Genomic DNA, 57,671 nt, shown 5'->3' on the forward strand with positions numbered 1-57,671 from the left:
GTTGGGCCATGGCCTGGTCCAGGGCGACGAGCGACCCGGAGCAGGCGGCGTCGACGGCGTAGCTGGGCCCGCCGAGGTCGAAGTGCCGGCTGACGGTGCCGGGGGCCATGTTGAGCAGGCTCCCCGGCAGGCTGAAGGCCTGGACGGTGCCGAGCGATCCCGCGTGCTCCCTGACGGCGTCGAGCAGGTCCGCATGGTCCGCCGCGTCCTGCCGGGCGTTCTCGGCCAGGGCGATGGCCCGGATGGGGGCCGACATGAGGTCCTTGTAGTCGGACACCGACATCCCGCAGAAGACCCCGGTGTTCTCCCGGTCGAAGTCGCCCCGGCCCAGCCCCGCGTCGTCGAGGGCCTCGCGGGTGACGTCCAGCAGCAGCCGGTGCTGCGGGTCCATGGCCCGGGCGCGAGCGGGCGGGACGCCGTAGTGCAGGGCGTCGAACCGGTCCACGTCCTCCAGGAAGGCGACCTGGTCGGTGTAGGCGGCGTGCGGGGCCGACGGATTCCCGGGTTCGTGGAAGGTCTCATGGTTCCAGCGCTCCCTCGGCACGGCGGAGAACTGCCGTTCCCCGCTCAGCAGGAGCTTCCAGTAGGCGCTGATGTCGGGCGCGCCGGGGAAGCGGCAGCCGAGTCCGGTGATGGCGATGTCGGTCATGGGAGTTCTTCCTTGTCGTGAGGGGGGCGAGCGGGGGAGGGGGAGGGGCGGATACGGGCTGCGTGCACCGGCGGTCAGTGGCGCGCGCGGGCCGGGGTCCGCGGGGCGGGCCGGGCCGCGGGACACCTGCGGACGGGCGCCGGGGGCGGCCGGGATGCCGGGGCCGGCTCCCTGGGCCGGATGGGCCGCGGCGCCCACCAGTTCAGGCCGCCCGCCAGGCGCATGAGCGCCGGTACGAGGACGCCCCGTACGAGCGTGGCGTCGAGGAGGACACCGAGGCCCGCGCCGATCCCGAAGAACTGCAGGAGGGACACCTGCGAGGTGCCGAAACTCAGGAGGGTGAAGGCGAGCAGTGCCCCGGCGGTGGTGACGATGCCGCCCGTACGGGCCATGCCCGTCACGATCGAGCGGGCGTTGTCCTGACCGGCGTCGTGCGCCTCCTTGATGCGGGCGAGGACGAACACCTCGTAGTCCACCGAGAGCCCGAAGACGATGCAGAACAGCAGGACCGGCATGGTCGTGCTCAGGGGGCCCGGGGTGAAGCCGAGCAGCTGGTGCAGATGGCCCGACTGGAAGACCCACACCATGGCGCCGAGGACGGCCGCGAGACTCAGCGCGTTCAGCACGATGGCCTTCAGCGGCAGCAGCAGGCTGCGCGTGAAGCCCAGCAGCAGCGCGAAGGTGGTCACGGTGATCAGCGCGAGCGCCAGCGGGATCCGCTCGCCCACGGTGGCTTTGGCGTCCACCAGGACCGCGCTCGGTCCGCCGACGAGAACCTCGGTGCCCGCCGGGGCCGGGGTCGCCCGGATGTCGTGGACGAGCCGCTGGGCGTCGTGCGACTGGGGGTCTACCAGCGGTATCACGGACAGCCGGACCGGCCCGTCGGCGGCGGGCCGGGCGGCGGATCCGGCCGGGCCGGAGCCCGCTGCCGAGCCCGCTGCCGGCGCCCCGTACCGGAAGGTCCCGTCGGGCCCCGCCACCTGGGCGACCTGCGGGAACGCCGACAGGCGCCGGGCGTAGCCGGCCCGCTCCTGCGGGGAGGCGCTGCCCGTGCCGACGACCGTCAGCGCGCTGGAGCCCTTCATGTCGAAGCGGTCGCGCACCAGGTCACCGGTCTGCCGGCTGGACGCGCTCACCGGCAGCGCCCGGTCGTCGGGGGTGGCGAAATCGGCGTGTGCGAAGGGCGCGGCGAGCAGTACGAGCAGGCCGATCACCGGCAGCGCCGCGATCAGCGGGCGGCGTACGACGATCCGTGCCAGGCCTTCCCAGAACCCGGACCGGGAGCCGGACCGGACCTTGCGGCGCCACGGCACGGCCCAGGCGTTCACCCGCTTCCCGAGCAGCGCGAGCAGGGCGGGCAGCACGGTCACGGCGCTCACCGCCGCGATCGCCACCACGGCGATGCCCGCGTAGGCGAAGGAGCGCAGGAAGTACGGCGGGAACACCAGCAGGGTGGCGAGCGCGGCGGAGACCGTCGCGGCGCTGAAGGCGATCGTGTGGCCCGCGGTGCGCACGGTCCGTATCGCGGCGGTGCTCGGGAGGAATCCGGCGGCCAGTTCCTCCCGGAACCGTGAGACGACCAGCAGCCCGTAGTCGATGCCCAGCCCCAGGCCGAGCGCCGTCGTGAGGTTCAGCGCGAACACGGACACGTCGGTGACGCTGCCGAGAACGCTCAGGACGAGCAGCGTCCCGGCGATGGCGAGGACCCCGATCAGCAGGGGCAGAGCCGCGGCGACCACACTGCCGAACACCAGGACCAGCAGGATCAGGGTGCCGGGCAGGACGACGGACTCGGCCCGCTTCAGGTCGGACTCCGAGAGGTCCTGGAGCTCGGCGTCGACGAGGGCGCTTCCTCCGACGTGCACCGTCAGGGCCTGCTCCGCGTCGCCCGGGGTGCCGGCCGGGGTGGCCAGGTCCGCGCGCAGCCGTTCGGCCCGCGCCGCGAGTTCCTCCCCCTCGCCGTCGATGTGCGCGACCAGCATCGCCGCGTGTCCGTCGCGGCTGCGCAGCTCCGGCGCGCCGCCGGTCCAGTACGAGGTCACGGCGCTCACGTGCGGCTGCGCGGAAAGCCTCGCGGTCAGCTCCGCGCCCGCGCCGCGGACGGCCGGGGCGTCCACGGAGCCGTTGCCGCTCCGCGCGACGAGGACCAGGTTCGGGGAGGCGCCCTGGCGCTCGGCGGCCACGTGCGCGGCGCGGCTGGACTCGGACCGCGGATCGTCGTATCCCTGCGTCTTCAGCCGGCCGGTCGCATCCATGCCGAACACGACGGACAGGGAGAGGAACACGAGCGTGCCGACGAGCACGAGTCGGGGGTAACGGGTCACGAAGGCCCCTGCGCGGCGGAACATGGATGCCTCCGGTACGGATGGCGATTCGCTCCTGCTTCTCGCGCAGGAAGGTCGTTATCCACCGTGCCCGGAGGCCGTACGAGGCCGTAGTCCCGGCCTTTCGTACCTTGACAGGAGCGGACGGGTGGTGTCCCGGGGGCGTCGACACGCAGGGTGACATTGCGTGCCGCCGGGTCACTCGATGTGGTGGGTCCGTGGTGGGAGTGGCGGCGCCGGGGTGCGTCCCGTGCGTCCGCCGCCGACTATGGGCGGCGTACCACCCCCACTGCCGTTGTCAGGAGCGAACCATGCTGGAGCGCAAACTGCGCAAGGACCGCACCGAGGTCACCTTCATCCTGCCCGTCGACACCCCGCCGGGACCGGTCAGCGTGGTGGGCGACTTCAACGACTGGCAGCCCGGTGTCCACACACTGGCCCGCCGCAAGGACGGCAAGCGCGCCGTGACCGTGGAGCTGCCCAGCAAGAGCACCCATTCCTTCCGGTACCTGGCGGCCGGGGACTACTGGTTCAACGACGAGAGCGCGGGGGACCAGGACGGGCCCAACAGCCGTCTGCACACCTGACGGCCCGGACTGCGAGTGCTCCGGAGCGCGCCCCGGCCATGGGCCGGGGCGCGTTTCGACGGCGTCGGCCAGAGCCGGTAAGGTTAGGATTACCTAATCGTTCAACAGTGCATATTCTGGGGCGAGTTGGTGGACTGTCACTCCCGCCTGCCCGTTTTGTCTATCGACAGCGTGCCATGGAATCAGCTTAGCTTTGCCTAAGTTCCGGTCGCGGCTGCGTCGGCGTGTCGACCCGTCCGGCCGGTGGCGAGCGCCACCGGCCATGCCTCCCCTGGTGGATCGAAGGGATGACGTAGAGCGACATGGGCACGATTGCGGTGGAACGCCCCGTGCTCGGGGGCGTGACGGAGGCCCGGCGGCGGGTCGCGGGCTCGGTCGCCCTGGTGCTGGTCCTCCTGGCCGCGGTGGTGGTGTCGCTGGCCGTCGGCGCCCGGGCGCTGACCCCCGCCGAGGTGTGGCGCGGGTTGTCGGCGGCGCCGGACCCCGACCAGCGGCTCACGGAGATACGGCTCATCGTGCGGACGGTACGGGTGCCGCGCACGGTGCTCGCCGTGGTGGCGGGCGTGGCCCTGGGGGTCGGCGGGGCGCTGATTCAGGGGTACACGCGCAATCCGATCGCCGACACGGGCCTGCTGGGCGTGAACTCCGGTGCCTCGTTCGCCGTGGTGCTGGTGATCGCCCTGTTCGGGTTCGCCGACCCGTTCCAGTACGTCTGGTTCGCCTTCCTGGGTGCCGCGGTCGCCGGCGTCGTCGTCTTCGGACTCGCGAGCATCGGCCGGGGGGCCGGCAACCCGCTGACCCTCGCCCTGGCCGGACAAGGGGTCACGGTGTTCCTCGCCGCGACGACCACGGCGGTCGCCCTGTCGGACAAGGCCTCGCTGAACGCCCTGCGCTTCTGGAACGCGGGCTCCGTGGCCGGTGTCGGGTTCGACGTCATCGGGCCGGTGATCGCGTTCATCGCCGTCGGCCTGGTGCTCGCGCTGATCGCGCTGCCCGCCCTCAACCTGCTCAACCTCGGCGACGACGTCGCGCGGGGGCTGGGGGTGAACATCGTGCTGAGCCGGACCGTCGGCATCGCCGCCGTCACCCTGCTCGCGGGAGCCGCGACGGCGGCATGCGGCCCCATCGCCTTCCTCGGTCTGATGGTGGCCCACACGGCCCGGTACCTGACCGGGCCGGACTACCGCTGGCTGGTGCCGTACGCGGGCCTGCTCGGCGCCATCGTCCTGCTGGTCTGCGACATCGCGGGACGCCTCCTGGTGCGGCCGGGGGAGCTGGACGCGGGTGTCGTCGTGGCCCTCCTCGGGGCCCCGTTCTTCGCGGCCCTGGTGTGGCGCGGAAAGTTCAGGAGCGCATGACCGGGACCGAGGTCAAGGCACCGGTGACGCCGGGCGTGCGGCTCGGCCCCGTCTCGTTCGTCTGGCGGCCGTGGGTCGTCTGCGTCACGCTGCTGCTGGCGGCGGCGACCTTCCTCGTCTTCTGCGTGTCCATCGGCGTCGGGGACTTCCCCATCGGCCTGTCCCGGGTGATGGCCACGGTCGTGGGCGGGGGCGAGCAGGTCGACCAATTCGTGATCATGGACCTGCGGATGCCGCGCGCCCTGGCCGGGCTCGTCGTGGGCGTCGCGCTCGGCGTCTCCGGCGCGATCACCCAGTCGATCGCGCGCAATCCGCTGGCCAGCCCGGACATTCTGGGGATCACCGGGGGTGCCGGCGCGGTCGCCGTGTTCCTGGTGACGGTGTCGGGCGGGACCGCCGCGGCGGTCGTCGACTCCGTGGGTCTGTCCGGGGCGGCGCTCGCGGGCGGCCTCGGCACGGGACTCCTCGTGTACTTCCTGGCGTGGCGGCGCGGGATCGACGGCTTCCGGCTCATCCTCATCGGCATCTCGGTGAGCGCGGTGATGGAGGCGGTGACGACCTGGCTGCTGGTCACGGCCGACATCAGGGACGTGGCCCGGGCCCAGGCCTGGCTGGTCGGCTCGCTGGACAACCGGTCGTGGGACGACGTGGGCGTGGCCCTGTGGTGCACCCTCGTCCTGATGGCCGTCGTGACGGTGGTGGCGTTCCAGTTCAAGCCGCTGCACCTCGGCGACGACGTGGCCGCGGGCCTCGGCGTCCGGTACACGAGGGTGCGCGCGGTGCTGCTGCTGTGCGCGGTGCTGCTGGCCGGCGTGGCGGTGAGCGCGGCCGGCCCCGTCCCGTTCGTCGCGCTGGTGGCGCCCCAGGTGGCGATGCGGCTGGCGAAGTGCCCGACACCGCCGATGGCGGCCTCCGGGGCGGTCGGGGCCCTGCTGCTGATCGGCGCGGACCTGGTCGCCCGTACGGCGCTGCCGATCACCCTCCCGGTCGGTGTGGTGACCGCCGTGATCGGCGGCCCCTTCCTCATCCACCTGCTGGTGCGGGCCAACCTCCGATAGCCGGCACCCCTGTCCTTTCGGACCCTCGGACCCTCGGACCTCGGACCTCGGACCTCAGACCGTCAGACCCTTCAGACATGCCTACTTCAGGGGGAGTTGTGGCCGTATCGCACATCGCCGGGACCCAGTCCGACGGGGACGGGGCCGCACGGCTGGCGGCCAGAGGGGTCACCGTCGGCTACGGCGGCCGGGTCGTCATCGACGATCTCCACGTGTCGATCCCGCCGCGGGTGATCACCACCATCATCGGCTCCAACGGATGCGGGAAGTCGACGCTGTTGCGGACCCTGTCCCGGCTGCTCAAGCCGACCAGCGGATCGGTCGTGCTCGACGGCGAGGACATCGGCCGGCTCAGGACCCGGGACGTGGCCAGGAAGCTCGGCCTGCTGCCTCAGGCCCCGGTGGCACCGGAGGGGCTCACGGTGGCCGACCTCGTCGCCAGGGGCCGCCATCCGCACCAGAGCTGGCTGCGGCAGTGGTCCTCCGACGACGCCGACGTCGTGGCGCGGGCCCTGGCCATGACGGGGGTGTCCGACCTGGCCGACCGCCCGGTCGACGCGCTGTCCGGCGGGCAGCGGCAGCGGGTCTGGATCTCGATGACGCTCGCTCAGGGCACCGACCTGCTGCTGCTGGACGAGCCGACCACCTACCTGGACCTGGCGCACGCGATCGACGTGCTCGACCTCGTGGACGACCTGCACGAGTCGGGATGCACCGTCGTCCTGGTGCTGCACGACCTCAATCTGGCGACGCGTTACAGCGACAACCTCATCGTGATGAAGGCCGGTTCGATCCTCGCGCAGGGGCACCCCCGTGACGTGATCACCGCCGAGCTGTTGTACGAGGCGTTCGGGCTGCGCGCCAAGGTGATCGACGACCCGGTGGGGGACCGGCCCCTCATCGTGCCCATCGGACGAGCCCACGTGCGCACCCCGTAGATCAAACAAAGTTACGCCGCAAGTAAGGCTAGGCTAGCCTCACTTGCTCGCGGTAGGGTTTGGCTGCCCTCGGGCGGGACTGCAATGGACGGCACGAAAGCAAGGGATTTCGGATGCTTTTCCACCGGTCTACACGTATGAAGCCGTGGCAGCGGTTGGCCGCGGCAGTGTCCGCCGCGACGCTCGGCGTCGGCCTCCTGGCCGGATGCGGTTCCGACTCGGCGGACCAGGCCGCCAAGAAGAGCGACGACGCCCCGGCCGCCGGGGGCACCTTCCCGGTCACCGTGGAGCACGCCTTCGGCTCCACGAAGGTCGAGAAGGCCCCCAAGCGGGTCGTCTCGGTCGGCTACACCGACGACCAGGCCGTCCTGGCGCTGGGCATCAAGCCGGTCGGGATGGTCGACCAGTACCCCAACCCTCCGGGCACCTCCCCCGACGTCAACACCCAGTGGCCCTGGGTCAAGGAGCAGTGGGGCGACACCCGCCCCGAGGTCGTCATGAACAACGGTGACGCCGGCCCGAACTACGAGAAGATCGCGGCCCTGCGGCCGGACCTGATCATCGCGGTGTACTCCGAGATCGACCGGGCGGGCTACGAGAAGCTCTCCAAGATCGCCCCCACGGTGGGCCGCACCAAGTCCGAGAAGGAGCCGTTCAGCGCCCCCTGGCAGGACAACGCCGTCCACATCGCCAAGGCACTCGGCCAGGAGGCCAAGGGCACCGAGCTGGTCAAGGGCATCCAGGACAAGCTCGACGCGGCCAGGAAGGCACACCCCGAGTTCGCGAACCAGACCGCCGTCGCCCTGTCCTGGTACAAGGACTCGGCCGCACCCTTCACCACCACCGACGTACGGGGCCGGCTGGTGACGGGCATCGGCTACAAGGGCCAGACCGAGATCGACAAGATCGCGGACGGCAAGTTCTACACCGTCCTCTCCCCGGAGCGCATGGACCTGATCGACGTCGACCGCATCTTCGTCGTCGCCGACGCGGCCGACCAGGAAGCGCTGAAGAAGTTCCAGCTGTTCACCAACCTCAACGCGGTCAAGAACGGCAAGGTGTCCTACCTCCTGGACAGCGAGGGACCGGCGGCCGGCGCGGCCATGTCCCAGGGCACGCTGCTGTCCCTGCCGTACGCGATCGACGAGCTCGTCAAGTCGGCCGGCCAGGTGTGAGCACCACCGCCGCGCGCGTCGCCCCGTCGGCCCTGCGCACGACGACCGGACGCGAGGCCGCCCGCTGGGTCGCGGCGCACTGCCGCGAGGTGCCGTGGCTGACCTTCGCCACCGTGTTCACCACGGTGGCGGGGGCGGCCCTCCAGGTGCTCCCGCTGCTCCTGCTCGGCCGGGTCGTCGACGGGGTGGTCGCGGGCGGACCGCGCTCGGTCCTGGTCACGACCGGGGTGCTGATGGTGGCCGCCGCGCTGCTCGGCGCGGCGGCCACCGCCCTGTCGACCTACCTCATCGGGCGTCTGGGCGCGGACCTGCTCGCCCGGCTGCGCGAAGGCGCCGTCCGGGCGGTGCTCGGCCTGCCGAGCGCCCGGATCGAGCAGGTCGGCAGGGGCGACGTGCTCTCCCGGGTCGGCGACGACGTGGCCGTCCTGTCCAAGGGCATCAGGACGGCCGTCCCCACCGTGTTCTCGGCGGGCGTGCTGGTCGTCATCGCCACCATCGGCATGTTCGGCCTGGACTGGCGCCTCGGCCTGGCCGGTGCCTGCGCGCTGCCCGCGTACGGGCTGGCCCTGCACTGGTACCTGCCCCGTTCCGCCCCACTCTACCGGAGGCAGCGGGCCGCCCAGGCCGACCGTGCGCAGGCCCTGATCAGCGGACTCAACGGGATCGACACGGTCCGCGCGTACCGCCTCGAAGGGGCCGTCCGCGAGAAGGTCACCCACGAATCGTGGCGGGTACGCGACCTCGGCATCGAGGTGTTCCGGCTCTTCGGCCGCTTCGTCGGCAGGGAGAACCGTGCCGAGTTCATCGGCCTGACCCTGATCATCGTGGTGGGGTACGCCCTGCTGGAGGCCGACGCCGCCAGTCTCGGCGAGGTCTCCGCGGCCCCGCTGCTCTTCCACCGCCTCTTCACCCCGCTGGGTTCCATCATGTTCACCTTCGACGAGGCGCAGAAGTCGGGCGCGAGCCTGACCCGCCTGGTCGGCGTGCTGGAGGAGGACGCGGAGGACCGGCTGGTGGGCGCCCTGGCCGTGGCGGGCGCCGGGAACGGGCCGCGCCCGGTGGCCGTCGAGGTGGCGGGGCTGACGTTCCGCTACCCCGACTCCGAGGAGCCGGTCGTCCGGGACGTCGACCTGACGATCCCGGCCGGGACCTCACTCGCCCTGGTCGGGGCGACGGGCGCGGGCAAGTCCACCCTGGCCGCGCTGATCGCGGGTATCGGCACCCCGCAGTCCGGGTCGGTGCGCATCGGGTCCACCGACCTCGCCGGACTCGACGAGGCCGGGGCGCGGGCCCTGGTGAGCATCCTGACGCAGGAGACCCACGTCTTCTCCGGTCCGCTCGCCGAGGACCTGCGCCTCGCCGCACCCGAGGCGACCGACGCCGAGCTGCGGGAGGCCCTGCGCACCGTCGGCGCCGGCGGATGGGCCGACGCGCTGCCCGACGGGCTGGACACCCCGGTCGGCGAGGGCGGCGAGCGCCTCGACGTCACCAAGGTCGCCCACATCGCCCTGGCCCGGCTGGTGCTGGGCCGCACCCCCGTCGTGGTGCTCGACGAATCCACGGCGGAGGCGGGCAGCGAGGGAGCGGCCGAGCTGGAGCGGGCGGTACGGGTCGCGTGCGCGGGCCGGACCACCCTGTTCGTGGCGCACCGGCTGACCCAGGCGATGGCGGCGGACCGGATCGCCGTACTGGACGCGGGACGCGTCGTGGAGCAGGGGACGCACGAGGAGCTGGTGGCCCTGGGCGGCGGCTACGCACGGCTGTGGCGGGCCTGGCGGGAAGGCAGCTAGGCCGTGTCCGGGACCTTTTTCGGTTGGGTCAACACATCGATCTGGAAGGGATGCTGAGCCTTCGATGACGGAATCGACCGCTCGTCTCGTGCTGCTTTCGCCCGCGCCCGCCTGGCCGACGTGCGCCGGCGATCCGGCGACTACGGCGACACGACCATCGCGAGGGCCTGCGCCATCGGACTGGCGTACTGGGCCACGGGACAGAGCCCCGACGGCCTGGAACTCACCCCCGGCACCCTCTTCGCCGACGTGCTCGGCTGGGCGGACAACGGCGGCGCGGGCACGGCCGGCTGGGAGGTCGCCGCGGAGGGCCAGGACGCCTCGGAGGGCCGGGAGGGCCGGTCCGGCCCGCGCGGCCGGACCATCACCCTCCCGGAAGGCGTCGTACCGGCCGACGCGCAGCTCGCCCTCGACGACCTGGCCGACTTCCCGGACCGGCCCCTGTCCACCATCGGCCCGTCCGGCATCGCGGAGCGGCTCGCGACGCTGGCCGAGTGGAACGACACCGGGGCGGACCGGATCCGCCCGACCGTCGTCGAGATGTTCCGCGAGCAGGCACGCCTGCGGCCGGACGCCGTCGCGGTCGTCGACGAGCACCGCTCACTGACCTACCGCCAGGCGGCCGAACTCTCCAGCCAGCTGGCCCACCACCTGATCGAACGCGGACTCACCTCCGAACAGATCGTCGCCGTCTCCCTGGAGCGCTCCGCCGCCATGGTGATCGGCCTGCTCGGCGTGCTCCAGGCCGGAGCCGCGTTCGTACCGCTCGACCCGCAGTGGCCCGCCGCGCGCCGCTCCGTCGTCATCGCCGACGCCCGCGTCGTACTGCAGCTCAACGACTCGGGCGCACACGCCCCGGACGAACCGGAAGCCGTGCCCGTCGACCTCGCCGACTGGCGGTTCGGCTCCTACCCCGGCGAGGGGACCGGGGTCACCGTGCCCGGCGCCGCCCTCGCCTATGTGATCTTCACATCCGGTTCGACCGGCCGGCCCAAGGGCGCGATGATCCGCCACGAGGCCATCAGCGAGCGCCTGCTGTGGCAGGTCGAGGAGATCCTGGGCTTCGGCCACGACGACGCGTCGCTGTTCAAGGCGCCGCTGTCCTTCGACATCTCCGTCAACGAGATCTTCCTGCCGCTGGTGAGCGGCGGCCGGCTGGTGGTGTTGCGGCCCGGCGGCGAACGCGACCCGCACCACCTGCTCGGCGTGATCGCCGAGCAGCGCGTCACCTTCACCTACCTCGTGTCGTCCATGCTGGACGTCCTGCTGGAGATCGCGGGCGACTCCGGACGGCTGGACAGCCTGCGGCACGTGTGGTGCGGCGGCGAGGTGCTGACCCCGGAGCTGTACGAACGCTTCCGCACCCGCCTCGACATACCCATGTACCACGGCTACGGCCCGGCCGAGACGACGATCGGCGTCTCGCACGTCGTCTACCGGGGAGCGGCGGAACGCCTGTCGACCTCGATCGGCCGGCCCAACCCCAACACCCAGCTGTACGTGCTGGACGACGAGCTGCGCCCGGTCCCGGTCGGGGTCGGCGGCGAGCTGTACGTAGGAGGATTCCTGCTGGGGCGCGGATACGCGGGCGCGCCCGCCCTGACGGCCTCCCGGTTCGTCGCCAACCCCTTCGCCGCGGACGGGTCCCGGCTCTACCGCACCGGCGACCTCGCCCGCTTCGCCCCCGACGGCTCCCTGGACTTCCTCGGCCGCGCCGACAACCAGGTCAAGATCCGCGGGATGCGGCTGGAGATCGAGGACGTCGAGGCCGGCCTCGCCGAGCACCCCGCCGTACGCCACACCTGCGTCGTCGCCAGGAAGAACACGGCCGGAGGCACCTACCTCGTCGGATACGTCATCCCCGCCACCGGGAGCGAGGACCTGCGCGCCGACGAGGTCAGGGAGTGGGCCACCGGGCACATGGTGGAGTACATGGTGCCCGCCCATGTCGTCGTGATGAAGGAGTTCCCGCTCACCGCGAACGGCAAGCTCGACCGGGGCGCGCTGCCGGAACCCGCGACCGGCCCGGGCGCGGGCGCGTTCGCCCCGCCCGTCACCGAGAACGAGCGCCTGGTGTGCGCGGCGGTCGCGGCGGTGCTGCGGCGCGACGCGGTCGGCGTCGACCAGGACTTCTTCCGGCTCGGCGGGGACAGCATCCTCGCGATCTCCCTGCTGAGCGCCCTGCGCGAGGCGGGCCTCCACGTCACGGCACACCAGATCTTCACCCACACCGTCGTGGGCGCGCTGGCGGCCGTCGCGGACCGCGAGGCCGCCGCCGTGGACCACGGCGACGTCGCCACCGGTACGGTCGTGGGCTCGCCGATCGTGCAGTGGCTCGGCGCGACCACGGACGCCGTCGACGGCTTCGTCCAGTCGGTGGTGCTGAACACCCCGGCGGGGCTGACGCCCGACGCGCTCGACGCCGTCCTCACCGCCGTCGTCGCACGGCACGACATGCTGCGCGCCGAGCTGGTGCGCGGCGAGCGCTGGAGCTTCGAGATCCCGGAGGCCGACCGCGCGGCGGTGCGATGGCAGGAGAGCGACCGGCCGCTGGAGCAGTGCGTCGCGCTCGCCACCGAGGGACTGGACCCGGCCCGCGGCGTGATGCTGCGCGCCGTCTGGCGCCGCGAGGCGCGTCAACTGGTCCTGGTCGCCCACCACGTGGTGATCGACGGCGTGTCCTGGCGGATCCTGATGGAGGACCTCGCCACGGCGTGGCGCTGGTACGTCTCGGGCGCGCCGATCGACCTGCCCCCGGTGGGCACGTCCTTCCGGCGCTGGACCCAGCTGCTGGAGCGCGCGGCGTTCGACGCCGACCGCGCCTACTTCCGGCGCCCCCTCCCGGGCGAGGACGCGCCCCTGGGCCGGCGCGCGCTGTCCGCGGCCGACACCGTCGCCCGGGAACGGACGAGGACCCTGTCGGCCGGCCCCGACGTCACGGCCGCGCTGCTGGGCGACGTTCCCGCGAGGTTCCACGCGGGGGTCAACGACGTGCTGATGACCGCGCTCGCCGTCACCCTCGCCCGGTGGCGCCGCGACCTCGGGCAGGACCAGACGTTCGCGCACATCGAACTGGAGGGCCACGGCCGCGAAGGGCGCCACGTGGCGGACTCCGCCGGCTTCGAGCCGGAACTGTCACGGACCGTGGGCTGGTTCACCACCCTGTTCCCGGTGACCGTCGACCCCGGAGCCGCCGCCGACCTCACCTCGCCCGCGTACCTCGTCACCGCGCTCAAGGCGGTCAAGGAGGACCTCGCCCGGGTGCCGGGCAACGGCCTCTCCTACGGAGTCCTGCGCTACCTGGCCGGCACCGGCTTCGACGCGCCCGCACCCCAGGTGCTGTTCAACTACCTGGGACGCTTCGACGCGGGTTCCTCCGGAGAATGGGAACTCGCCCACACCACCGGCCAGTTGGGTGAGAGGCGCGACCCGCGGATGCGGCTGCCCCGCGCCCTGGAGTTCAACGCGATCGCCGAACCGGCCCCGGCCGGAGGCGCGTACGAACTGGTCACCACCCTCTCCTGGCCCGACGGGCTCCTCACCGACCAGGACATCGACACCATCGTCCGCTACTTCCACGAGGCCCTGGCCGGACTGGCCGCACTCGCCGCCGTCGACCTGGCCGCACTGGGTCTGGGCGGCCACTCGCCCAGCGACTTCGGTCTGCCGGCGCTCACCCAGGCCGACGTCGACGAGCTGGACGGCCCGGCGCTGCGGGAGATCCTGCCGCTGACCCCGCTCCAGGAGGGCCTCTACTTCCACTCGGTCTTCGACGACGACTCCGCGGGCAGCTACGTCGAGCAGCAGCTCCTGACCCTGGAGGGGGAGGTGGACGCCGACCGGCTCGCGGCGGCGGCCACCCGGCTGCTCACGCTCTTCCCCAACCTGGCCGCGCGGTTCACGGCCCTCGCCGACGGCCGCGTGGTCTCGGTACTGGAAAGCGGGGTCCAAGCTCCGTTCGCCGTCCTGGACCGCCCCGGCATCACCGAGGAGGAGATCCGCGAGCACGCCGAGCGGGACCGCCGCGCCGGGTTCGACCTGGCGAGCGGGCCGCTGATGCGGTACACGCTGATCCGCACGGGCGCCGGCCGCGGCGTCCTGGTACAGACCGTGCACCACATCATCGCCGACGGCTGGTCGGTGCCGCCGATGCTGCGCGCGCTGCTGGCCGAGTACCACGCCCCGGGAACCGTGCACCCGCTCGGCGGCTTCGGCGACTACGTGCGCTGGCTCGCCGGCCGCGACGGGGACGAGAGCGACCGGGTCTGGCGCGAACAGCTCGCCGGGCTGCCCGGACCCTCGCTGGTCGCCGAAGGCCGCACACCGTCCGACCGGTTCGCCGACACCGCCGCCTCGCCGGAGGGCGACATCGACGAGGCCGCCCGGTCCGCCGGCGTGCCGCTGAGCGCGGCCGTGCACAGCGCCTGGGCGGTGACGCTCGGCGGCCTCCTGCGGAGCAGGGACGTGGTCTTCGGCTCCACGGTGTCCGGGCGCGACGCCGACGTGCCCGGCATCGCTGACATGGTGGGTCTGTTCATCAACACCATTCCCGTGCGCGCCCGATGGGACGCCGGCGGCACGGCGCGCGACCTGCTCGCCTCCGTACGGGACCACCAGAGCGCGGTACTGGCGCACCAGCACGTCTCGCTGGCGCGGATCAGCCGCCTGAGCGGTGCGGGCCCGCTCTTCGACACCCTGGTGGTCTTCGACGTGGCGACCGATGCGGCGGCCCTGCGCGGGCCCGCGGACACGCTCGTCATCAGCGACATCGTGAACGAGGGCGCGCCGCACTACCCGTTGACCCTCGTGGTGGAGCGCGCGCCCGACGGACGCCCCCGCTTCAACCTGATCCACGACGGCGCGCTGGTGAAGGAGTCGACCGCCCGGGCGATCCTGTCCACCTTCACCCGCACCCTCACCGGCCTGCTGACCCGGCCGGACGCCCTCGTCGACGACCTGGCCGCCACGGGCACCACCCGCCCCCCGGCGCGCATCACCCCGACGACGCTGGGCGCACTGTTCGACGCCGCCGCGCACCGCGATCCGGCCGCCACCGCCGTCACCCAGTGCGCCCTCGACGGCGGCAGCCGGTCCCTGACCTACGGTCAACTGATGTCGGAAAAAGACGAGTTGGCTCATCTGTTGCGTGCCGCCGGTGTCCGGCCGGGCGAACGGGTCGCCGTCGCCGTTCCGCGCTCCCTCGAACAGGTCGTCGCCCTGGTCGCGATCGTCACCGCGGGCGGTGCTTACGTACCGCTGGACCTCGCGTACCCGGACGCACGGCTGGAGTACATCCTCGCCGACGCGGCTCCCCAGGTGGTGCTGGTGGACCCGGAGCACCGGGAACGCTTCACGCGGCTGCTGGCCCGAGCGGGGGTGGCGGCCCGTGTGCTCGTCCAGGGGGAGCGGCCGCCGCAGGAGGCACGGCTCACCCGGAACGCCGCCGGGTCCGGGGCCGACTGGCACGACCCCGCCTACGTGATCTACACGTCCGGGTCGACCGGCAGGCCCAAGGGGGTCGTCGTCCCGCACTCCAGCGTGGTGACCCTGCTCGCGAACACGCGGCGGGACATGGACTTCGGCCCGCACGACGTATGGGTCCAGTTCCACTCGTACTCCTTCGACTTCGCGGTGTGGGAGCTGTGGGGAGCACTGGCGCACGGCGCCGAACTGCTCGTACCGGAGTACGGACTGACCCGCTCGCCCGTCGACTTCCACCGCCTGGTGCGCGAGCGCCGGGTGACCGTCCTCAACCAGACCCCGTCGGCCTTCTACCGGTTCATCGAGGCCGACCGGCGCGCGGAGGAGCCCGCCACCGCCCTGCGCCGGATCGTCTTCGGCGGCGAGGCGCTGGATCCCCGGCGGCTGCGTGGCTGGGTCGAGCGGCACGGCACACGCTCGCCCGAGCTGGTGAACATGTACGGCATCACCGAGACCACCGTGCACGTCACCCACCGGGTCCTGACCGAGGAGGACTTCCGCACCGGCGACGACGTCAGCCCGATCGGAGCACCGATCCCCGGCCTGGTCACCTACCTGCTCGACGACCGGCTCCGGCCGGTCCCGCCGGGCCGGGTGGGCGCCATCTACGTCGCAGGCGACCAGGTCTCCCTCGGCTACCTGGGCCGGCCGTCCCTCACCGCGGGGCGGTTCGTCGCGGACCCGTTCGCGGCCGACGGCTCCCGGATGTACCACACGGGCGACCTCGCCCGCCGTACGCTCGACGGCGAGCTGGAGTTCACCGGCCGGGCCGACGACCAGGTACAGCTCAAGGGTTTCCGGATCGAGCTCGGTGAGGTGGAGTCCGCGATCCGGGAACTCGACGGTGTGGTCGACGTGGCCGTCACCGTGGCCGGCAGCGCGGACCACCTGGTCGCGCACGTCGTGGGCCGGGTCCCCGGAGACCTCGCCGGCCTGCTGGCCTCGAAGCTGCCCGCCCACATGGTGCCCGGCCTGGTCCTGCCGGCCGACGCCCTGCCGCTGACCGTCAACGGCAAACTGGACCGTGAGTCCCTGACCGCACGCGCCGCGCCGCACGACGTGCCGCACGCCGGACCGCCGGACGCGACCGGCTCCGCGGCGACCGGCCCGGCGACCGGGTCCGCCACCACCGGGTCCACGCTCACCGCACTGGTCGACATCTTCACCGACGCCCTCCCCGGCGCCGCCGTCGACGCCCACAGCGACTTCTTCCGGGCCGGCGGCGACAGCATCCTCGCCATCACCGTCGTCAACCGGGCCAGGGCACTGGGCCTCGCGATCGCCCCCCGGGACGTGTTCCTGCTCAGGACCCCCCACGCGCTCGCCGAGCACCTGGCGGCGAGCACCCCGCGGACCCCGGCGCCCACCGCACCCGCACCCGCCCGCCAGGACGGCCCGCTGACACCGACCCCGATCATCCTGCGCCGACGTGAACTCGGCGGATCCCTCGCCCGGTTCGCCCAGGCCCGGGCCGTGGTCGCGGACGAGGGCACCGGCCTCGCCGACGCCGAACGCGCCGCGAACGCCGTCGTCGCCGCACACCCGGCCCTGCGGCTGCGGCTGCGCACCGAGCACGGGGTGTGGGCCCTGCGCACCGAAGCCGCCCGTCCGGTCTCCGTCGTACGCAGCGACGCGCCCGACCCGACGGCCGCGGCGGACGAAGCCGCGGGACGGCTCGACCCCGAGGCCGGGGACGTCATCGCGTTCTCCTGGCTGGAGCCGACCCGGACCCTCGTGGTCACCGCGCACCACCTCGCCGTCGACGCCGTCTCCTGGCTGATCCTGCTGGACGACATAGCGGCCGCCCTGCGCGGTACGCCGCTCCCGCCGCCCACCACCTCCTACGCCGAGTACGCGCGGGCACTGGCCGACGGGTCGGCCCGCGGCACCGAAGACCTGGGGCACTGGATCACCACCCTCCAGGCGCCCCCGCTGCTGCCCGTGGCCGAGCGGCCGCGCGAGATCACGGTCGTCCTGCCGCCCGGCACCGGCGACCGTGTGACCCGCACCGCGCCCGCCGCGCTCGGTGTCGGCCTCACCGAGCTGCTGTGCGGCGCGCTGCGCGCCGCGCTCACCGGGATCCAGCCCTCGCCCACCGATCTCGCGATCGAGCTGGAGCGGCACGGCCGGGTCCCGGCGGCGGCGCACCACGACTACACCCGAACGGTCGGCTGGTTCACCGCCATCGCCCCGGTACGGCTCGCGCCGCACACCGACCCCGTCGCGGCGGCCCGCGAGGTCGCCGAACGCCAGCCGGACGAGCGCGCGCACATCGCGTACGGCGGGCTGCGGTACCTCAATCCGCAGACGGCCCCGCTGCTCACCGCACGCCCGCAGGTGCTGTTCAACTACCTCGGCCGGGGGGACGAGTCACAGGCACTCCACCTCACCGGCACCGACGAGGGCAGCCCGTACGCCGTCGAGGTCAACGCCTGGACCGACGCGGACACCGGAAGCCTGCACGCGGTCTTCACCCTCGCCGAGGGCGTACCCGACGAGATCACCGGGCACTGGCGCGCCGCACTGGAACACATCGCGGACGCCGCCACGACCGCCCAGCGCACGGCGCCGGTCACCCCGCTCCAGCGCGGCCTGTTCTTCCAGACGCAGCTGGCGGGCCCGGCCGGACACTACGTCGCGCAGAGCTGGTTCACCTTCGACCGGCGCCTGGACACCGGCGCGCTGGCCGACGCGATGGCCTGGGTGATCGCCCGGCACCCCGTCGTCGGTGCGGGCTTCACCACCGACGGCGACGGCAGGGCCGTCCAGGTCCTGGGCGCGGGCCGGCGGGTCGGCGTCCGTACGGTCCACCTCGCGGCGGAGGCCGAGGTCGACGCCCTCCTCACCCGTGACCGCGACACCGGATTCGACCCGGGGGAGCCGCCCCTGATCCGCCTGACCGTGGTCCGGCTGCCCGGAGACCGCGACGGCCTGCTGCTGAGCTACCACCTGCTGCTGTGGGACGGCTGGTCCCGCGAGATCGTGCTGCGGGACCTGTTCGACGCCTACGAGGCCGCCGTGGCCGCCGAGTTGACACCACCGATCCCGGCGGAGCCCGGCTTCGAGGACTACGCCCGGGCGCTCGACGCCAAGGACCCGGCCGTCTCGGAACGCTTCTGGGCGCAGCACCTGACCGGCCTCACCGGCCCCACGCTGCTCGCCGGGCCCGTGCCGGTCCTGGTCGACGACCTGCCGCGCACGCTCGTGCACACCCTCTCCGCCGAAGGGTCCCAGCTCCTGCGGGAGGCCGCCCGGAGGTACGGCGTCACCCTCAACTCGGTGCTGACCGGCGCGTTCGGTCTCCTGCTCGGCGCCCGTACGGGCCGCGCCGACGCGGTGTTCGGCGTGACCGTCTCCGGCCGCGAGGGCGAGAACCTCTCCGAGGTCGTCGGCGTACTCCTCAACACCGTGCCCATGTGGACGCGGGCCCGGCCGGACGACACCGTCCGGGACTACCTGACGGCCGTACAGGCGGCCCGGGTCGAGGCGATGGAGCACGAACACCTCGGGCTCGGCGAGATCCAGCGGGCCGGCGGCCACGACACCCTGTTCGACAACCTGTTCGTCCTCCAGAACTTCCTGGACATGGGCGCCTTCGCCGAGATGAACACCCGGCACGGCATCACCTCGGTACGGGCCGACGACTCCACCCACTACCCGTTCACCTGGGTCGTCACCCCCGGCGACCGGCTCACGGTCAAACTGGAGTACCGCGACCACGACACCCCGGCCGCCCGCGCACTCCTCGACGACTACCTCGGCCTGCTCGGGAACCTGGCCCGCTCCACCGGACCGGTGGGCGCGCTGCCGGGCGCGGGTCCGGCCCCGGCACCCGCCGCGCGCACGGAGGTCGGCACGGACACCGTGGTCGACCGGTTCGACCGGGCGGCCGACCGCGACCCGCGGCGGGTCGCGCTCGTCGCCCACGGCCGGACCATGACCTTCGGCCTGCTCCGCGACCGCAGCCGGGAGCTCGCGGGTGTACTCGCCGCACGCGGCATCGGACCCGAGACCACGGTGGCCCTCGCGATCCCGCGCTCCCTCGACTCGATCGTCGCGCTGTTCGCCGTACTGCGCGTGGGCGCCGCGTACGTGCCGCTGGAGCTGGACCACCCGGACGAGCGGATCGCCGCCATCGTCGCGGACGCCCGCCCGGAAGTGACCCTCACCGTGAGCGCCGTGTCACCCCGGCTGACCGGCGACCTGATCGAACTCGACCGGCCCCTCCCGCGAACCGAGCCGTACGTGACCTTCGCACCCGACGACCCGGACCGCCTGCGCCACCCCGCGTACACGATCTACACCTCCGGCTCCACCGGCCGTCCGAAGGGCGTGGTGACCGAGTACGCCGGGCTCACCAACATGCTGATCAACCACCAGCGCCGGATCTTCGAGCCGGTACTGGCCGATCACGGCCACCGGGTGTTCCGCATCGCCCACACCGTGTCCTTCGCCTTCGACATGTCATGGGAGGAACTGCTCTGGCTCGCCGACGGCCACGAGGTGCACATCTGCGACGAGGAACTGCGCCGTGACGCCCCCCGACTGGTCGAGTACTGCCTGGAGCACGGGGTCGACGTCGTCAACGTGACCCCGACGTACGCGCAGCAACTGGTGGCCGAGGGCCTCCTCGACCATCCGGAGCGGCGGCCGGCCCTGGTGCTGCTGGGCGGCGAGGCCGTCACCCCGACCCTGTGGCAGCGGCTCGCCGAGACCGAGGGCACCGCCGGCTACAACCTCTACGGACCCACCGAGTACACGATCAACACCCTGGGCGTCGGCACCTTCGAATGCCAGGACCCGGTGGTGGGCGTGGCCATCGACAACACGGACGTGTACGTCCTGGACCCGTGGCTGCGCCCGCTGCCGGACGGAGTCCCCGGCGAGCTGTACGTGGCGGGCATCGGCATCGCGCGCGGGTACCTCGGACAACCCGCGCAGACCGCGGACCGGTTCGTCGCCTGCCCGTTCGGCGCACCCGGCGAACGCATGTACCGCACCGGGGACCTCGTGGCCCGGCGGCCCGACGGGAACCTGATGTACCTGGGCCGCACCGACCAGCAGGTCAAGATCCGCGGACACCGCGTCGAACCGGGCGAGGTCGAGGCCGCGTTCGCCGCGCACCCGGCGGTGCGCTTCGCCGCCGCGGTCGCCCAGCCCGACCCGCAGGTCGACGGCGCGTACCGGCTCGCCGCCTACCTCGTACTCGACGGCTCGGACGGCCGCGACCTCGCGGCGGTCGCCGCCGAGGTGGGCGCCGTACTGCCGGACTTCCTGCGCCCGACGCACTACGCGCAGGTCGACCGCATCCCGCTGACCGTGAACGGGAAGGCGGACACCAAGGCCCTGCCGGAGGCCAGGCCGCTCGGCACGCTGACCACGGCGGGGGAGCGCGGCCCGGAGACCGGGACCGAGACCGCGGTCTGCGAGTTCTTCGCCGAAGCACTCGACCTGGACGACGACGAGGTGAGCGCGCTGAGCGATTTCGTGTCCCTGGGAGGGCACTCCATGCTGGCGGTGCGGCTGATCGGCCTCCTCCGCCGGGAGTACGGTCCAGTGATCACCATCCGTGATCTGTTCACCCTGCGCACCCCGGAAATGATTGCCCGCCACCTCGATGAAAACTGCTGACTCCCAGCGGCCCCGACCGGGGTCCGACATCCTCAGGACCGCCCTGCGCCGCAACATCGGCGCCATGGCCGGGGGCACCGTCCTCATGGGCCTCTACCAGGCCGGTGAGACCGCCTTCCCCATCGCGCTCGGCCTGATCGTCGAGCACACGATGCAGGACCGCAGCCCCGGCGCGCTCGCCCTGTCGATCGGCGTCCTGGCCGTGATCATCACGACGGTCTCGCTGTCGTGGCGGTTCGGCATGCGCGTCCTGCAGAAGGCCAACACGACGGAGGCGCACCGCTGGCGGGTACGGGTCGCGGACTGCGGGCTGGAGCCGGTCGCCAGGGACGCCGGCCTCAAGACCGGCGAGGTGCTCACCATCGCCACCGAGGACGCCGACCAGACGGCCGACATCATCGAGGTGGTGCCGCTGCTCATGAGTTCACTGGTCGCGGTGCTGGTCGCGGCCGTCGCGCTGGGGCTGGCCGACATCCGGCTCGGCCTGCTGGTGATCGTGGGAACCGCGCTGATCCTCTCCGTCCTGAGCGTGATGTCCCGGCGGATCGGCTCCAGTACCCGCGAACAGCAGGCCCGGGTGGCCCGGGCGGGCGCGAAGGTGGCCGACCTGATCACCGGCCTGCGCCCGCTGCACGGCTTCGGCGGCAACCACGCGGCCTTCCGGTCCTACCGGAGGGTCAGCACGGAGGCCAAGCACCAGGCGATCACCGTGGCCGGGGTGAACGGCGCCTACGCGGGAACCGCGACGGCCCTCAACGCGGCGCTCGCCGCCGCCGTGACCCTGACGGCCGGCTGGCTGGCCTTCGACGGCCGGATCAACGTCGGGGAGCTCGTCATGGCCGTGGGCCTCGCCCAGTTCATCATGGAACCGCTGAAGCTGTTCTCGGACATGCCCAAGTACGTGATGACGGCCCGCGCGTCGGCCGAGCGGATGGCACTGGTGCTGGTCGCGCCCCCGGTGGCGGCCCACGGCGCGGAGCGCCCGGCCGCCGGCGGCGACCTGGAGATCGACTGCGTCCGGTACGGGGCCCTGCGCGCCCTGAAGTTCCAGGTGCCGGCGGGCGAGTTCGTCGCGATCGCCGCCTACCAGCCGCGCGCGGCGGCCGACCTGGCCGCGATCCTGGCCGTGCGGGTCCCGCCGCACGAGTACGAGGGAGCGGTGCGGGTCGGCGGGGAGGAGCTCGCCGCCCTGTCGGTCGAGGCGGTCCGTGAGCACATGCTGGTCAACCCGTACGACGGGGAGATCTTCGCGGGCACCCTCCGCACGAACATCGACCCGTCCGGCACCAGCCGCACGGTCGCCGAGGCCGTCGAGGCGTCCCTGCTGACCGACGTCGTCGCCCTCCACCGCGAAGGACTCGACCGCGGCGTCCGCGACCGCGGCGCGAACCTCTCGGGCGGACAGCGCCAACGGCTGTCCCTGGCCCGCGCCCTCGCCGCCGACTCCGACATCCTCGTCCTGCACGACCCGACCACGGCCGTCGACGCGGTCACCGAGCAGCTCGTCGCACGCAACATCGCGAAGCTGCGCCGGGGCCGCACCACCGTCGTGATCACCAGCAGCCCGGCCCTCCTGGACGCCGCCGACCGGGTGCTTGTCCTGGACGACGGGGTCATCACGGCGGAGGACACCCACCGCAACCTCCTTGCCGCGGACGCGGAGTACGGCCTGGCGGTGGCCCGCTGACCCGTCGCCCCGCCGGGCCGGGCAGGTCCGGCAGGTGCGGCAGGTCCGGAAGCGGCGGTTCAGCCGAGCGCCCAGGCCACGTCCCGGAGCAGGGCCTGGCGCCAGCCCGCCCGGTCGTGGGCCGACGCCGACCGTGAGGCCCGCACGGTCGCTCCGGCCCGCTCGGTCAGGGTCTCGACCAGCGCGCAGTGGGGCAGCATCCGCGTCTCGTGCTCCCCCACGTCGAAGGCGATCCGCAGACCGGACAGGTCGGGGCGGCGCTCCCGCAGACAGGCGGCGACGGTACCGCCGACCGGGCCGCCCAGGGGGTCCGCCGACACGACCGCGCCGGGTGTCCACCACAGCGACGCAGACTGGCAGGCGACCCGGGACACCAGCTCCGGGAACTCCAGCGCCGCGTACACCGCGCTCAGCCCGCCGAGACTCTGCCCGGCGACCACCAGCCGGTCCTGGTCCGCGGGCACACCGGACTGCGCGACCAGCGGCAGCAGTTCGTCGCGGACCGCCTCCCACAGATCCGGCCGGCACCCGAACTCGGCCTCCCGGTCCTTCGACGGCAGGAAGACGAGGGTGACGGGAGGCATCTCGCCACTGGCGACGGCGGAGTCGAAGGCGGTCGCCGCCGGGTGCAGGTACAGCCAGTCGTCCCCGTCGAGGAGCAGCACCACGGGTCCGCCGCCGCCCGCCGGGTGGATCCGTACGGTCCGCCGCCCGCCGAGCCGCTTGCTCGCCCAGCGGACCCGGGCCGGCGGGACGGGCAGCACGTCGTCGGCGCGGAGGGCGGGCCAGTGCGGTTGGGCCGGGGCGTCCGGGGTGGCGGCCAGGGACCGGTCGCCACCCGCCCCGACCGGGTTGAACGGGTCGGCGTACGCGGTGTCGCCCACGAGGAACCGGTAGGTCACCCGCAGCCGCACCGGCATGCGCACCTCCGCGTACCAGCAGTCCGTGTCGCCCCAGCGGCGCAGGGGGACGTCCGGCGACCAGCTCTCGAAGCCGATGCGGGCCGCGGAGCCCCGCCACAGGAACAGCGTCACCCAACCGCCGCCGCCGTCGGCCGGCACCGACGCGGGCGACCCCGCCGACGCCCAGAACACCTCGGAACCCGGTTCGCCGGGCAGCCCGAACGCGGCGAAGGGGTGCTCCTGCTCCACGGTCATGAACTCTCCTTGTGGAGGGCTTGGTCAGGTGCGCCTGAGTTTATGGCCCGCCCGCTGGACCCGGACGGGGAACGGGGCGTTGCCACAGCAGCGCTTCGGGCAGCAGGGGCGTGCGGGCCGCCGGGACGCGTTCCAGGACACCCCCCGCGAAGACGTCGTAGAGCGGCAGCGTCTCCAGATGGACGTAGCCGATGTGGCAGTCGCAGGTGGTCAGCGGGCACGGCCGGGGACCGAGCGCGGACCGGTAGGTGCCGTCGTAGAGGTTGCCCAGCTCGGCGCGGACGAAGTGGCAGCGGCGGACCGTCCCGTCGCCGTCCACCGAGATCACCGACTCGCCCGTGCGGCACGGCAGTCCGGCCGAGCGGTGCGGGTGCCGGCTGTACGGGAACAGCGGGTCGAGAGCGGTCCACGTGTCGGCCTCGGCGTCGGTGTAGGTGTGGCCGTCGGCGGCGTTCACCCACAGGTAGACGTGGGAGGGCAGCGCGGCGCGCAGCCTCCGGGCGTGTTCCAGGTTCTCGGGCAGGCCGACGATCCCGACGCTGTGGCGGATGCCCCGCTCGGCGAGGTCGCGCACCTTGGACAGGAAGCGGTCGTACGGAGTCTGCCCCGGGTGGTAGGTGCACCACAGGGCGAGCGTGGCCGGGTCCGCCTCCGCCAGCCAGTCCGTGCGGCAGCTGAGGTTGGTCTGGATGGCGACGCGGTCGACGTGCGGCTGGTGCGAGAGCTCGACGAGGGCGCGGCGGTACCAGGAACGGACCAGCCCCTCGCCCCACGGGGTGAACAGGAGGGAGAGCCGGTCCTCCCCGGTACGCGAGCGCGCCCAGCCGGTGAACCGTTCGAGGGCGGCCCGGTCGGCGCGCAGTTGGTCCGTGGTGTCGCGCCGCTTGGCGAACGGGCAGTACGGGCAGGCGTAGTCGCAGGAGGCGAGCGGGCCCCGGTAGAGCACGGTGAGGTCCACGGCGGCTACTTGGCCTCGTAGGCGGCCATCGCGGCCCGTACGGCCGGCGAGAACAGCTCGGGGCCGAGCGCGTCGGAGTGGGCCAGGCCCTCGGGGGACAGGCGCAGCAGCGGGCCCGCGCCGTCCTGGTCGAGCCAGCCGCGGGCGGCGAACGCGGCCAGTTCGGCGGGGAAGTCCTCGTGCGGCCCGGCGCCGAACCGCTCGCGGTAGTCGGCGACCGGCATGCCCTGCGCCTGGAGCAGCGACTGCAGGAGGTGGCGGCGGCGGGCCTCGTCGCCGTTGGTGGGACGGCCGTGGACGGCACGGGTGAAGTCGGCGGTGGCGGTGTAGTCGTCGATGATCCCGCGGATCTCGCCCATGTCGACCGCGTAGTCGAACGAGTAGTGCAGCGCGGAGGTGTAGGAACGGGCCCCGCAGCCCAGGCCGATCATGCCGTCGGTCTGGCAGGCGTGGTCGTCCGGTCCCCGGGGCGCCGTGCCGGCCAGCCGGAACATGCGCATCGACACCTGCTCGTAGCCGTGCGCGAGGAGGTGGTCGCGGCCTCTCCGGTAGAGGTCCAGGCGCTGCTCGTCCCAGGCCCGGTCGGTGAGGGCGGTGCGCCGGGCGAGCCCGGTGAGGGGGCGTACGTACAGGGGGTACAGGTACAGCTCCTCCGGACGCCAGGCCAGGGCGGCGTCCAGGGAGGTCCGCCAGGTGGCGGGGGTCTGGCCGTCGATGCCGTAGATGAGGTCGATGTTGAGGACCGGGACGCGGGCGTCGCGGATGCGGCCGAGCGCCGCCTCGACATCGGCGCGGCGCTGGGGGCGTACGGCGGCCCGGGCCTCCTCGGCGACGAAGCTCTGGACGCCGATGCTGACGCGGGTGGCGCCGCGCTCGGCGAGGACGGCCAGCCGGTCGGCGGTGGCGGTGGCCGGGGACGTCTCGACGGAGAGCGGGACGGCGCGCAGGTCGGCGCCCATCCGGTGCTCGGCGATGTCGCAGAGCCGTTCCAGTTCGGAGGCTGTCAGGAAGGTGGGCGTCCCGCCGCCGAAGGCGGCGTTGGCGAAGGTGACCGGGCCGTCGTCGCCGAGGGCGTCGCGGACGGCGGTGGCCTGGCGCTCCAGGGCGTCGAGGTAGCGGCCGGTGAGCCCGTCGGGGGCGCCGATGCGGGTGAAGAGGTTGCAGAAGCCGCAGCGGACCTCGCAGAAGGGTATGTGCAGGTAGAGGGAGAGGGCGTCCTTGCGTTCGCCCCGCCACAGGTCCCGCAGGAGGGGCGGGTCGGGCAGCGGCCGGTAGGCGGTCTTGTGGGGGTAGGCGTACACGTAGGCGGTGTACGGGCGGATCCCGGGCGGCGCGGTGGCCGCGATCGGGGCGGGCGCGAGGGCGGTCATGCGGACGGCTCCAGGAAGAAGTGGGCGTACGGCACGGTCCAGACGGCCTCGTGGGCGAGGCGGTGGCCGGTGTAGCCGTCGTCGCCGTAGGTGGTGCCGTGGTCGGAGCAGACGATGGCGAAGCAGCGGCGGCGGGAACTCATGGCGGTGAGGAGCCGGCCGATGTGCCGGTCGACGTATTCGAGGGCGGCCGCGTGGGTGGCGCGCGTGTCGCCCGCCTCGGCGGTGGCACCGGGCAGGTGGAACCAGTTGGGCTGGTGCAGCGCGGAGGCGTTGACGAAGAGGAACAGCCGCTGTTCGGCGGGGAGCGCGGCGACGACCTGTTCGGCCCGCTCGACCTGGGCCTCGAAGGAGGTGGGCGACGCGACGCCGAAGGCCGGTTCCCAGTGGCTCTCCTGGAACATGCCGGGGAGTACGCCGCCCAGCGCGCCCTGCTTGTTGAAGAAGCCGACGCCTCCGACACACACCGTGCGGTACCCGGCCGCGGCAAGGCCGGACACCAGGTCGGGGGTGTCGAAGACGTAGGTGCGGCCGGCGGTCGTCTCGCTGCCGGCGAAGCGGGCGGCGAACAGGCGCGGATGCGGGCCCGGCCGGGCGGGGGTGGGCAGGAAGCCGGCGAACATCGCCTGATGGGAGGCGTAGGTGAAGCTGCCGGGGGCGTGCGCCTCCTCCCAGACCCCCTGGGGCAGGTGCCGGGCCAGGTTCGGGATGCGCCCGGCGGCGGCCAGTTCGACGGCGACGTCGTGGCGCAGGGTGTCCAGGGTGAGCAGGAGCAGGTCGTCGCGGCCGACGATCTCGTTCATGTCGGGGAGCGGGAGCGCTGGGGTCTCAGGCGGGTGCACGGTGGTTCCTCGTGGGGTGGTGCTGTACGTGTCTTCGGACGGCGGCGGCCACCTGCGCGGCATAGGTGTCCCGGCCCTCGGCGCCACTGCCGGGCAGTCCGGTCAGGCCCGGCAGGAGGTCGCCGAAGGCGTTGACCTCGGCGACGGCGAACCGTCGCCAGCCGACGGCGGGCAGCAGGTCGACACCGACGCACAGGGTGCCCGGGAAGCAGGCCGCGGCCCGCTCGCAGGTCCGCAGTGCCTCGGTCCAGGCGGGGCCCGCGGCCCGGACCGCGGCGGCGAGGTCGCCGCGGCGGCCGCCGAGGTGGAGGTTGGTCATGGGCGTCCGGCTGGTGCGGACCACGGCGTGGGTGGCCCGCCCGGCCACGACGACGACGCGCAGGTCGGCCGCCCCGTCCCCGAGGGAGGCCTTGGGCCACCAGCGCTCGAGGTGGAGACCGTCGGGCGCGAGGGCGTCGACCAGCGCGGCGACCTCCGGCTCGCGCGTGAGGCGGCGTACCCGCAGGGAGTTGTGCAGGCGGCCGCCCTCCGCGCTCTCCACGGAGGTGGTCGCCCGGATCCGGCCCCCGGGGGCCGTCTCGACGGCGACGACACCGGAGGCGGAGGACCCGTGGGCGGGCTTCAGGAACACCCGCGGCATCGCGTGCGCGGCCATGAGGGCCCGGACGTCGTCCCAGCCGCGCACGGGAGCGCCGCCGCCGGAGGTCGGGGACCGCGGCACGGGGACCCCGGCGCGGGCGAGCGCCTCGTGGCACAGGCGCTTGTCGAAGAGGACCGCCAGTTCGGCGGGATCGTCGAGGCGCAGGCCTCCGGTCAGCGACCGGACGGCCGCCATGAAGGCGGCGTACCAGCGGGCGCCGCCCTCCACCCGGGTGGGGTCCCCGGCGCCGCGCAGCAGCCGGTCCACAGCGGCGTTCTCCCCCGGCGACTCGATCCGTACGATCTCGTCGTCGGCGAAGGCGGCGCCGCCCGCGCCGAGGACGTCCGTCCAGGGCACGACGCGCGGAGCGGGCAGCCCGGCATCGCGTACCGCCCCGGAGAACAGGGCGACACGCCGGTTCTCCGGGTTGCCGACGACCGCCCAGCGCGGCGGGGGTGCCTGGTCCGTCATGGCCCGCGCGCTACTCGCCGACGGCGACGTAGCGCCAGGTGCGGCCGTCGTACTCGTCCTCGTCGGCGCGGCCGCGGTCCAGGTCGAGGGTGACACCGGCACCGCCGAGGACCTCCTGGAGGCGCTCGCGCAGCGGCGCACCCAGGTAGTTGTGGTGCAGGTCGAGCTTGTTGAGGTGCGTCAGGGGCTGGCCGGCGAGCAGGGCGGCGCCGCCCTGGTCGGTGAGGACGCCCATGGACAGGTCGAAGGTCTCCAGGCGGGCGACGACCGGAGCGGACGCGGCGGCCGCGGCGATCTCGTCCTGGATGTCGCTGTTGCGCAGGCCCAGGTGACGCAGGCGCGGCAGCCGGTCGCCGTCGAGGATCGGCGCCACGTCGGTGACCGCCGCGTCCCCGCCATAGTTGCTCGTGCCGAGCCACAGGTCGAGGTGCTCCAGGGCGGGCAGGTCGCTGGCGGCGACACCGCGGACCGCCTCGGCGGGCATACCGCCGGTCTCCACGGTCAGGGAGCGCAGCCTGTGGTGCGTGAGGGCGGGGAAGACCAGCCCCGAGCCGCCGCGCACGCCGAACTCCTCCAGCTCCGGGAAGCCGTCGAGGAGCGGGCCGACGTCACCCTGGGTGATCCACGAGATCTCGCACTGCTCGGACTCCATGTCCCCGAGGAACAGCCCCCGCAGGGCGGGCAGGCGGGGGCGCGCTTCGAGGAGGGCGCTGATGATCTCCTCGGGCCCGCTCTCGTAGGCCTCCTCCCAGGAGCCGACGACGATCGCCCGGACCCGGGTGGTGTCGACCGCGGTGCCGAACCGGGCGAACGCCTCGGTCCAGCTCTCCTCGCTGTCGTAGCTGTCGCTGGAGATCCGCCACGCGACGGCGTCCGCGGCGGGCAGCCGGGTCGTCTCCGCGTCCTCGGGGGTCGGGAAGTCGAAGACGGGCAGCCCGCACGATTCCGTCAGGTGTCTCGGGTAACTCATGGGGTGCCCGCCGTTCCTCGCCTGTCGCGTCCGATGTGCTGCAAGTTGTACCAAGGGGCACCGACAGCGGCCGAGGCAGGGCGGGTGGAAGGCTGTTGTCAGACCCGCCCCCTACCTTCGGAGAAGAACGCGGCGCACCGGGCGGCGCGGGGGAAGGGGACACCCATGTACCGGCAGGGGGACGTGCTGATCGTGCCGCTCGACGCGTCGGCGGTGCCGCCGCACGCGGCCGACGCGGAGCACGAGCCGCGGGACGCGCGGGGCCGGATGGTCCTCGCGCTGGGGGAGGTCACCGGGCACGCGCACGCCGTGGTCGGACCCGGCCGACTCGTCCGCGAGCCGGGAGTCTTCGGCCCGCTGCTGCTGCATCTGCCGGACGGCGGGCGGGTGGTGCACGAGGAGCACGCGGCGATACCCCTGCCCAAGGGCTGGTACCGGGTCGTGCGGCAGCGGGAGTACCTGCCCGGAGCGGTACGGATCGTGGCGGACTGACGGCGTGGCGGACAGTGGGGGAGCGGGATCGTGTTGACGGACATCGACGTGTGGAGGGCGGCCGCGGCGGCCACCGGGCCGGCCGACCGCGCGGCTGCGGAAGCCGGGGTGCGCCTCGCCTACCGGGCCGCGGGCCTGGCGGAGCCGGAGCGGATCGTCTGGGCGGACTCGCCCCGGGCGGCGGCGCGCCTGCTCGTCGGGGACGGCGGGCCGTGCGGGCCGGCCGCGCGCGGGCGCGGCGTACGGGAGGCGGTGCGCAGCGCGCCGTGGGCGGCCGAGCGGGAGCGGACGCAGCGGCGGCTCGGCCCGCAGGGCTGGGGGCGGCACTGGAGCGCGACGGGCGGCCGCCTGTGGGAGCACACGGAACGCCTGGCGGAGCGGGTCCGCACCGGCCTCGTCGAGGAGTTGACGGCCGGAGCCGAGGCTCCGGCGGCCGAGGAGCGGCGGCTGCGCCTGCTGCTCCTGGACGCGGTGCTCGGGCAGCACGACGCGGCCTGGCTGTGCGCCTTCGACACACGGGAGGGCACCCCGCTGCACGGGCTCGGCGTCCTGGCCCGCTCGGCCGGCTGGTGGTGGCCCTACGAACGCCTCGCCGTGCTGTGCGAGCGGCCGGTGGAGCTGCACCGCGACGAGGCGGGCCGGCTGGACCGCGGGGACGGCCCGGCGCTGGCGTTCCCCGACGGGTTCGCGCTGCACGCGTGGCGGGGCATGCCCGTTCCGGCCGACTTCCTGGCGGGCCTCGGCACGCTGACGCCGGAGCGGATCCGGGAGGAGGAGAATACCGAACTGCGCCGGGTGATGCTGGAGTTCTACGGTTACGACCGCTACCTGCGGGAGTCGGGGGCCACCCCTGTGCACCGGGACGAGACGGGTCTCCTGTGGCGCATACCCATGCCGGGCGACGAGGCCGTCGCGATGGTGGAGGTCGTCAACTCGACGCCGGAGCCGGACGGCACCAGCCGCACCTACTGGCTGCGGGTACCGCCGACGACCCGCACGGCCCGCCAGGGCGTGGCCTGGACGTTCGGCCTCGGACCCGAGGCGTACGCACCACTTCGCGAGACCTGATCCAACACCGGCGGGAGAACGGTCCGGGAGTCCGCATGATGATCAGTCAGAAAAGGTTGCAGCAGGGGCAATCCGGGTGTGCGAGGCTAGGGAAATGACGTTCGAATTCGATGAGGAGTGGACGCGGGCGAAGGGAGAGGCCGTGATGCGCCTCGCCTCCGCCGGTCCGTCGCCCGCGCCGACTCCGCGACCGGGTCCCTCCCCGTCCGCCGGGGACCCGGACCTCGGCCTCGTGGACCGGCCCGTGCACTCCAAGGCGTCCGGCATCCGCACGGCGAACGCGCAGGCGCGGGGCCGGTCCACGCTCGACGACGCCGAAGCCGTGGGCAAGAGCCACTCCGGATGGGTGGCCGGTCCGGCGAGCAACGACTGCGTGGCCGGCTGGCAGCGCAGGCTGAGGGAGCTCGCGGACCTCGTCGACGACGCCGCCGACGCCCTGACCAAGGGGGCGAACGGCATCACTGCCGAGGACCAGGCGATAGCCGACCGCCTGCGCGCGGCCGGCGGCGTACTGGAGGACGCCTGATGGTCTCCGTACCCGAGCTGAAGCAGGCCGATCCGCAGAAGTGGCGGACCGCGGCCGACGACGCGGTGGCCGTGGCGAAGGAGTGCGACGGCCTCGCCACGTACGCGCGCCAGGACGTCGCCCGGACGGTCAGCCGGTGCTGGACCGGCGAGTCCGGCCGCGCCGCCACCGAACGGTTCGTGAAGCACGCCGACGACTACGAGACGTCCGGGCTGGCCCTGCGCGCGATGGCCAAGGTCTACGACGACCTGGCCGAGGCGATCGTGGGGGCGCAGCGGGACCTGAACAGCGCTCTGGACTACGCCCGCGCCCGCGACCTGAAAGTCGACGACAGCGGCCGGGTCCAGCTGTCGCGCCCGGTCATGGTCCCCGCGGGCAGCACCGAGCACCTCGAACCGGTCAACCACGCGCAGGGGATCATCGTCGACGCCCTGCGCAAGGCCACCCAGGCCGACGTGGACGCGGCGCGGGCCCTGCGCACGATCGAGGGCCTGACCGCCATCTCCGATCCGGCGCTGGCCAAGGAGGCCCTGACGCCGGGCTCCCCGCTCGCCGTCGCCCTGTCCCTCTCGGGCGGCACCGACGGCCTGCACCCGATCAATGTCTCCCCGGCCCAGTTCGCCGCGGTGAACCGGGCGGCGGCCGAGACGGGTATCAGCCGCAAGCTGCTGCTGGCGATCCTGTGGCAGGAACAGCAGTGGTACCAGAACTTCAGCCCCGGCCTGACCGGCCCGCTGGCCCAGGCGGGACGGATATTCGACTGGACGCTGCAGCAGTCCCTCAAGCCCGACAAGTCCCTCGGCATCACGCACATGAAGCCGGACACCGCGAGGGAGGTGATGCGGCAGAACCAGGAGGCGTTCACGCTTCAGGACGGGACGTTCCTCGGGAACCTCGGTGACTCGGAACTCACCAAGTACATCGAGGAGAACCCGGACGAGAACATCCGCATGAGCGCGTACCTCCTCAAGGACCTCCAGGAGAACCCCTACGGTGCGAGGACCGACAAGCAGCTCTTCACGCTGTACGCGGCGGACACCCCGGAGGTCCGGGAACTGAACGAGCAGTACGGCGACGAGTCGGGCAGCCGGGGCGGCGACATCAAGGTCCGCGGAGGGAACTGGGACAAGGTCGAGCCGCACCTGGACGACGCGATGGCCTGGTACGCGCTGACGGACGAGCAGCGGGCCACCGCTGTGCGGCAGCTGGAGTCGCAGACCCCGGCCGGCCACCACGTCTCCCTCGACCCTATCTACCATGAGGGCGGAGGACCGTACACCGGTACGGGAACCGGTCCCGCGGAGCCCGGCACCCCTTCCCCGAGCCCGGGCCCGGCACCCACACCGCCGAGGAGCGAATGACGCATGCGCACACGGAAGTCCGGCCCGCTGCTGCTGTGTCTCGTGCTGACACTGAGCGGATGCGGTCTGGTCGGCGGCGGTGACCGGGGTCCCAAGCCGTTGACGCCGATGCCGAGCGAGGTGCCGACCGGACCCGAGTACGCGACGGCCGAGGAGGTCGTCGCCGCTCTGGTGAAGGGCGGATTCGACTGCAGGACCACGCTGGTCAACCACTACGCGTACGGGTCGAACGCCACCTGCGAGGTGCAGCATCGCGGAACGACCGTCTACAACGAGATCAAGGTGCTGGACACGGCCCGGTTCAGCCGGGACGAGGTCGGAGACTCGATCGCGGTAGGGCGTCGGGCCTACCGGCACACCTTCGTCGCCGCCGGCAACTGGTTCATCTGGGTGCGGCCCGGCGTCTACGCCCACGACATGGCCGCGGCACTGCCGGGCTCCGTGGTGCTGGACCCGATCGTGGAGAAGTAGCCCGGGCTCAGGGCCGGTCGAGGTCGACGAAGGCGCGTCGGCCCGGGGTCACGAGCCGGGAGAGGAACATCCCGATGCCGGCCGAGCCGGTCGCGTAGTCGTGGGCGATCCGGTTGAGCCAGCGGCCGGGGAACGCGATGCCGTCCTCGTTCTCGACCCTGAACCACAGGATGGTCCCGGCGATGTCGCGGGCCCTGTCCCGGTACGCGCGCTCGCCGGTGGAGGAGTACATGTCCAGCATGAACTCGCCGATCCCGGCCATGCCCTCGAAGAGACCGGGGCTGTAGGTGTACTTGACGAAGGTGTCGTCCGCGACCCGTCGGGCGAGGTCGCCGTACCGCTCGATGCCGAGCAGGTCGCGGAACCGGACCAGCACGCTGCCGACGCCGGCGCCTCCGTGGATCCAGTACGGGTACACGACGGGGTCGTCCCGGACCCGCTGCCACTGCAGGCCGAGACCGCTCTCGCTCGCATGGGCCAGATCGAACTCCAGGGCGCGGACGGCGTAGGACCGGAAGCGGGCGTCGCCGGTCACCAGGTGCAGGTGGAGGAGGAAGAGGGCGATGCCGCTCGCTCCGTGGCCGTATCCGTAGTGCACGCTCGCGTCGCGGGCGGACGGCCAGTAGCAGGTGTCGCCCTCCTGCCGAGCGGTTCTGAGCAGTTCGTCCCCCGCCTGCACGGCACGGTCGAGGTAGACCTGCTTCCCCGTCCTCGCGTGGAAGCGCAGGGAGGCCAGTCCCCACCCGGCGATCCCGAGGAGCATGCCCGGTTCGTCGTACAGGAGCGGGGACGTGTGGAGCATCGCCATCACGGCCTCGCCCCTGTCCTCCCAGCCGAGATCGTGGAAGGCCCAGGCGATGCCGGCCAGCCCCACGTACAGCCCGGGCGGATAGGTGTCCGTGCCGAGGGGCCGCGACAGCATCCAGGAGGCCACCTCGGCGGGCAGTGCGGCGGCGCCGGACCCCTGGGCGCCCGCCGCGGAGCGGAGCAACAGGGCGGGGCCGCAGGCGCCGTAGGCCACGCTGAGCGGGTTCGTCGTGAAGACCGTGTAGTCGGCGGGCCAGAGGCGGTCGGTGCGCCGGACGTTGTGGGTGCGGAGCAGGGTGTCGGCGATGCCGCCGAGGGTCCGCCGTACTTCGGCGTCCGGGTGGGCCGGGGGACTGCCTCCGGCCGTGAGGGTGTCGTTCGTCAGGGGCTGCATGGGCGTCACCCGTCCTCCCAGTCCGCGAGCAGGGCCTTCGCCTCGTCCACCCTGCCGTCGGTCAGGCACGACACGACGGACCTCACCCGGACGGGGACACCCAGGGCGACGAGTTCGTCGAGGAAGAGGTCCTTCGCCAGGGGGTTGAGGGCGAAGAACGCGGTGGCGGGCACGACGCCGCTGTAGAGGAGCATGGCCGCGGCGTACCAGTCGTCGCAGGGGAGCAGCCTGTCGCGGGCGGCGCGGTCCGGGTGGATGAATCCGGGGGTGCCCCAGCGCGTGCCGTAGGCCAGCAGCGCCGCCTCGTCGTCCGCGTGGACCGCGCTCTCGAAGTCGATGAACCGCATCCGGAGCGTCTCGGTGTCGATCAGGATGTTGTTCGGCGACAGGTCGCCGAGGACCACTCCGCGTGCGTGCACCTCCTCGATCATGCGGATCAGGCGGCCGGCGACCTCCCGGAAACGGGGGACGAAACGTTCCACCCGCCCTTCCCGGCGGATGTACGGCGCGAGGATGACGTCGTCCTGTGCCCAGAAGTCGTGGAAGGCGATGCCTTCCACACGCTCCTCGACCAGGAAGGTGTGCTCCCATTCCCGGAAGAGGTCGACCGGCCGCGGTACGAAGTCCAGGCCTTCCAGCCGCCGCAGTACGGCGTACTCGTGGCGCAGCATGTCGACGGAGTCGACCGTACGGTCCCCGGCCGTCCAGCAGTTGGTGAGACGCCGGGCCTCCTTCACGACGACGGGCCCGCCCGTGACGTCGTCCGTGCCGTGGTAGACGCCGCCGGCGTTGGAGAACGTCAGGGCGCCCTCGATGCGGTAGCGGCCGTTCAGGAGGGGGGCCGCCGGTTCTCCGGCGGACCGCGCCGCGGGGTCCTGCGCCGGTTCCCCGGCGAAGGGGTCGCGGACCCAGGAGGGCAGCCGGAAGCAGGGCAGCCGCTCGTCGGCCACGTACGCGCCGTCGGGGGCGACCAGGAAGGTGCTCTGCGTGCCGTCGATGTTGAGCCGCCGCGGCGGCCGGAAGCCCCCGTACCGGTAGAAGAGGACCTTGCTGTCCCGGTAGCGGCGGTCCGACAGGACGTACGGTCCCTCGACCGCCTCGTCGGCCGTTCGCCGGTACAGGGTCTCGATCAGCCCGACGAAGACGTCCTCGTCGGGCGGGTAGATCGTCATGAACTTGCCCGAGAAGCCGCGTTCCTGGGTCTTGGAGTTGATCACGCCCAGCATCACCGGGTCGGCGGCCGCCTTGAACTCCACGCCGTTCTCCACGCAGACGGGTACGACGAGATCGAACAGCCGGAAGGTGTGCGCGGGGGCGGAGGAGACGTGGATCTTGAAGCCCTGGGTGGGCGGCGGGGCCGTCCGCGGGTCGGCTCCCGCGGCCATCCGGGCGTGCAGCCAGACGTCACCGCGTTCCAGGGCCCAGGTGTCCGGCAGCAGCCGTCGCAGGGCGTCGCGGTACTCAGGGGTGATGGCCCGGCGGGACAGCGGTTCGTAGTGCAGGGTGTCGACGAGACCGAAGAGGTGGTGGGCGGCCATCGCCGCCTGGCGTTCCACGGGTGCTCATCCGCCGGGGCGGGGAAGGCGGCCCCGGCGGACGTGCGGTCCTTCCGGAATCACATCTCCACCGTTGCGTGGGGGCCGCAGGCCACGCTGTAGGTGCTGCAGCCGACCGACTGGGTGCTGTGGAAGCCGGCGATCGCGGCGCCGCCACCCTGGCCGGCCCGCAGCTCCTGCAGGCCCAGCACGCGATCCACGTCGGCGACGGCCCGTTCCAGGTTCGCCCTCGCGGTCACCGCTCCGGGCGAGACGTTCTTCTTCCTGCCTTGCTTGCCGGCCATGAGCTCCTCCTGTCGCTGGAAACGTGCTGCCAGGTAAACGGCATCCCGGGTGCGCTGCCCGTGGACGGCGCGTCCCCGCCCCTGCCGGGGCCGCCGCCCGACGAACCCGACCTGCGTAAACGCCGGCCCCGTCGCCCCGGGGGTGATGTAAGCCGAACGGGTGAGTCCCCCTGAGTTAAATGTCCAAATTTGATGCGTTTTCGCGCGTGAAGCGGGCCACTCTCCGCAACGTTTTGCGCATGGGTTTGGAGGGTCGGGGCAGGCGGCCGGATCACGTCGGTCTGACCGACAGGGGGACTCGAAGCACGAAAGGCAATACGTACCGTGACGGCAGCACAACAGACCATCCACGTGGGCGGAGAGTGGCGCGCAGCCCTGTCCGGGGCCACGCGCCAGATCATCGACCCCGTCGACGCGACCCCTTTCGAGGTCGTGGCGGAGGGCGGTGCCCTCGACACCGACGACGCCGTGGCCGCCGCGCGAGCCGCGTTCGACCACGGCGCCTGGCCGCGCACGCCCGTCGTCGAGCGTGCCGCCCTGCTGCGGCGGGTCGCCGGCCTCCTGGAGCGCGACCGCGAGCGGATCGGCGCCCTGGAGAGCCGGGACGCGGGCAAGACGCTGGAGGAGGGCCGCGTCGACGTCGACTGCGTCCGCGACGCCTTCCGCTACTTCGCCGACCTCGTGGAGAACGAGAGCGGCGGCCGGGCCGTCGACGCCGGCTCCGAAGAGATCCGCAGCGTCGTCGTGCAGGAGCCGGTCGGGGTCTGCGCCCTGATCACGCCGTGGAACTATCCGCTGCTCCAGGCCAGCTGGAAGATCGCACCCGCGCTCGCCGCCGGCAACACCTTCGTGATCAAGCCCAGCGAGATCACCCCGCTCACCACCGTCGTACTGATCGAGCTGCTCCTGGAGGCCGGGCTCCCGCTCGGCGCGGCCAACATCGTGACCGGCCCCGGCGACACCGTCGGCGCCCGGCTCGCCGAGCACCCCGACGTGGACCTCATCTCCTTCACCGGCGGCCTGGTCAGCGGCACCAAGGTCGCCCGGGCGGCCGCCGACAGCGTGAAGAAGGTCGCCCTCGAACTCGGCGGCAAGAACCCCAATGTCGTCTTCGCCGACGCGTGCCTGACGTCCGACGGTTTCGACACCGCCGTCGACCAGGCCCTCAACGCCGCCTTCATCCACAGCGGCCAGGTCTGCTCCGCCGGCTCCCGGCTGATCATCGAGGAGCCGCTGCGCGACCGCTTCGTCGCCGAACTGGCCCGCCGGGCCGACCTGATCCGGCTCGGACGCGGCACCGACGCGGGTGTCGAGTGCGGTCCGCTGGTCTCCGCGGCCCAGCTGGCCCGGACCGAGGCCTACGTGGCCTCCGCCCTCGCCGAGGGAGCGGTCCTGCGCGCGGGCGGCGGGAAGCCGGACGGTCCCGGCTACTTCTTCCGCCCCACGGTCCTCGACCGCTGCCACCGCGGCATGCGCGTCGTCCGCGAAGAGGTCTTCGGCCCCGTGCTCACCGTGGAGACCTTCCGCACGGAGGAGGAGGCCGTCGCCCTCGCCAACGACACCGAGTACGGCCTCGCCGGAGCGGTGTGGACCTCCGACGGACAACGGGCCCGGCGGGTCGCCGGCCTGCTGCGCCACGGCACCGTCTGGATCAACGACTTCCACCCCTACCTGCCCCAGGCGGAATGGGGCGGCTTCGGGAAGTCCGGCATCGGCCGTGAACTGGGCCCCGGCGGACTCGCCGAATACCGCGAGGCCAAGCACATCTACCAGAACCTCGCTCCGCGCCCCGTGCGCTGGTTCGCGGGCACGACGGCGAAGGGCCGGGCATGAACGACCAGCACGTGTACGACTACGTCGTCGTCGGCGGCGGCACCGCCGGCTCCGTGATCGCCTCCCGGCTGACCGAGGACCCGGACGTCAGCGTCGCCGTCATCGAGGGCGGCCCCAGCGACGTCGGCCGCGACGACGTCCTCACCCTGCGCCGCTGGATGGGCCTGCTCGGCGGGGAACTCGACTACGACTACCCCACCACCGAGCAGCCCCGCGGCAACTCGCACATCCGCCACAGCCGTGCGCGGGTGCTGGGCGGCTGTTCCTCGCACAACACCCTCATCGCCTTCAAGCCGCTTCCCTCCGACTGGGACGAGTGGGCCGGGGCCGGGGCCGACGGGTGGGACGCGAAGGCGATGGATCCCTACTTCGCCCGCCTGCGCAACAACATCGTCCCCGTCGACGAGAAGGACCGGAACGCCATCGCCCGGGACTTCGTGGACGCGGCGCAGACCGCGCTCGGCGTGCCGCGCGTCGAGGGCTTCAACCGGCGCCCCTTCGACGAAGGGGCCGGCTTCTTCGACCTCGCCTACCACCCGGAGGACAACAAGCGGTCGTCCGCCTCGGTCGCCTACCTGCACCCGTTCCTGGACCGGCCGAACCTGCACATCGCCCTGGAGACCTGGGCGTTCCGGCTGGAACTGGAGGGCACCCGCGCCACCGGCGTGCACATCCGCACCAAGGAGGGCGCGGAGCACGTCGTACGTGCCCGGCGCGAGGTCCTGGTGTGCGCCGGGGCCGTGGACACCCCGCGCCTCCTCCTGCACTCCGGCATCGGGCCGCGCGCCGACCTGGAGAAGCTCGGCATCCCCGTCGTGCACGACCTGCCGGGCGTCGGGGAGAACCTGCTCGACCACCCCGAGTCGGTCATCGTGTGGGAGACGCACGGGCCGATCCCGGAGAACTCCGCGATGGACTCCGACGCCGGGCTGTTCGTCCGCCGGGACCCGGCCTCCGAGGGCCCGGACCTGATGTTCCACTTCTACCAGATCCCCTTCACCGACAACCCCGAGCGCCTGGGCTACGAACGGCCCGCGCACGGCGTGTCGATGACCCCGAACATCCCCAAGCCGCGCAGCCGCGGCCGGCTCTACCTGACCAGCGCCGACCCCCGGGTCAAGCCCGCACTCGACTTCCGGTACTTCACCGACGAGGACGACTACGACGGCCGGACCCTCGTCGACGGCATCCGCATCGCCCGGCGGATCGCGGCGAGCGAACCGCTGGCCGGCTGGCTCAAGCGCGAGGTGTGCCCGGGCCCCGAGGTGACCTCCGACGAGGAACTCAGCGCCTACGCACGCCAGGTCGCGCACACCGTCTACCACCCGGCCGGCACCTGCCGGATGGGAGCCGCCGACGACGAACTCGCCGTCGTCGCACCCGACCTGAGGATCCGGGGCCTCGACGGCATCCGGATCGCCGACGCGTCCGTCTTCCCCACCATGACCGCCGTCAACCCCATGATCGGCGTGCTCATGGTCGGCGAGAAATGCGCCGATCTGCTGGGAGGAACCACCCGATGAACACTCCGCCGCACACCACGATTCCGCCGCAGCCCGCTGCGCAGAGCCTCTTCTCCGTACGCGACCTGTGGAAGGTCTTCGGCCCGAAGGCCGACCGCGTGCCCGCCGACCGGGAGCTCGCCCTCCTCGACGCCGCCGAGCTGCGCGAACGCACCGGCTGCACCGCCGCCGTCCGCGACGTCTCCTTCGACGTCCGCAAGGGCGAGGTCTTCGTCGTCATGGGCCTGTCGGGCTCGGGCAAGTCCACGCTCGTACGCTGCCTCACCCGGCTCATCGAACCGACCTCCGGCACGATCTCCATCGACGGCGAGGACGTGCTGTCCATGGACACCGGCCGGCTCCGCGAGCTGCGCCGGCACCGGGCCGCCATGGTCTTCCAGCACTTCGGGCTGCTCCCGCACCGGACGGTGCTGGACAACGTCGCCTACGGGCTGGAGATCCAGGGCGTGGGACGCGGCGAACGGCGCGAGCGAGCGGCGGAGTTCGTCACCAAGGTCGGCCTGGACGGCATGGAGCACCGCAGGCCGAGCCAGTTGTCCGGCGGCCAGCAGCAGCGCGTGGGCCTCGCCCGCGCCCTCGCCGTGGACCCCGAGGTCCTCCTGTTCGACGAGCCGTTCAGCGCCCTGGACCCCCTCATCCGCCGCGACATGCAGGAGGAGGTCGTGCGCCTGCACCAGGAGGAGGGACGCACGATGGTCTTCATCACCCACGACCTGAGCGAGGCACTGAAGCTCGGCGACCGCATCGCGCTGATGCGCGACGGCCGGATCGTGCAGCTCGGCACCCCCGAGGAGATCGTCGGCGCCCCCGCCGACGACTACGTCAGGGACTTCGTCCGGGACGTGCCGCGCGAGCAGGTGCTGACCGTGCGCTCGGCGATGCGCCCCGCGCGCGCCGAGGAGTCCGAGACCGGCCCCGCGCTCGCGCCGAGCGCCACCGTCCACGAGGCCATCGAGGCCGTCGCCCGGACGGGCGAGAACGCACGGGTCGTCGAGGACGGCCGGTGCCTGGGCGTGGTCGACCACGCGGGACTCCTCGGAGTCGTCGCCGGGGTACCGGCCGCCACGGGAAAGGCGGTGGCCTGATGTACTCCCATACGACCTGGCCGCCGCCGTGCGGCACGACCGGCGGCCGCGCCCGTGCCTGTTGTGCCGGTACCGCGCGCGCCACCGCCGGGCGGTGGGGCCGATGACCGCCACCGTCACCCCCGCCCCTCCCAGCCCCACGACCACGCCCGGGCCCACGCCCCCCACCGGCACCGGAACCGGTGTGCTGCGCGCGCTGACGCGCCACCGCGGCCGGCTCGTCGTCGCCTGCGCGGCCGTCGCACTCTTCCTCTGCTCCCTGTTCCTGGGCACCGGCGACTGGCCGGCGTCGCTGTCCGTCGACCTGTCCGGACCGCTGGGGCACGCCAGCGACTGGATCATCGACAACCGCGACGGCCACCCGCTCTTCCTCTACTTCCTCGGACACGTCAGCAACATCGTCGTCGTGTCCGTCCGCGCCGTGTACCTGGTGCTGCTCGCCCTCGGCTGGGCCGGCGTCACCACCGCCGCCGCACTGGTCGCCTGGCGCGTCGCCGGAGTCCGGCTCGCGCTGACCTCCCTCGCCGCCTTCGCCGTGTGCGGGCTGCTCGGCATGTGGGTGCCCACCATGCAGACGCTCGCCCTGATGGTGGTCGCCGTCGCCGCGTCCGTGCTGCTCGGCGGCCTCCTGGGGCTCGCCGCCGGCCTGTCGGACCGTATGCACCGGATCCTGCGGCCCGTGCTGGACACCATGCAGGTGCTGCCGGCCTTCGCGTACCTGCTGCCCGTCGTCCTCGTCTTCGGCATCGGCGTCCCCGCGGCCGTCCTCGCCACCGTCGTCTACGCGGCCCCGCCCATGGCCCGGCTCACCGCGCTCGGGCTGCGCGACGCCGACGCCGGCGTCGTGGAGGCCGCCACCTCCCTCGGCGCCACCGGCAGGCAGCGGCTGCTCACCGCCCGGCTGCCGCTGGCCCGCAAGGAACTGCTGCTCGGCGTCAACCAGTCGATCATGATGGCGCTCGGCATGGCCGTGATCGCGTCCGTCATCGGCGCGGGAGGCCTCGGCGACCGCGTCTACCAGGCGCTGGCCTCCGTCGACGTCGGCGCCGCGCTCGCCGCCGGCGTACCGATCGTGCTGCTCGCCGTCGTCCTGGACCGGGTCACCGCCGCCGCGGGGGAGCGGATCGGCGAAACCCCGGCCGGCCGGTCCGGCCTCGGCTGGGCCGTCGCCGCCGTCGCGACCGCCGCCGTCGCCCTCGCGGGCCGTCTGTCCGACCGGCTCTCCTGGCCCGACGGGTGGACGCTGGACATCGCCGAGCCCGTCAACAAGGCGGTCGACTGGATGACCGCCCACCTGTACTCCGGCGTCCCCGTCGTCGGCGGCACCGCCGACTGGGCCGGGCGCTTCACCACCTGGGTCCTCAACCCCCTGCGCGACGGCCTGCAGTGGCTGCCCTGGTGGGCGGTCCTGCTGACCATCGGCGTACTCGCCCTGCTCATCGGCACCTGGCGCACCGCCGCCACCGCCGTCCTGGCGATGGCCGCGATCGGCGTCCTCGGCGTCTGGGACCCGGCGCTCGACACCCTCTCCCAGGTGCTGGCCGCCGTCGCCGTGACCCTGCTGCTCGGCTTCGCACTCGGTGTAGCGGCGGCCCGCAGCACCCGCCTGGGGCACGCGCTGCGCCCGGTCCTCGACGTCTTCCAGACCATGCCGCAGTTCGTGTACCTGATTCCCGTCGTCGCCCTCTTCGGCGTGGGCCGCGCCCCGGCCGTCGCGGCCGCCGTCGTCTACGCGCTGCCCGCGGTGGTGCGGATCACGGCCCAGGGCGTGCGCGCGGTGGACGCGGCCGCGCTGGAGTCCTCGCGCTCGATGGGCGCGACCGGGCGGCAGCAGCTCTTCCAGGTCCAGCTGCCCCTGGCCCGGCCGGCGCTGCTGCTGGCCGTCAACCAGGGCGTGGTGCTGGTCCTCGCCGTGGTCGTCATCGGCGGCCTCGTGGGCGGCGGGGCGCTCGGCTACGACGCCGTCTTCGGCCTCGCCCAGGGCGACCTGGCGACCGGTCTGGTCGCCGGCGCGGCGATCGTCTGCCTCGGCCTGGTGCTCGACCGCGTCACCCAGCCGACACGACGCCACGACCTCGCCGGAAAGGGGGCCTGACATGGCTCGCACACGACGCACACCCCTCGCCGCACTCGCGGCCGCGACCGCCGTCGCCCTGACGGCCCTCACCGGCTGCGGCGCCGCCGACATGACCCGCCAGGCCTCCCCCTACGCCGACGCGAAGGGCTCCCGCACCGTGACGCTGTCCGTGCAGTCGTGGGTCGGCGCGCAGGCCAACGTCGCGGTCGCCCAGTACCTGCTGGAGCACGAGCTCGGCTACCGCGTGGACACCGTCCAGATCGACGAGGTGCCCGCCTGGGACGCGCTCAGCCAGGGCCGCGTGGACGCCATCCTGGAGGACTGGGGCCACCCGGAGCAGGAGAAGCGGTACGTCGAGGACAAGGCGACGATCGCGCGGGGCGGCGACCTCGGGGTGACCGGCCACATCGGCTGGTTCGTGCCGACGTACTTCGCCGAGGAACACCCGGACGTCACCGACTGGAAGAACCTGAACAAGTACGCCGACCAGTTCCGCACCGCGGAGAGCGGCGGCAAGGGCCAGCTGCTGGACGGCTCCCCGTCCTACGTGACGAACGACAAGGCACTCGTGAAGAACCTGGACCTCGACTACCAGGTCGTGTTCGCGGGATCCGAAGCTGCACAGATCACCCAGATCAGGCAGTTCGCCAAGGAGAAGAAGCCGTTCCTGAGCTACTGGTACAAGCCCCAGTGGCTGTTCGAGAAGGTCCCGATGACGGAGGTGAAACTGCCCGCCTACGAGGAGGGCTGCGACGCCGATCCGCAGAAGGTGGCCTGCGCGTACCCGCACACGCCGCTGCAGAAGTTCCTCAACGCCCGCTTCGCGTCCCGCGGAGGCGACGCCGCGGCCTTCCTGAAGAAGTTCCGGTGGACGACCGAGATGCAGAACGACGTCGCCCTGATGATCGCCGAGGAGAAGCTGTCGCCACAGGAGGCGGCGGGCCGCTGGGCGAAGGAGAACGAGGCCACCTGGCGGTCATGGCTCCCGTCCTGACACACGGCCTAACGGGAGAGGGCCGCGAGACCGGCGAGCAGGTGGGCGGACTCGGGGTGGAGGAAGTCGGAGTGCGCCCCGGCCGGTGCGAGCCGGGTCGCCCGGCCTCCCCGGAACCGCCAGCCCGCGTCGATGTTGACGATGCGGTGGTCGAGGAGCCCGCGCGTGTACGGCTCGTCGACGGTGAGCAGCCGCGTGGAGTACGGGGCCACCGGTGCGGCGCCCGCCCCGGAGTGGCCGATGCCGGGAGCCCCTTCCGCCCGCAGGTGCCAGAAGCCGGTGGCGCGGTCCCACCGGGAGTGGGTCAGGGCGAGCGGTCCGCGCAGGGGCGCGGCGGGCCGGACGCCGGTCGCGAACAGCTCGGGGAACATGGTGTCGAAGCTGTCGCGCGGCGCCGCCATCTGGAAGACGAGCGCGCTGTCCACCGTGAACGGCCGCCGCGGGTCGACCGGGTGGGACCAGCCGAGCACGCGCGGCTGCTGCGGCGACTCGGCCGCCCACTGGACGGCCTCGCACAGGAACCGCCCCCCGAAGGAATGCCCGAGCAGGTGCATGTACTGCCCGTTGCGGTTCCGCAGCACGGCCGGGTCGCCGGGGTCCGTCCGATGGGTGTCCAGATAGCCCAGCAGGTGCCCCAGGACGTGCGCCGCCTGTCCCGTTCCCGGCGCGCTCATCGCATGGGCACGCTCCCGGATGCGCCGGTAGCCGCGGAGGCCGGGCAGGCTGGAGGACGGCCAGCACACGACCACGCACCACGGGCGGTACCCGCCTTCGAGTCCGGCGTACAGGTCCGGACGCGCGGTGGCCAGCTCCCGGGCCTCGCGCAGCAGCCGGGCCGCACTGCGCACGGCCACATCCGGAGAGGTCTGCCACCCGTGCACGTACACGTACAGGTCCGTCGCCTCCTCCGGGATGCGCAGCTCGCGGGCGAGATGCTCGGCCAGCCGGTCGGGGCGGACGGGCGCGGAGGACCCGGGCGAGCGGAGCCTGCCCTTCTCGTCCAGGTGGACCACCGTGGGCGTCGTCGTCGCCCTGCCACCGAGGCCCGGCCGGCCGGCAGTTCGCAGGAGTGGCTTCACAGGGTCTGCTCCAGTCTGCTGTCGATGCCGCAGTACACCGAGTACGCCAGCCCCAGAGGATTGTGGAACCGGTGGACGTACGAGCGGACCAGCCCCATCGCGATCTCGCCCGCCGTGCTGTCGCCGCTGAGGTAGCGCCCCAGGAACTCCAGCGCGTATTCGGATGCGAAGAGCTGGGGTATGTCGAACTGCGGCCCGATCACCCCGTCCGCTCCCAGGTTGACCAGCGCCGCTCCGAGATGCTTGATCCCGGGCTCAGGAGCCGTCTGACCCGTGTAACAGGCGTTGAGCAGGACGAAAGGCCGGAAGAGCGCGTCGCCGGAGCTCGTGTGCCGACGGCGCTTGCGCAGGACGAGCTCGGCGTCGATGGGCTGGCTGTCGGTCAGCTTGACGGCCAGATGGGGGTACGGCGATCCGTTCTCGACGAGTGCGCCGTGACACCAGAAGTACATGACGTCGTCGTCCAGCACCGGGGCGGCGAGATCGTCCAACAGCTCCTCGGACTCGGTCCGCACGGTGAGCTGGGAGCGCTCCTCCAGCATCTTGCGTACCTCCGGTGCCCGGCCGACGGCGTCGAGCGCGACGTCGGTGTTGAGGCTGGTGACCGGCGTCGTACGGGCCAGCACCTCCCGCTGGGTGTGGGGGAAGGCATGCGCACCGGTCTGCTCGATCTGGTGCCGGTACCCGAGGAACCCGTGCAGGAGCGGAGCGCCGTCGGGCGGCACGACGGCCAGCATCGGCCACGGCAGGTGCAGGTCCGAGTCGAACGAGATGCGCAGCCCCTCCTCGCGGGCGAGCATGTCCATCAGGAAGGTCCGCAACCCGGTCATGGGCGCGTCCGCACCTTGCAGCAGGCGTTCCAGGAAGTGCTGCCCCTCGTCGGCGAGATCCTCCGTCAGCCGGCGGGAGAAGTCGGCGTGCGCCGAGAGGTCCACCTCGTCGCTGAAGGGATGACCACCCAGCGGCATCCCGTCCGCGTCCCGGGGCTGGTAGTGCACCAGCCGTCTGCTCCATTCGGTGCGGAGCCGGGCCGCCGCCTGCAGGAGCTCGCTCGCGGAGATGTTGAGGTAAGCGTTCTGGATGCCCCACTGCGGAGTACGCCGGGTGGTGACGAAGGCCGACAGGTGCAGCCGGTCCGTACTGTGATGGCGGAGCATCACCACGAGATCGAGGGGCTGCTTCGCGCGGATCGGGCTGCCGGGAGACTGCTGTCGCGGAGGCAGCGCCGTGAAATCGAGCGAAGGGTTGTGGATGACGTCCACCGTGAGCTGCTTGACCACCTGCTCAATTCCTCCTGGTGCCCGGAACGTAGGAGGCGGGGCCGGAGCGGGCATCGTCCGTCACCTCGATGCTGCTCTCGACGTCCTGTAACACGACGCCCATGTCCCGGTCGTACACGGTCAGGCGCAGCCGGTGCTCGCCGGGCTCGGACGCCGTGAACACCAGCACCGGGGGCCGGCTGCCCGACGCGTACTCGGCGACCTGGGGCTCCACGGTGGCGGCCGAGCGCGTCGCGGCCACCAGGAGCAGCGGAGGCAGGGGCGGAGCCGTCGGCGGACTGTCCTGTTCCGACGCCGGACCGTCCTGCTCCGACGGCTCCGCGGCCCGCTGTCCCTCCGCACCGGAGGGTCCGGGCGGCCCGGTGTCCGGATCGCCGTCGCCGGAACGCTCCAGGCGGACCTCCACCTCGACCGGCTCCGCGACGTTCACCTCGTCCGCCAGGAGCCTCAGCCGAACCGTCCACGCGGGGTAGGCCGCCGCGAGCCGCTCCCGGACCTCCTGGACCCGGGGGTGCTCCTGTCCCAGCACCCGCCCCCAGTCGGCCGCGAGGCGCGCGCCGACGACGGGACCGTCACCGGTACCGGCGGCCGCACGGGCGAAGTAGGCGCCCGTACGGCTCTCCAGGGTGTCGGGGTGGTTCGGCCCGAGGACCTGCCCGCGCCCGGAGGCGACCGCCGTGAGGAGCGCCACCTCCCGCTGCCGGTCTCCCACCTCTCCGTACGCCCTGGCGAGCGCGTCGACGGCGGTGGGATGGCTGAGGTCCTGAATGTGCTCAAGACAGGCGATCACGGTCGCCAGCGCGTCCTGGCCCGTCGAGTGGGCCCGGGCGACACCGTCCGGTGTAGCGGGAAGGCCGAGGCCGAGGATCCTCGAACGGTCGGCGATCACGGTCTCGAAGAGGGGGATCGCGCGGCCTGCTTCGCCGGCCAGCAGCAGGACGTAGGCGAGCAGTTCGCGGCTCGAGAGCGTATGCGCGTGGTCGTCACCCAGGATCCGGGCGTGGTCGGCCACCAACTGCTCGCACAGGGAAACGGAGTGGTCCGGGGACCGGCCCGGCAGCGAGAGCAGGATCAGGGCGAGAGCACTGCGGAAGTGGAGGGTGCCGTTGTGGTCGGGGCCGTGCACCCGGAGGGCGTCCTTGGTCAACTCCTCGTACAGGGCGGCCGCACGAGTCCGGTCCCCGGCGTCACGGCAGGCCAGCGCGAGGTCGGCACGACTCATGAACGTGTCGAAATGGTCCGGCCCATGAAGCCGGGTCCGGTCCGCGACCAGAACCTGCATCTCCCGTACCGCCGTCGCGTACTGACCCACCGTCCGGCGCGTGATCGCCAGTCCCCGCCGGCACCCCAGGGTGTCGACGTGGTCCGCGCCCTGCACCCGTACGACGTCCGCCAGCAGTTCCACGTACGACTTGAGCGCCTCCCGGTACCGACCGGCACGGCGGAGGGAGAAGGCCAGCCGCTTCCGTGTGGTCAGGGTGTCGGGGTGGTCCGCGCCGAGGGATCCCAGGCGGTGGGCGAGCAGTCCTTCGTACAGCGCGAGACAACGCTGGTGGGAGCCCGCCAGGCGGTAGGCGTCCGCCAGCAGCCCCCGTCGTTCGAGCGTGACGGGGTGGTCGGCGCCGTGTACCCGGAGGGAGTCGTCGAGCAGCGCTTCGTACAGTGCGATCGAGCGGGGGTGGTCACCGGCGTCCCGGTACGCGTAGGCGAGGTTCGCGCGGGCGGTCAGCGTCGCCGGATGATCGGGACCCTGGATCCGGGTGCGATCGGAGACCAGGGTTTCCATCTCCCGCACGGCCGCCTCGTACCGACCTGCCCTCTGGAAGGCGAAGCCGAGCCCGTTGCGGCAGAGCAAGGTGTCGAGGTGATCCTCGCCCTGCTCCCGTTCGAAGTCCGCCAGGAGCTCCTCGTGCAGCGTGACGGCCTGCCGGAGGTCGCCGGCCGAGTTGACCGCCCGGGCCAGATCCTTGCGCGCGCCGAGCACCTTCGGGTGCAGCGGTCCATGGATCCGGGCCAGGTCGGCGATGAGCCGCTGGTACTCGTCGACCGCGTTCCGGGCCGCTCCGGCGCGCGCGTGGGCGTGGGCGAGGTTGGATCGGCTGATCAGCGTGCTCGGATGGTCCGCGCCCTGGATCCGCGTCCTGTCGGCGACCAGCGCCTCGAACCCCCGGACGGCCTCGGTGTACCGTCGCGCGTTCAGCCAGGTCCCGGCCAGAAGCTCCCGGGTGAGCACCGTGTCCAGGTGCTCCGGGGCCGTCACGCGGAGCTGGTCGTGCAGGAGCCCCTCCAGGAGGCGGACGGCACGTACGTGATCCGCGGCCGCCCCGCAGGAGAGGGCCAGGCCCTGGCGCCTGCGGAACGTGGTGGGGTGGTCGGGGCCGCACACCCGACGCGAATCGTCGATCAGCGCTTCGTGCAGCGTGATCGAGCGGGTGTGGTCACCGCTGTCCCGGCACGCGTAGGCCAGGTTCGCGCGCGCGGCGAGCGTCGCCGGATGGTCGGCGCCCTGGACCCGCGTGCGATCCGCGACCAGGGTTTCCATCTCCCGCAGCGCGGCCTCGTAGCGTCCCGCCTTCAGGAGGGCGAAGCCGAGCTCGTGCCGGAACGCCAGGGTGCCGACGTGGTCGGCACCGCGCACCTCCCCGGAGTCCACGACGAGCCGCTCCAGCATGTCCACGGCCTGCTGGTGCTCTCCCGCCATCCGGTAGGCCGCGGCCAGGTTTCCGCGGGTCTGGAGCGTGCGGGAGTGGTTCTGCCCCAGGACCCTTGCGGTCTCCTCGGCCAGTTCGCCGAACAGCTGCGCGGCCCGGCGGGCGTCCCCCTCTTCGTACCAGGTCAGAGCCAGGGACTCCCGGGCATGGAAGACGTCACGGTGCCGGGGCCCCAGGACACGGATGCGGTCCTCGATGAGCCGCTCGTCCAAGGCGGCCGCCCGCAGGTGGTCACCGGCTCGTCGGCAGGCGTAGGACAGCCAGGCGCGTACGTTCAGCACGTCCGGGTGGTCGGCGCCGCAGACGCGGGTGAAGTCCACCAGCAGTTCCTCGAAGCCGGCGAGCGCGCCGGGCATGTCCCCCGCGAGGTCCCGCGCGTAGCAGAGGCCGATCCGGGTGATCAGCGTGTCCGTGTGGTCGGGACCCAGGATGCGGGTGCGGTCCGCCGTGACGGCGGTGAACTCGGTCACCGCGGCGTCGAACCGTCCCGCCAGCCGCAGGACGTGCGCCAGCGAGCTGCGGCTCTCCAGGGTGCTGGGGTGGTCCGCTCCGAGCACCCGGGCCCGGTCCTCGACGACCGCCTCGCACCAGGCCAGGGCGCGCGCGTGGTCGCCCGCCTTCCGGTACGCGTACGCCACGCGGTCGCGCGCTTCGAGCGTGGCGGGGTGGTCGGCGCCCTGCGTACGCGTGCGGCGCGACACCAGCGCCGTGAACAGCCGCGTGGCCCGGCCGTACTCCCCGGCGTCCGCATACGCGAACGCGAGGCTGCCGCGGGCGTCCAGGGCGGCGGGATGGCTCGCCCCCTGGACACGGGAGCGGTCGGCGATGAGCCTGCGGTACGCGCTGACCGCCCGCTCGTGATCGCCGTGCGCCGAGTACGCGAAGGCAAGTTTCTGGCGGTCGTCGAGCGCCGCCGGGTGGTCGGGCCCCTGGACGCGCGAGCGTGCCGAGACGACGTCCTCGAGCTCGCGCACCGCCCGGTCCGTGACGCCCGCCCGGCACCATGCGTCCGCGAGGTCGGCCCGCGTCCCGATGGTGTCGGGGTGGTCGTCGCCCAGGAGCCGGGTGCGGTCCGCCGCGATGGATTCGAGGCCGGCGACGGCCGCCGGGTAGTCCTTCGCCGCCCGCTGGGCGTGCGCGAGCCAGCCGCGGCTGGTCAGCGTGTCCGCGTGGTCGGCCCCGAGCACCCGGGCCCGGTCGGCGATCGCTTCCTCGTACAGCCGCACGGCCCGCCGGTGGTCGCCCGCGTCCGAACACGCGTAGGCGAGGCTGTTGCGGCTGTCGAGCGTCGACGCGTGGTCGGTGCCCAGGAGTTCGGCCCGGTCCTCGACCAGGCTCTCGTAGTCCTCGACCGCCCGCCGGTGGTCGCCCGCCGTCTGCCGGGCGTATGCCAGACCGTCACGGCTGTCGAGCGTATCGGCGTGCGCCGCGCCGAGGACACGGGTGCGGTCGGCCACGACCGCCTCGAACTCACGGACCGCCGTCTGGTGGTCGCCCGCCTTGCGCAGCGCGTACGCGTAGGTGTGACGGCTGGTGAGGGTCGCCGGGTCGTCGATGCCGAGCAGCCGGACCCGGTCGGCGATCAGCTCACGGCACAGCAGCACCGCCTGCTGGGGATCGCCGTCCGTGCTCTGCACGTCGGCGAGGGTGTCCCGGCTGTCGAGGGTCTCGGGCGCATCCGCTCCCCGCAGCCGGGTGAGGCCCTCCACCACGGCCTCCATCAGCCGCACGGCGAGCATCTTCTGGTCGCGCTCGACCAGCTCGTGGGCCGCCCGCTCGTAGAGCCGGACGGTGCCCTCGTGCGGTGGCCACCCGGCCGGACGGGTGGCGGCCAGGGCCTGGACGTGCGGGAGCACCTCCTGCCAGCGGGCCTGCACCGGCCTCTCGGTGCGGGGGCCGTCGGGCAGGGCCCGCAGGAGGGCCGCCTCCGCCCAGTCGCGGCCGATGTCGAGCAGCGAGCGCCCGGGGGCGCGCGCCGGGCCGGACGGGAGGGGGTTGCGCAGCGTGGTCTGGACGAGCCGGTGCACGGTGACGTCCTGATCGGTGAGCTTGATCAGGTTGTAGTCGCCGAGCAGGGTCAGGGCTTCGTCGACGCCGGAGGGTCCGGTGGCCGTCGGCGAGGTCTCCACCGGTACCGAGAGAGCGGCGCGCGGTACGGCCTCGGGTGCGTACCACGCGAGCGTGTGGAGCAGCTTCGCCGCCAGCGGAGCGGTCTCCTCCAGGGTCCGCAGGGTCGTGCGCCAGATGCGGGCGATGGTCCGGTCCGCGTCGTGACGGTCGCCGGCGGCGTCCAGCACGGTGGCGGGCGTCCGGGAGAGGACGTCCCGGTACGCGGCGAAGGACATGCCGGTCTGACGGAGGTACGCACCGGCCTGCGCGAGAGCCAGCGGCAGGTGACCGAGCTCCGTGGCCAGGGCGTCGGCCTCCCGGAGCTGGTCGTCGGTGGGTTCCGACCGGGGCATGGCCAGGCGGCACAGCAGGTTCACCGAGGGCTCGGCGGCCAGCACGTCGATGCGCAGCGGCTGCGCGCCGGGACGCCACCCGTCCGCGCGCCGGCTGGTGACGAGCTGGTGCCCGTGGCCGCGGAGCCGTCCGAGGTAGGGGTTGATGTCGGCGGGGTCCTCGGCGTTGTCGAAGACGAGGAGCCAGCCGTCGTGCGACTGGAGCCACAGGATCGCCCACTCGGTCTGCTGATCCGGCAGTGCGCCGAGCGCCCAGGTCGGGTACAGGAAGACCGCGAGATCGGCGAGGGCGGCGTCCACCTGCTCGCGGCTCTCGGCGGCGATCCACCAGACGAGGTTGTACGCGGTGCGGTGCTCGCGGGCGTACCGCATGGCGAGCGACGTCTTGCCCACCCCGCCCAGGCCGTGCAGCGTCTGGAGCTGGGTGATGATCCCCTCGCCGAAGGCGAGGGCCCGCCGGATGCCCGCCACGTCGTCGGTCCGGCCCACGAAGGTCTCGGTCACGCTCAGCGGCAGGTTGTCCATGCCGGGCGGAGCGTCGATCGTGCCTGCGGCGGCGACCGCCTGAGGCGGCACGCTCGCCCGGCGTTCGGTGTGCGGATTGCCCCGGGGGTCGGCCGGCACGTGCGAGCGGCGCACCACGAGGATGTCGGAATGGGCCGGTTCGGCCGCCCTCCACTGGTGTAACCGCTCAGCTGTGATCACATCGCCCCCTGCCGGCACGTCGAGCGAGCCGCACGGACCGCCCCGAACTGGCCTTTCGCCATGCTAGCGAGGACTTTGACGCCGTGTCATGCGTTCCATGAGGGCGACACCCGGACCGGGTGGGACGTCTCTAGACCTCGATGTACGCGACGACGACCACGGTGCGCAGTGCGGTGACGAAGTACAGGACACGGACGGCTTCGAGTTCGTCGGTGTACCGGCGCAGCTGGGGACCGGTGGTGTGGGCGGCGACCGGCCGGCCGATCTCGGGGTCGACGGAGATGACGACCAGGGTGCGGTCCAGGGCGTGGATCTCCGCCTCGCCGGTGATCTTCTCCAGCTGTTCGGCGGCGGAGTCGGAGAAGGCGATGCGGGCGCGGCGCGGCGGGTGCGGGCCGGTCATCAGGCGGCCGCCGGGCCGTCGATCGCCGGCAGGCCGCCGGCGGCGCCCACGGGGGCCGACTCTTCGCTCATCTGGGCTCCCGAGGCGCGAACTGGCGTGTCCCCCTCACGGTATAACCCCGTCCGCGCGCGGGGATCCGCTCCGGAGAATCCGGTCGCGCCCGAACGCTCCGCATGCGTGCGTACGGCCCACCCGGTAGCGTCGAGAGCGAGCGTTCCGTCCGAACCTCCGAACCGCTGCCGCGCCCGGCCCTGGGGCCGCCGCCGATTTCGGCAGAGGAACGAGTTCACATGCCGAAGCGCACGATCCACGCGGCGACCACCGCGGCCGCACTGGTCTGTCTGTCGGTGTTCGGTACGACGACGGGCAGCGCCGCCTCGCCGCTCGCCCCCTTCGCCGGTCCCGGCCCCGGTCCGGGCCCCAGTGGCGCGCCGCGGTTCGTGTCCGGCCCGTGCCCCCGGCCGCCCGAGCCGATCGAGGCACTGAAGAGCGCGAAGTGCGGCTTCCTGAAGGTCCCCGAGAACCGTGCCCGCCCCGGAGGCCGGACCATCGACCTGGCCGTGGCCGTCATCCCGGCCGTCCACCCGGCGAAACCGGCACAGGACCCCGTCGTGTTCATGGCCGGCGGCCCCGGCGGCGACACCTTCGACGACATCCCCTTCCTCGTCGAATCCGGCCTGAACAAGGACCGCGAACTCATCGTCATGGCCCAGCGCGGCAACCTCTACGACCGGCCGAACCTCGCCTGCCCCGAGATCGACCGCGCCAACGGCAAGGCCGTCGGCCTGCGCTACGGCGCACAGCCGGCGGAACAGCTCATGCTGAAGGCCGTGCAGGAGTGCCGGGACCGGCTGACGGCCGACGGCGTCGACCTGAGCGCCTACAACACCACCGAGAACGCCGCCGACTTCGCCGACCTGCGCACGGCCCTCGACATCCCGCGGTGGAACGTCTACGGGTACTCCTACGGCAGCGACCTGGCCCTCACCTACCTGCGCCTGCACCCCCAGGGGATCCGGGCGATGGCGATCGACTCGATCACACCTCCCCGGGAAGCGGTCCTGCCGTGGGGCTGGAGCAGCGCCGCCGAGGGGATCGACACCATCTTCGCCGCGTGTGCGGCACAGCCCGCCTGCAAGAGCCGCTACCCGGACCTCCACCGCACACTGACGCAGCAGGTACGCAAGCTGGAAGCGCACCCCCTGACGCTCAACGTCCCGCCGCCGGGCGGAGGAAAGCCGGTCAAGGTCGTCCTCGACGGAGGCGCTCTGCTGGACCTGATCGTCGGCTTCAACGTCCGGCCCGAGAACATCCCGGCGGCGCTCGACGAACTGAGCAACGGCAATCCGGAGCGCTTCGCGCAGGCCCGCGCGGCCGGCTCGGTCCAGAACGTCGGCGCGTTCGCGCACGGCCTGACGGAGTCGGTGGCGTGCAGCGAGTGGGCGCCGGGGTACTCGGAAGCCGATGTGCTGAAGGCGGGGCGCGAGGCCTTCCCCGGCTGGCCGGACACGGTCCTGGCCCAGGTGCCCCAACTCCCCTTCCAGTACGACGTGTGCCGGATCTGGAACGTCCCGGACCGTTCCTCCGTCCAGCGTGTGGCCACGGTCAGCCCGGTGCCCGCGCTCGTCCTGTCCGGCACCTTCGACGCGAAGACCGGGGCGAGTTGGGCGCGGGGCGTGGCACGCGACCTGTCCCGGTCGACCTCCGTGCTGATCCCCGGAATCGGGCACTGGGTGGTCCCGCAGTCCCCCTGCGCACAGCAGGTGCTGGCCTCGTTCTTCGCCCACCCCACCGCACCCGACACCGGCTGCGTGGACGACCTCGAACCCAAACCGTTCACGATCACCCCGAAATGACGGGGAGGGCAGATGGCACCGCACCCAGCGCCCCGCCGGCGCCGCACGGCACGACGACTCCTGGCCACGTCGGCCGGCATGGTGACCGGGATCCTCGTCACCGGCCTGCTCGCCGCACCCGCCCAGGCGCAGTCCCGCACCGGAACGAGCCCCGGCCCCGACGCGCCGATCGGCACGGTCGCGCGGACGGTGGGCGACGCCCGCTTCGAACCGGGACCCTGCCCGAAGACACCGGAACCGGTCGAGGCCCTCGACGGGGCCCGCTGCGGAACGCTCACCGTGCCCGAGAACCGCGCCGGAGCGAGCGGCCGGACGATCCGACTCGGTGTCGCGATCGTCCCCGCCGCGACCGGCAAGCCGACGTCCGACCCCATCGTGTGGCTCGCGGGCGGCCCCGGCGACGACGCGGTGGGGGAGGCGAAGATGGCGATCGACGGCGGGCTGAACCGCGACCGTGACGTGATCTTCATGTCCCAGCGCGGAACGTACTCGGCCGACCCGGATCTCCTCTGCCCCGAGATCGACGAGTTCAACGCGCGCTCCGTCGGCCTCGAGTACGACGCTCCGTCCACCGGACGCCTGCACGTCGAGGCCACGAAGGCCTGCCGCGAGAAGCTGGCGGGCCGCGGCATCGACCTCTCCGCCTACAACGACACCGAGAGCGCCGCCGACTACGAAGACCTGCGCAAGGCGCTCGGCATCGACAAGTGGAACCTGTACGGGATCTCCTACGGCACCCACCTGGCACTGGTCTACATGCGCCTGCACCCCGAGGGACTCCGCTCGGTCGGCATCGACGGCATACTGCCACCGTCGAAGGCCGGTTCGGCCTCGACCTGGAGCAGCGCCCGCCAGGGCTTCGACGGCCTGTTCAAGGCCTGCGCGGCGCAGCCGGCGTGCAACAAGCGCTACCCGAACCTGTCGGCCACCTTCGACCGGCTCGTCCGCGACCTCGAAGCCAAGCCGGTCACCACCACCGTCACCGTCCCCGGCAGCGACAAGCCGGTGAAGGTCGTCCTGGACGGCGGAGCCCTGGTCAACTGGATGACCTCCGCCACCCACGTGGCGCCCCAGGTACCCGCCGCGCTCGACGAGCTGGCGCACGGCAGGCCGCAGCGGATCGCGCAGCAGTGGGCGGGCGGCAAACTCAGCCCGCAGGCCATGGGGAGGGTCGCGCACGGCCTCGTCTACGGCGTCTTCTGCAGCGAGTGGACACCGTACGAGAGCGAGGACGCGGCGCTCCGGGCCGGCCGGGCGGCCTTCCCGTCCTTCCCCCGCTCGGTACAGGCCCAGGCTCCCCAGCTCGCCTTCCTCCACCCGGACTGCGACGCCTGGAACGTACCCGCGGCGGCGCCCTCGATCCGGGACGCCACCCGCGGTGACATCCCCACCCTCGCCCTGTCGGGCGGCTTCGACTCCCAGACCGGGGCGGACAACGGACCGTACGTCGCCCGTACGCTCGACAACGCCAAGGTCGTCACCGTCCCGTACGAGCCGCACGTGGTGTTCGCCACCTCGAAGTGCGCCCAGGAGATCGCGGTCTCGTTCTTCGACGACCCGGCCGCGCCGAAGACCGAATGCCTGAAGAGCCTCAAGGCACCCGAGTTCGAGATCGGTCCCTCCTGAGACCGGCATCCCCCGTCCGGCCTGCTGATTCACCGCTGTGGAGGCCTCCGCGAGCAGCGGCTAGGGTGAGGTGAGCAGGCTGTGGGAGAGCCGGGAGCCGTGATGCGCGGACACCGTCCCGAGCGGCCCGACAACGTGCAGGAACTCCTCGTCGCTCTCGGGCAGCTCGTCGATCAGGCCCTGGACCGGATCGAGTACCAGCGGGCCAGGGTCGAGCTGGCCGTGGCCCTGCAGCGCCACATGCTCCCACCCGGCCTGCCGCGGCTGCCCGGGCTGCATCTCGCCGCCAGGTACGCGCCCTCCCGGGGCGGTCTGGAGGTGGGCGGTGACTGGTACGACGCCTTCGTCATGCACGACGGGTCACTGGGGTTCACGGTCGGCGACGTGCAGGGTCACGACGTGGAGGCCATCGCCTTCATGGGCCAGGTGCGCACCAGCCTGCGCGCCCTCGCGCAGACGACGAGCGACACCCGGGAGATTCTGGGCCGCGCCAACGATCTGCTGATCGCCATGGGGGCCGGCCTCTTCGCGACCTGCTGTTTCCTTCGCTTCGACCCGGTCAGCCGGGACCTGACGGTCTCCAGGGCCGGCCACGTCCCGATGGTCTGGGCCACGGCCGGTGGCCGTCACGGCATCGCCCTCGACCGCGGCGGGCCGCCGCTCGGCATCGTGTCGGGCGAGCAGTACCCGGTGACCCACCGGCGGCTGACGGAGGCAGGGGTGCTCGTCCTGCTCACCGACGGCGTGGTGGAGGGCCCGCACTACCCGATGGAGTCCGGTCTGGCCGAAGTGGCCAGACTGGTGCGCGCCGGATTCGACGCCGACCCCGACGTCCTGGCCTCCGCCGTCGTCAAGGTGGCCGACCTGACGGGACACCGCGACGATGCCGCGGTCCTCGTCGTCCGCTACGACGGTCCGCCGGAGGCCTGACCGGCGCAGGTCACTGGGGTAGCGAGGGGCGTGATCTGAGCGCAGACTGCTGTCGTGGGCAGCGCGGAGATGGGTCGTCGTCTCGGGTCCACGACGCTGCGCGTCCTGGCGGTCGCCGCCGTCTACTACGGGGCCGCACAGATCGGCCTCCTGCAACAGCTGGTGCGCGACCAGGTCACCCCGCTGTGGCCGCCGACCGGCGTCGCGCTCGCCGGACTGCTCCTGATGGGGTTGCGCGTCTGGCCGGGCATCGCCCTGGGCGCGTTCCTGGTCAACGTGTCCCTCGGGCCGTCGCTGCTCTCCGTCCTGGCCATCACCGCGGGCAACACCCTCGCGCCGGTCTGCGCCTGCCTGATGCTGCGCAGAGCCGGCTTCCGGAACGAGCTGGACCGCCTGCGCGACGTACTGGCACTGGTCTTCCTCGGCGCGCTCGCCGGGATGTCGATCAGTGCGACCATCGGCAGCGGCGTACTGGTCCTCTCCGGAGCACTGGACGCGGGCGACTTCTGGCCGACGTGGTCGGTGTGGTGGGCCGGTGACGCGATGGGCATCCTTGTCGTCACCCCCTTCCTGCTCGTGCTGCGCAACGCCCGATGGCCGTCGCGCGCCGGACCCGGCCGCTGGCCGGAGGCGGTGGCGCTGGCCCTCGGCACCGTCTCCGTCACGCTCCTCGCGACGCGCACGCGCGACACGAACCTGCTCTTCCTCGTCTCGCCGTTCCTGATCTGGGCGGCCTTCCGGTTCCGGCTGGCGGGCGCGGCGCCGTGCGCGCTCGCCGTGTCGACGCTGGCGGTCCTGGCAGCCGACGGCGACCAGGGCCCGTTCGTCGGCAAGGACGTCTTCGCCAACATGGTCACGCTGCAGGCCTTCAACGGCACGACCGCGCTGACGGCCCTGCTCATCGCGGCCGTCATCACCGAACGCGACAGGACGTACGAGGAGATCAAACGGGTCTGCGCGCGGCTCTCGGTGGTGGTGTCCCGGATGGAGCCGCGACCCGATGCGGACGGGTACCCGCCCGGGACCCGTCCGCCGCCATGACACCCCGGTGGAGCGGCGGCG

36 protein-coding genes and 1 pseudogene (1 of these 37 only partly in view) are annotated in these 57,671 nt (G+C 72.9%); 22 read left to right on the plus strand and 15 right to left on the minus strand.

Going from position 1 to position 57,671, the window contains the following annotated elements:
- On the minus strand, window positions 1-649 hold the 5' portion of the coding sequence (locus Sspor_RS35215; protein WP_202202718.1) for a type I polyketide synthase. 4,088 nt of this gene lie to the left of the window's left edge; only the first 649 of its 4,737 coding nucleotides appear in the window; it begins with the start codon at window positions 647-649; the stop codon falls past the left edge of the window.
- 74 nt (window positions 650-723) lie between these two features.
- Window positions 724-2,973, minus strand: coding sequence for an MMPL family transporter (locus tag Sspor_RS35220; RefSeq protein ID WP_202202719.1), 2,250 nt, complete (start codon window positions 2,971-2,973; stop codon window positions 724-726).
- A gap of 311 nt (window positions 2,974-3,284) precedes the next feature.
- Between Sspor_RS35220 and Sspor_RS35225 the strand changes: the two genes are divergently transcribed.
- The 8 genes and pseudogenes from Sspor_RS35225 (at window position 3,285) to Sspor_RS35260 (ending at window position 22,678) form a co-directional block, all read left to right on the plus strand.
- Complete coding sequence (locus tag Sspor_RS35225) at window positions 3,285-3,560, plus strand: isoamylase early set domain-containing protein (protein ID WP_030384091.1); 276 nt, start codon at window positions 3,285-3,287, stop codon at window positions 3,558-3,560.
- Window positions 3,561-3,862: 302 nt separating this feature from the next.
- Window positions 3,863-4,918: a FecCD family ABC transporter permease gene (locus tag Sspor_RS35230; RefSeq protein ID WP_202202720.1), complete on the plus strand. Its 1,056-nt coding sequence runs from the start codon at window positions 3,863-3,865 to the stop codon at window positions 4,916-4,918.
- The gene (locus Sspor_RS35235; RefSeq protein ID WP_202202721.1) at window positions 4,915-5,976 is read left to right on the plus strand and encodes a FecCD family ABC transporter permease; all 1,062 of its coding nucleotides are present in this window, start codon (window positions 4,915-4,917) and stop codon (window positions 5,974-5,976) included. The genes Sspor_RS35230 and Sspor_RS35235 overlap by 4 nt, the downstream gene beginning before the upstream one ends.
- A gap of 77 nt (window positions 5,977-6,053) precedes the next feature.
- Complete coding sequence (locus Sspor_RS35240) at window positions 6,054-6,914, plus strand: ABC transporter ATP-binding protein (protein ID WP_372499590.1); 861 nt, start codon at window positions 6,054-6,056, stop codon at window positions 6,912-6,914.
- A 113-nt stretch (window positions 6,915-7,027) separates the two neighbouring features.
- The gene (locus Sspor_RS35245; RefSeq protein WP_202202723.1) at window positions 7,028-8,089 is read left to right on the plus strand and encodes an iron-siderophore ABC transporter substrate-binding protein; all 1,062 of its coding nucleotides are present in this window, start codon (window positions 7,028-7,030) and stop codon (window positions 8,087-8,089) included.
- Window positions 8,086-9,879: an ABC transporter ATP-binding protein gene (locus Sspor_RS35250; protein ID WP_202202724.1), complete on the plus strand. Its 1,794-nt coding sequence runs from the start codon at window positions 8,086-8,088 to the stop codon at window positions 9,877-9,879. Before Sspor_RS35245 ends, Sspor_RS35250 begins: the two co-directional genes overlap by 4 nt.
- 64 nt (window positions 9,880-9,943) lie before the next feature.
- Window positions 9,944-20,991: pseudogene (locus Sspor_RS35255) on the plus strand (non-ribosomal peptide synthetase).
- Window positions 20,978-22,678, plus strand: coding sequence for an ABC transporter ATP-binding protein (locus Sspor_RS35260; RefSeq protein ID WP_202202725.1), 1,701 nt, complete (start codon window positions 20,978-20,980; stop codon window positions 22,676-22,678). Before Sspor_RS35255 ends, Sspor_RS35260 begins: the two are co-directional and overlap by 14 nt.
- A 59-nt stretch (window positions 22,679-22,737) precedes the next feature.
- On the opposite strand, the gene Sspor_RS35265 is transcribed toward Sspor_RS35260, so the two are convergent.
- From Sspor_RS35265 to Sspor_RS35290, 6 genes are read right to left on the minus strand one after another with little or no spacing between them, the layout of a single operon-like run.
- Window positions 22,738-23,835 carry an alpha/beta hydrolase-fold protein gene (locus Sspor_RS35265; RefSeq protein WP_202202726.1) on the minus strand — a complete coding sequence of 366 codons (1,098 nt, stop codon included), beginning with the start codon at window positions 23,833-23,835 and terminating at the stop codon, window positions 22,738-22,740.
- A 40-nt stretch (window positions 23,836-23,875) separates the two neighbouring features.
- A complete protein-coding gene (locus Sspor_RS35270; protein ID WP_202202727.1) occupies window positions 23,876-24,793 on the minus strand; it encodes an STM4011 family radical SAM protein in 918 nt (305 codons plus the stop codon).
- A gap of 5 nt (window positions 24,794-24,798) precedes the next feature.
- Window positions 24,799-26,163 (minus strand): STM4012 family radical SAM protein, encoded by a 1,365-nt coding sequence (locus tag Sspor_RS35275; protein WP_202202728.1) that lies wholly within the window; start codon window positions 26,161-26,163, stop codon window positions 24,799-24,801.
- Window positions 26,160-26,966 (minus strand): STM4013/SEN3800 family hydrolase, encoded by an 807-nt coding sequence (locus Sspor_RS35280; RefSeq protein ID WP_202202729.1) that lies wholly within the window; start codon window positions 26,964-26,966, stop codon window positions 26,160-26,162. The genes Sspor_RS35275 and Sspor_RS35280 overlap by 4 nt, the downstream gene beginning before the upstream one ends.
- Window positions 26,967-26,991: 25 nt before the next feature.
- Entirely contained in the window at window positions 26,992-28,116 is a 1,125-nt protein-coding gene (locus Sspor_RS35285) for an STM4014 family protein (protein ID WP_202202730.1), read from the minus strand.
- Between the two features lie 10 nt (window positions 28,117-28,126).
- Window positions 28,127-29,086: an STM4015 family protein gene (locus tag Sspor_RS35290; RefSeq protein ID WP_202202731.1), complete on the minus strand. Its 960-nt coding sequence runs from the start codon at window positions 29,084-29,086 to the stop codon at window positions 28,127-28,129.
- 165 nt (window positions 29,087-29,251) lie between these two features.
- Between Sspor_RS35290 and Sspor_RS35295 the strand changes: the two genes are divergently transcribed.
- The 5 genes from Sspor_RS35295 (at window position 29,252) to Sspor_RS35315 (ending at window position 33,004) form a co-directional block, all read left to right on the plus strand.
- Window positions 29,252-29,578 (plus strand): DUF8820 family protein, encoded by a 327-nt coding sequence (locus tag Sspor_RS35295; protein WP_202202732.1) that lies wholly within the window; start codon window positions 29,252-29,254, stop codon window positions 29,576-29,578.
- Window positions 29,579-29,611: 33 nt separating this feature from the next.
- The gene (locus Sspor_RS35300; protein WP_202204048.1) at window positions 29,612-30,646 is read left to right on the plus strand and encodes a DUF6745 domain-containing protein; all 1,035 of its coding nucleotides are present in this window, start codon (window positions 29,612-29,614) and stop codon (window positions 30,644-30,646) included.
- Between the two features lie 94 nt (window positions 30,647-30,740).
- Window positions 30,741-31,172: a hypothetical protein gene (locus Sspor_RS35305; RefSeq protein WP_202202733.1), complete on the plus strand. Its 432-nt coding sequence runs from the start codon at window positions 30,741-30,743 to the stop codon at window positions 31,170-31,172.
- On the plus strand, window positions 31,172-32,533 hold the full coding sequence (locus Sspor_RS35310; RefSeq protein WP_202202734.1) for a hypothetical protein: 1,362 nt from the start codon (window positions 31,172-31,174) through the stop codon (window positions 32,531-32,533). Before Sspor_RS35305 ends, Sspor_RS35310 begins: the two co-directional genes overlap by 1 nt.
- 3 nt (window positions 32,534-32,536) lie before the next feature.
- Window positions 32,537-33,004, plus strand: coding sequence for a hypothetical protein (locus tag Sspor_RS35315; RefSeq protein ID WP_237404164.1), 468 nt, complete (start codon window positions 32,537-32,539; stop codon window positions 33,002-33,004).
- 7 nt (window positions 33,005-33,011) lie between these two features.
- Here Sspor_RS35315 and Sspor_RS35320 read toward each other — a convergent pair whose 3' ends face one another.
- Genes Sspor_RS35320 through Sspor_RS35330 form a run of 3 tightly spaced genes read right to left on the minus strand, consistent with a single transcriptional unit; the run spans window position 33,012 to window position 36,045 of the window.
- Window positions 33,012-34,205: a lanthionine synthetase C family protein gene (locus Sspor_RS35320; protein WP_202202735.1), complete on the minus strand. Its 1,194-nt coding sequence runs from the start codon at window positions 34,203-34,205 to the stop codon at window positions 33,012-33,014.
- A gap of 5 nt (window positions 34,206-34,210) precedes the next feature.
- Window positions 34,211-35,761: a class III lanthionine synthetase LanKC N-terminal domain-containing protein gene (locus Sspor_RS35325; protein WP_202202736.1), complete on the minus strand. Its 1,551-nt coding sequence runs from the start codon at window positions 35,759-35,761 to the stop codon at window positions 34,211-34,213.
- 59 nt (window positions 35,762-35,820) lie between these two features.
- Window positions 35,821-36,045: a hypothetical protein gene (locus tag Sspor_RS35330; protein WP_202202737.1), complete on the minus strand. Its 225-nt coding sequence runs from the start codon at window positions 36,043-36,045 to the stop codon at window positions 35,821-35,823.
- A gap of 324 nt (window positions 36,046-36,369) precedes the next feature.
- Here Sspor_RS35330 and Sspor_RS35335 point away from each other — a divergent pair, with 324 nt between their 5' ends.
- The 5 genes from Sspor_RS35335 (at window position 36,370) to Sspor_RS35355 (ending at window position 43,557) form a co-directional block, all read left to right on the plus strand.
- Window positions 36,370-37,878, plus strand: a complete 1,509-nt coding sequence (locus Sspor_RS35335) for an aldehyde dehydrogenase family protein (RefSeq protein WP_202202738.1) — start codon at window positions 36,370-36,372, stop codon at window positions 37,876-37,878.
- Window positions 37,875-39,401, plus strand: a complete 1,527-nt coding sequence (locus Sspor_RS35340; protein WP_202202739.1) for a GMC family oxidoreductase — start codon at window positions 37,875-37,877, stop codon at window positions 39,399-39,401. Before Sspor_RS35335 ends, Sspor_RS35340 begins: the two co-directional genes overlap by 4 nt.
- The gene (locus tag Sspor_RS35345; RefSeq protein WP_202202740.1) at window positions 39,398-40,486 is read left to right on the plus strand and encodes a quaternary amine ABC transporter ATP-binding protein; all 1,089 of its coding nucleotides are present in this window, start codon (window positions 39,398-39,400) and stop codon (window positions 40,484-40,486) included. Before Sspor_RS35340 ends, Sspor_RS35345 begins: the two co-directional genes overlap by 4 nt.
- Window positions 40,487-40,589: 103 nt before the next feature.
- Window positions 40,590-42,581: an ABC transporter permease gene (locus Sspor_RS35350; RefSeq protein WP_202202741.1), complete on the plus strand. Its 1,992-nt coding sequence runs from the start codon at window positions 40,590-40,592 to the stop codon at window positions 42,579-42,581.
- Between the two features lies 1 nt (window position 42,582).
- Window positions 42,583-43,557 (plus strand): ABC transporter substrate-binding protein, encoded by a 975-nt coding sequence (locus Sspor_RS35355; RefSeq protein ID WP_202202742.1) that lies wholly within the window; start codon window positions 42,583-42,585, stop codon window positions 43,555-43,557.
- An 8-nt stretch (window positions 43,558-43,565) separates the two neighbouring features.
- On the opposite strand, the gene Sspor_RS35360 is transcribed toward Sspor_RS35355, so the two are convergent.
- The 4 genes from Sspor_RS35360 to Sspor_RS35375 form a co-directional block, all read right to left on the minus strand.
- Window positions 43,566-44,636, minus strand: a complete 1,071-nt coding sequence (locus Sspor_RS35360) for an alpha/beta hydrolase family protein (RefSeq protein ID WP_237404165.1) — start codon at window positions 44,634-44,636, stop codon at window positions 43,566-43,568.
- The gene (locus tag Sspor_RS35365) at window positions 44,633-45,916 is read right to left on the minus strand and encodes a hypothetical protein (protein WP_202202743.1); all 1,284 of its coding nucleotides are present in this window, start codon (window positions 45,914-45,916) and stop codon (window positions 44,633-44,635) included. Before Sspor_RS35365 ends, Sspor_RS35360 begins: the two co-directional genes overlap by 4 nt.
- A 4-nt stretch (window positions 45,917-45,920) precedes the next feature.
- Window positions 45,921-51,794: an FxSxx-COOH system tetratricopeptide repeat protein gene (gene fxsT, locus Sspor_RS35370; RefSeq protein WP_202202744.1), complete on the minus strand. Its 5,874-nt coding sequence runs from the start codon at window positions 51,792-51,794 to the stop codon at window positions 45,921-45,923.
- A gap of 130 nt (window positions 51,795-51,924) precedes the next feature.
- Window positions 51,925-52,197 (minus strand): hypothetical protein, encoded by a 273-nt coding sequence (locus Sspor_RS35375; protein ID WP_202202745.1) that lies wholly within the window; start codon window positions 52,195-52,197, stop codon window positions 51,925-51,927.
- A 290-nt stretch (window positions 52,198-52,487) separates the two neighbouring features.
- Between Sspor_RS35375 and Sspor_RS35380 the strand changes: the two genes are divergently transcribed.
- From Sspor_RS35380 to Sspor_RS35395, 4 genes are all read left to right on the plus strand, one after another.
- The gene (locus Sspor_RS35380; RefSeq protein ID WP_202202746.1) at window positions 52,488-54,053 is read left to right on the plus strand and encodes an alpha/beta fold hydrolase; all 1,566 of its coding nucleotides are present in this window, start codon (window positions 52,488-52,490) and stop codon (window positions 54,051-54,053) included.
- A gap of 78 nt (window positions 54,054-54,131) precedes the next feature.
- A complete protein-coding gene (locus Sspor_RS35385; protein ID WP_237404430.1) occupies window positions 54,132-55,679 on the plus strand; it encodes an alpha/beta fold hydrolase in 1,548 nt (515 codons plus the stop codon).
- Window positions 55,680-55,781: 102 nt separating this feature from the next.
- Window positions 55,782-56,609 (plus strand): PP2C family protein-serine/threonine phosphatase, encoded by an 828-nt coding sequence (locus Sspor_RS35390; RefSeq protein ID WP_202202748.1) that lies wholly within the window; start codon window positions 55,782-55,784, stop codon window positions 56,607-56,609.
- 69 nt (window positions 56,610-56,678) lie between these two features.
- Window positions 56,679-57,650, plus strand: a complete 972-nt coding sequence (locus Sspor_RS35395; protein ID WP_202204051.1) for an MASE1 domain-containing protein — start codon at window positions 56,679-56,681, stop codon at window positions 57,648-57,650.
- The last annotated feature ends 21 nt before the right edge of the window (window positions 57,651-57,671 follow it).

Origin of the sequence: Streptomyces spororaveus, from assembly GCF_016755875.1 — a bacterium.
Lineage (GTDB): Bacteria > Actinomycetota > Actinomycetes > Streptomycetales > Streptomycetaceae > Streptomyces > Streptomyces spororaveus.

What these genes read in the sequence shown, in the direction of transcription:
- Sspor_RS35225 (WP_030384091.1), top strand. Translation starts at nt 3,285, where the DNA reads ATGCTGGAGCGCAAACTGCGCAAGGACCGCACCGAGGTCACCTTCATC.
- Sspor_RS35230 (WP_202202720.1), top strand. Translation starts at nt 3,863, where the DNA reads ATGGGCACGATTGCGGTGGAACGCCCCGTGCTCGGGGGCGTGACGGAG.
- Sspor_RS35235 (WP_202202721.1), top strand. Translation starts at nt 4,915, where the DNA reads ATGACCGGGACCGAGGTCAAGGCACCGGTGACGCCGGGCGTGCGGCTC.
- Sspor_RS35240 (WP_372499590.1), top strand. Translation starts at nt 6,054, where the DNA reads ATGCCTACTTCAGGGGGAGTTGTGGCCGTATCGCACATCGCCGGGACC.
- Sspor_RS35245 (WP_202202723.1), top strand. Translation starts at nt 7,028, where the DNA reads ATGCTTTTCCACCGGTCTACACGTATGAAGCCGTGGCAGCGGTTGGCC.
- Sspor_RS35260 (WP_202202725.1), top strand. Translation starts at nt 20,978, where the DNA reads ATGAAAACTGCTGACTCCCAGCGGCCCCGACCGGGGTCCGACATCCTC.
- Sspor_RS35265 (WP_202202726.1), bottom strand. Translation starts at nt 23,835, where the DNA reads ATGACCGTGGAGCAGGAGCACCCCTTCGCCGCGTTCGGGCTGCCCGGC.
- Sspor_RS35275 (WP_202202728.1), bottom strand. Translation starts at nt 26,163, where the DNA reads ATGACCGCCCTCGCGCCCGCCCCGATCGCGGCCACCGCGCCGCCCGGG.
- Sspor_RS35280 (WP_202202729.1), bottom strand. Translation starts at nt 26,966, where the DNA reads ATGAACGAGATCGTCGGCCGCGACGACCTGCTCCTGCTCACCCTGGAC.
- Sspor_RS35285 (WP_202202730.1), bottom strand. Translation starts at nt 28,116, where the DNA reads ATGACGGACCAGGCACCCCCGCCGCGCTGGGCGGTCGTCGGCAACCCG.
- Sspor_RS35290 (WP_202202731.1), bottom strand. Translation starts at nt 29,086, where the DNA reads ATGAGTTACCCGAGACACCTGACGGAATCGTGCGGGCTGCCCGTCTTC.
- Sspor_RS35295 (WP_202202732.1), top strand. Translation starts at nt 29,252, where the DNA reads ATGTACCGGCAGGGGGACGTGCTGATCGTGCCGCTCGACGCGTCGGCG.
- Sspor_RS35305 (WP_202202733.1), top strand. Translation starts at nt 30,741, where the DNA reads ATGACGTTCGAATTCGATGAGGAGTGGACGCGGGCGAAGGGAGAGGCC.
- Sspor_RS35310 (WP_202202734.1), top strand. Translation starts at nt 31,172, where the DNA reads ATGGTCTCCGTACCCGAGCTGAAGCAGGCCGATCCGCAGAAGTGGCGG.
- Sspor_RS35315 (WP_237404164.1), top strand. Translation starts at nt 32,537, where the DNA reads ATGCGCACACGGAAGTCCGGCCCGCTGCTGCTGTGTCTCGTGCTGACA.
- Sspor_RS35320 (WP_202202735.1), bottom strand. Translation starts at nt 34,205, where the DNA reads ATGCAGCCCCTGACGAACGACACCCTCACGGCCGGAGGCAGTCCCCCG.
- Sspor_RS35330 (WP_202202737.1), bottom strand. Translation starts at nt 36,045, where the DNA reads ATGGCCGGCAAGCAAGGCAGGAAGAAGAACGTCTCGCCCGGAGCGGTG.
- Sspor_RS35340 (WP_202202739.1), top strand. Translation starts at nt 37,875, where the DNA reads ATGAACGACCAGCACGTGTACGACTACGTCGTCGTCGGCGGCGGCACC.
- Sspor_RS35345 (WP_202202740.1), top strand. Translation starts at nt 39,398, where the DNA reads ATGAACACTCCGCCGCACACCACGATTCCGCCGCAGCCCGCTGCGCAG.
- Sspor_RS35350 (WP_202202741.1), top strand. Translation starts at nt 40,590, where the DNA reads ATGACCGCCACCGTCACCCCCGCCCCTCCCAGCCCCACGACCACGCCC.
- Sspor_RS35355 (WP_202202742.1), top strand. Translation starts at nt 42,583, where the DNA reads ATGGCTCGCACACGACGCACACCCCTCGCCGCACTCGCGGCCGCGACC.
- Sspor_RS35375 (WP_202202745.1), bottom strand. Translation starts at nt 52,197, where the DNA reads ATGACCGGCCCGCACCCGCCGCGCCGCGCCCGCATCGCCTTCTCCGAC.
- Sspor_RS35380 (WP_202202746.1), top strand. Translation starts at nt 52,488, where the DNA reads ATGCCGAAGCGCACGATCCACGCGGCGACCACCGCGGCCGCACTGGTC.
- Sspor_RS35385 (WP_237404430.1), top strand. Translation starts at nt 54,132, where the DNA reads ATGGTGACCGGGATCCTCGTCACCGGCCTGCTCGCCGCACCCGCCCAG.
- Sspor_RS35390 (WP_202202748.1), top strand. Translation starts at nt 55,782, where the DNA reads ATGCGCGGACACCGTCCCGAGCGGCCCGACAACGTGCAGGAACTCCTC.
- Sspor_RS35395 (WP_202204051.1), top strand. Translation starts at nt 56,679, where the DNA reads ATGGGTCGTCGTCTCGGGTCCACGACGCTGCGCGTCCTGGCGGTCGCC.